The organism is Oxalobacteraceae sp. CFBP 8761, from assembly GCA_014841595.1.
Lineage (GTDB): Bacteria > Pseudomonadota > Gammaproteobacteria > Burkholderiales > Burkholderiaceae_D > Telluria.
The window spans coordinates 2816398-2858666 of the sequence record JACYUE010000001.1; the positions used below are offsets into that span (position 1 = coordinate 2816398).

The following is a 42269-nucleotide window of genomic DNA, read 5'->3' on the forward strand; positions in this document are numbered from 1 at the left end:
TCCTGTGGGCCGTCGGCGCGCCGCTGGTGGCGCTTGCGATCCTGGCCTGGTTCGATTTCCTGGCCGGGCGTTTTGCCGGGGTGTCGATGAACGTCAAGTGGTTCGGCGAAGAGATCGTGGCGCGGGTGCTACTGGGCGTGTTCCCCGGGATCTGGTTCGGCGAAGTCAATGGAGAGGCGCTGGCGCAGCAGCAACAGGCCGGGCTGGATGGGCCGCTGCTACTGGGCACGTCGTATGCCACGCTGCTCACGCCGGGTGTCTGGATTGCGGCCGCCGCCGGTTGCGCCATGATCTACGGCGCGATTCGCCTGCGCCGCTGGCGTGACGAGGGTTGAACGTGATGCGGCTTCCTTCCATCCTGATGCTCGCGATGCTGGTCGGTGTCAACGTCAGCGCCAGCGCAGCCGAGACGCGGCCGGACAGCCCGGAGTCCATCCACATCAACGCAATCCGCAAGCCGGAAGTGCGCAAGTACACGGCGATCGTCGCGGGCCTGGACGCCTTCGAGCGCCATCACCGCATGGCACCAAACGCCGAGGCATTGCGCTTCCGGGTCGAGCGGCGCGCCTGGACCGACAAGACGCGCAAGCCGGGTGAGGCGCCAATGGCGCTGCGCCTGGAAGGGAGGGATGGCTTCTTGCTGCCACTGACCCTGAACGATGCGCTGGAGACAATCGTGCCGCGCAGCAGCGCCGCTTCGGCGGCGGACAGCGAACTGGTGCTCAATCGCAAGCGACGCATGTATCGTGTGACGCCGCTGGTGCGATCGCCTGGCCTGCCAGAGAACGTGCGGCGCCTTGGCGACCTGCGGCTTGAATGCCACGTAATGGTCGCGATCGGCAAGGAGGAGCTCGGCCTGATGCGCACGCTGTTCGTCAACAGCGTGCTGCTGACGCCCAACTGGTGCAACTTCTTCAATGCCGAGCGTGAGGGTTTTCAATTCGACACCCCAGCGACCCTTGCGCGTGCCACCTTGCGTGAAGGGGATCGCACGAAAGATCTGCCGGTCGAGGAGCGCAATTTCCGCGTCGCTCTGAATGACCCGGACTGGAGCGACGAAGCGATGATCGAACTGGCGTTCGAGCCGGTTACTGGAACTGCTGGCGAAACGCCTCGAACTGGCCCTTGAGGTCTTCCATCTCGCCGCGCAGCGCGGCGACTTCTTCTTCGAGCTGCGCGATGCGACCACCCTGGGTCAGGTTGCTCGCGCTGCTGGACGTCTGCTCGCTGCCCGCGACGATGGTGATCTCACCACCCAGCAGCTGGCCATAACGCGATTCCTTGGTGCCCGGCGCGCGCTCGAGTTTCACGACCAGCGGCGGGTATTTGTCGATCAAAAATTGCAGCGCCGTTTCGACATCGGCCACGGTCTTAAATTCGTGCAGGCGCCCGCTGCGGGTGCGGATCTCGCCGGCGGTCTGCAGGCCACGCAGCATCAGGATCGTGAGCACGGCCAGCTTGTCCTGCTCGAGCGTCCACTTGATGCGCATGCGGTGCTCGTACTTGACGACGCGCGCACCGGCCTGCGAAATGGCGTTCACGAGCTTGCGCTCGGCCAGGCGCTGCAGCGTATCGAGCACGACCGCTTCGCTGATCTGCATGACCGGATCGCGGCTTGACAACTGGTTGCAGCCATTGACGATCGCATTGAGCGACATCGGATAATTATCGGGCGTCAGACCTTCTTTTTCGGCCAGTACGGCCAGCACACGCAGCTCGACCGGATCGAGTACCGCCACCATTTCATTCGTCATGCGTTTCCTTGTTATGCCAAACGGTTCAGTTGTTCGAAGCGAGTTTACCACCGTCGTTGGCGCAGGATGGCCTGGCGTGTTTCGTCGCCGGTTCGGGAAGAGCGTTGCTGGGTGGGGATTTGGTGCTGCGGAGGGATGAAACTGCCCGGATTGCCGCGAGCGCAGCCATCCGGGCATGAAGAACAATCAGCTGTCGCGGCCAATACGCTGGCGGCGTGCTTCATACAGGCAGACGCCCGAGGCCACTGACACGTTCAGGCTTTCGACCGAACCGAACATCGGGATGCTGACCAGCACATCGCAGGTCTCGCGCGTCAGGCGGCGCATGCCCTCGCCTTCCGAACCCATGACCAGCGCGGCCGGGCCCGAGAAGTCGGCTTCGTACAGACCCTTGTCGGCGTCGTCCGTGGTGCCGATCAGGAGAATGTCGCGCTCCTTCAGCTCGCGCATCGTGCGCGCCAGGTTGGTCACCGTGATGTACGGGACCGTCTCGGCGGCGCCGCTGGCGACCTTGGCGGCGGTGGCGTTCAGGCCGACCGCACGATCCTTCGGCACGATGACCGCGTGCGCGCCGACACCGTCGGCCACGCGCAGGCAGGCGCCCAGGTTGTGCGGATCGGTGATGCCGTCCAGGATCAGCAGCAATGGCGGACCTTCGATGGCGTCCAGCAGCTCATCGAGATTGCGCGCCAGCGCGAGCTGGCTGGCAAACGCGATCACGCCCTGGTGACGGCGGGTGCCGGTGATCTTGTCAAGGCGCGCTGCCTCGACGGGCATCACGCGCACGCCGGCTGCCTTGGCGTGGGCGATCAGGTCCTTCATGCGGCCGTCGTTGCGCTCGGCATCGACGAAGATTTCTTCCACCGACTGGGCCTCGTGACGTAGTCGCGAAGTCACGGCGTGGAAGCCGAACATCATTTTATTTTTCATTTGCTACTTTTCAAATACTTTCAGGGACTTACTTCTTGCTGGTTTTGGCTGCGGTCTTTGCTGCGGTCTTCACTGCGGTCTTGGCCGGAGCCTTGACAGCCTTCGGCGCAGCCGGCTCAGCGACAGCCTTGGCTGCGGGCTTGCGTGGGGCAGCTGCCGCCTTCTTGGCCGGTGCTTTGGCTGCGACTGGTTCGGCCGGGGCCTTGCTTGCTGCTGCCTTGGCTGGCGCTTTGACTGCTGCGGCCTTGGCTGGAGCCTTGACTGCCGCTGCCTTGACCGGCGCCTTGACAGCAACGGTTTCGACCGGCGCCTTGACTGCGACTGACTTGGCTGGCGCCTTGACTGCTGCCTTTTTCGCTGGCGCCTTGACCGCTGCTGCTTTGGCCGGCACGTCGACTGCTGCTGCGGCGACTGGCGCTTTCACGGCAGCCGTCTTGGCAGCAGCTTTTTTGGCTGGCGCCTTGACCGCTGGCGCTGCCACGACTGGTGCAGCTGCAGCTGGAGCCGCAACGGCTGGCGCTTTCGCGACAGCTTTCTTTGCTGCAGTTTTCACTGGCTTGGCGTCGGCAACCGGCGCTGGCGCAGGGGCTGGTGCAGCCGCGACCACGTCGTTGACGACGGCCTTGGCTGCACGTGGCTTGCGCGCTGGCACTGGGGCCGCGATTGCTTCGGCAGGCTTTGGCGGCGCGACCGGTGCTGGTGCTGGTGCAACCGGTGCTGGTGCTGGTGCTGCAACAGGCGCTGGTTTCTGCGCCTGCACTGGCGCTGGTGCCGGCTTTGATGCTTGCACTGGTGCCTGCGGCGTCGCTGTCGTCATTGGCGCCGCTGCTGCTGCCGCGGCGCGCTCGGCTGCCTTGGCCTTCTGACGGGCTTTGCGCGATTTCGGCTTGGCCTGTTGCGGCTCGATGCCATCCTGACCAAGCGGACGCGCAATCTCGAGTGGCGACTGCTGTGGACGACCTTGCTCGTTATTGCCGCCGTTGTTGCCTGGCTTCGGACCACGCGAACGACCACCGCGCGAACGCTTGCCGTTGCCACCGTTGCCACCGTTGCTATTGCCGTTGCCGTTGTTGTTGCCGTTACCACCGCCATTATTGTTGCCACCGCCATTGTTCTGACGACCATCGTTCGTGCGTGGCTCGTTGCTGCGCTGTTCCTTGTTGCGGCCGCCCTGATTGCGCTCGCGGCCGGCATCGTCACCCGACGACTCGGCGCCCGGCGCGGACGCCAGCGTCAGGTCGATCTTGCGCGATTCCAGGTCGACGCGTGCGACCTTGACGGTCACCTTGTCGGTCAAGCCATAGCTCTGGCCCGTACGCTCGCCGCGCAGCACATGGCGCGCTTCGTCGTACTGGAAGTAATCGGCGCCCAGTTCGGTAACGTGCACCAGGCCTTCGACGAACAGCTCATCGAGCTGCACGAAGATGCCGAAGGTGGTTACGCCAGCGATGGTGCCGGTGTACTCTTCGCCGATCTTGTCCTGCATGAAGAAGCACTTGAGCCAGTTCTCGACGTCGCGCGACGCTTCGTCAGCGCGGCGTTCGTTCGCCGAGCAGTGCACGCCCAGGGCGTCCCAGATGGTCAGGTCTTTTTCGTTCTTCGGCGCCTTGCCGTCCGCCTTGTCTTTCGCGGCCTGCTTGCGGGCCGAGTTCGACTGCGTCGTGTTCAGCTTGGCCAGGTCGATGCCTTTCGGCTCGTACTTCTTGCCAAGCAGGATCGCCTTGATCGCGCGGTGCGTCAGCAGATCGGGATAGCGGCGAATCGGGCTGGTGAAGTGCGCGTACGCCTCGAACGCCAGGCCGAAGTGGCCGACGTTGTCCGGGCTGTAGACGGCCTGCTGCATCGAGCGCAGCATCATCGTCTGCAGCAGTTGCGCATCCGGCCGCTCCTTGATCTGCTGCATCACGGCAGCGTAGTCGCGCGCGCTCGGCTTGTTGCCGCCGGCCAGATTCAGGCCGACCTGCTTGAGGAAGGTGCGAAGCTGGTTCAGCTTTTCTTCGGTCGGCGTCGCGTGAATGCGGAACGTGCCCGGGTGCTTGTGGCGCAGCAGGAAATCAGCGGCGCACACGTTGGCCGACAACATGCACTCTTCGATCAGGCGGTGCGCATCGTTGCGGGTACGCGGGATGATCTTCTCGATCTTGCCCAGCGCGTTGCAGACGATATACGTTTCGGTGGTTTCGAAGTCGATCGCACCGCGCTCCTGGCGCGCCTTGAGCAGCGCGCGGAACACCTGGTTCAGGTGCTGCAGGTGCGGCACGATGCCTGGACGCTTCTTGGCTTGCTCACCGTTGGCGTCAGCCAGGATGTCGGCCACTTCGTTATAGGTCATGCGCGCAGCCGAGTGCATCACGGCCGGGTAGAACTGGTACGCAGTGACTTCGCCATCCTGCGACACCACCATGTCGCACACCAGCGTGCAACGGTCGACCGCCGGATTCAGCGAGCACAGGCCGTTCGACAGTTTCTCGGGCAGCATCGGGATCACGCGGCGCGGGAAGTAGACCGAGGTCGAGCGTTCGATCGCGTCGGCGTCGAGCGCCTCGTTCGGCTTGACGTAATGGCTGACGTCGGCAATCGCGACCAGCAGGCGGAAACTGTTCACGCCCTTGATCGTCACCGGTTCGCAGTAGACGGCATCGTCGAAGTCGCGTGCGTCTTCGCCGTCGATCGTCACCAGTGGCACGTCGCGCAGATCCACGCGGTTGGCCAGGTCGGCATCGATGACTTCGTTCGGCAGGCGCGCGGCCTGCTTGAGCGCAGCCGGCGAGAAGATGTGCGGGACACCGAACTTGCGCACGGCGATTTCGATTTCCATGCCCGGGTCATCGAGCTCACCGAGCACTTCGACGATGCGGCCGGTCGGCTTCTGGAAGCGGCCAGGCTGCTCCAGCAGTTCGACACTGACGATCTGCCCTGCACGGGCATTGCCGGTCGGGCCGGTGACGATCACGTCCTGGGCGATGCGCTGGTCTTCGGGCGAGACGATCCATGCGTCCTCTTCATTGAGCAGGCGCCCGATGATGTGCGTGTTCGCGCGCTGGACGACTTCGACGATCGAGCCTTCCGGACGGCCGCGGCGGTCCATGCCCGTCACGCGCGCCATGACGCGGTCGCCGTGCAGCACTTTCTGCATTTCGCGGTCGGACAGGAACAAGTCGGGACCCGGTTCATCGGGAATCACGAAGCCAAAACCGTCGCGATGCGCGCTGACCTTGCCGGCCACGAAGGCGGAATGATCAGCCAGCATATAGGTACCGCTGCGGTCGGAACGGATCTGGCCGTCACGCTCCATCGCGTTCAGGCGGCGGCCGAGGACTTCCTGCGCTGCGGGCTGAACATCAAGGGCATGTGCCAGGGCGGCTGCATCGAGCGATTCAGCGGCGTCGCGGAAGACAGCGAGGATTTCCTCGCGGCTTGGAATGGTATGAGTAGGTTGCTTCAAATCGATTCTTTTTTCTTTGGCCAGTAGAGCGCCGCACATCACATAAGGGCGGCAGCGTGGTTAATTGACACCATGACAGGCGTAGTGTAACGGAGGTCTATCCGATTCGCCTAACATGATGTGCGCCAACGACCTGCGCCCGTCACGGGATGCATGCGCGGAAAGCCTGCGCGGGGTACTTGCACGTGAGTCCTTGTCGAGAACTTCACCTTGGGTCTTTGACTATTGAAAATGATCCGCTATAATCTCGCTCTCTTCAGCAACGGCGACAACGCCGGGGCGATGAAAAGCAGTGGTAGCAGAGGATGTTTGATGCGCCGGTCAGCGATGTTTCACGAATAGTTGATCTGGCGGAAAATGACAAACCCTGCTATTGTAGCAGAGATGTTCTTGCAGTGCCCACGTGGCGGAATTGGTAGACGCGCATGGTTCAGGTCCATGTGCCGCGAGGTGTGGGGGTTCGAGTCCCTCCGTGGGCACCAAAAAGTTCATCGGTTGTAAAGTTCGTGTAGTTGCAGTGCCCACGTGGCGGAATTGGTAGACGCGCATGGTTCAGGTCCATGTGCCGCAAGGTGTGGGGGTTCGAGTCCCTCCGTGGGCACCAAAGGTCTCAAGTAGTATGCAAGGTAGCAAGCAGTATCGTTGTTGAGTAGTCCCAGTGCCCACGTGGCGGAATTGGTAGACGCGCATGGTTCAGGTCCATGTGCCGCAAGGTGTGGGGGTTCGAGTCCCTCCGTGGGCACCAAAAGTCTATCTCGTAGTAAGCAGTCTGTAATATCGTTGTCAGCAGTTGCAGTGCCCACGTGGCGGAATTGGTAGACGCGCATGGTTCAGGTCCATGTGCCGCAAGGTGTGGGGGTTCGAGTCCCTCCGTGGGCACCAAAAAATGTAGTGAGTTTGTGGACCCCGTGTCCCGCAAAACGCCGTGGCCTTTGAAACAGGGTTACGGCGTTTTGCGTTAACCCTTCCATTTGCCGCAGTGTCAGTGCGTCGCCAGATCATCGAGGATCGGGCAGGCCGAGCGCGCATCGCCATGGCACGATGCTGCCAGGCTCACAAGCGTGCGGCGCATTGCCGCCATCTCCGCGATCTTGCGGTCCAGTTCCTCGATATGCGTCTGCGCCAGCGCGCGCACGTCGGCACTGGCCCGACCCTTGTCTTCCCACAGCGCCAGCAGGTTCCTGATCTGGTCCAGCGAAAAGCCCAGTGCCCGCCCGCGATGGATGAATTGCAGCACGCGCACCTCGCGCTCGTTGTAGAGGCGATAGCCGGCGCCGGTGCGGCGTGGCGCCGGCACCAGGCCGATCGATTCGTAATGGCGGATCATCTTGGCCGTGACGCCCGATGCGCGGGCGGCGTCGCCGATATTCATGCTCGATGGGGTCGCTTGCACGGTGCACTCCGGTTGTCGTTCACGCACCAGCTTACACCTTCCCACGGTGGGAAGGACAAGTGCAGGCTTGACTTGCGCGCCGGAACGGCCGAGCATGGGCGGCATGCAGATTCTTCGCTCTGCCGTCCTCGGGACGGTGCTCCTCGTCGTTATCTCTTCCAGCCTGGCTGCGCCGGCGCCGTATTACCAATGGCGCAGCAAGCTCACGGGCGCGCTGGCCTGTTCGCCGACGCCGCTGGGTGAAGGCTGGGTCAAGGCGACCGGCCCCTATCGTGACGCGCGTTGCGAAAAACCCATCGTTGTTAAATAATGAATCCGGCAGACGTCGTTTGTCTGTCATTGTTCAGCTTTCAAAAACAGCTTACCCACTGAGGAGACACCTTATGTTTACCAGCCCGGAACAGTTTGCCAACGCCACGAAAACCCTGTTCGACCTGCAGATGCAGACCTTCAATGCGCTGGCCGGCAAGACCGTCAAGGGCGTCGAGCAGGTCGTCGCCCTGAACATGAACGCCATCAAGAGCACGATGGACAGCACGATGCAGGCGAGCCGTGACGTCGCCCAGGCCGGCAATCCAAAGGCCGCGTACGAGTCGCTCGCGGCGCGCATGCAGCCAGCCGCCGGCGTCACCAACGCGGCCGAGTACACGACGCAGTTGAAAGCCATCATCGACGACATGCATAACGAGTTCCGCGGCGCGGCCGATGCGCACGCCGTCGAAGCGAAGAACACGTTGTCGGCGCTGATCTATGACGTCACGCAGAACGTCAAGCCGGGGTCCGAGAACGCGGTCCAGATCATGAAGGCGGCGATCGACAATGCCTTCAAGGGCTACGAGCAGGTAACGGCAGCCACGCGGCAGGCGGTGCAGACGGTCGAAGCGCAGTTCGAACGCGCCAGCACCATCGTCACACCGGGCGGCGGCAAGCAGGACAAACCCGAGTAAGCGCAGGTAAGTCCCCCCGCCAACAACCCGGCCCCTCAGGGCGCCGGGTGTTTCATCGGCTGGTCCGCCTGGTCGTCGATTCCCAGCAAATCTTCCAGCCGCGCCAGCGACACCTCATCCTTGATCACCGAACGCAGCCAGGTATGCAATGGCTGCTCGCCCCAGCGCGCCGCTTTTTCCGCCAGATACGCAACGGGGCTGTGTGGCTCCGTGCGCCGGAAGAAATCGGCGACCTGGCGCAGCTGCGCCAGCGCCTGATCGCGGTGCCCGACCGGTCCGTCGATGTGCGCCGGCCGGGCCACGGCGATGGCGCCGCCCTGCCCTGCCGTCGATGACGCAGCGCTTGTCACCGCTAGCGGCAAGCCTGGTGAGATCAGGTCGATGACGTCGCGCAGCGCCGTGCGGGCCGAGCTGCAGCTGGGACCGTCGTTGCCCAGTTGCGCATCGACGACCCGTTCCAGTTCGCCAAGCGCCGCGACGCACGCTTCACAATCAGCCAGCAACGCCTGCACAAACGCCGGCTTGCTGCGTGCACGCAGCGCCTCCAGTTCGGCCACCGCGTCCGGCCCTCGTGCGCGCGCCACTTCCCATGCCTGCAGCGTCAGGGTGCCGCTCTCGTCCAGCGCGACCCCCTTGGCCAGCGGCGCCACGCGGCTGGCCAGCCAGCCCAGGATGCCGATGCGCCGCTCGACGCCGTCTTCGTCGGCCTGCGGATGCACGCCGTCCCAGTAGCGCGCGCACAGCGCGGCCACCAGGCCCAGGCCATCGGCCAGGCCGCGCATGCCGCCGGTACGGGTGCTGGCCTCGGCCAGCCAGGCGGCCAGTTGCAAGTCCTTGCTGCGCGTTTCGAGCAGGGCGGCGCAGCGTTTGCCGACGAACTTCCAGTCGGCTTCCTTGAGCGCCGTGACCCAGGCGCCCTGCTCCAGCGACGGATCGTCGGCCAGGCGCGCGCGGGCGATCTCGTCGACTTCGGGCGCGAAGGCCAGGTCGGCGCCGCACGGATTGTCCGGCGTGATTGGTGTGAGCAACAGGTCGATAGCGAGCATGGCGTCTCCTTGGAATCAAGTCTGCAATCAAGCCTGGACCGGTTCGATCAGGTATTTGAACTTGCCGGCGCGGGTGGCGCCGACCTTCACGCGGGCGATGGCGCCGCCTTCCATCATCCGCGCCAGCACGCTGTCGGCGATCTCGGGCAGCAGCGTGCCGCCCAGGATGTTGTCGATATTGCGCGCGCCGGAATCGACTTCGGTGCAGCGGCTGAGCACTGCCGCCACCAGGGCGTCGTCGTATTCGAAGCTGGCCTTGTGGTTCTCGAGCACGCGCGCACCGATGCGCGCAAGCTTCAGACGGATGATATTGGCCAGCACCTCGTCGCCGATCGGGTAGAACGGCACCACGCTCAAGCGGCCCAGGAAAGCCGGCTTGAAATGCTTCATCAGGCTCGGGCGCAGGAGGTCGGCCAGCGCGTCGGGCGTGGGCAGGTCGGCCGCCGGCTTGTTCAGGCAGGCAGCCATCAGCTGGCTGGCGCCGACGTTCGACGTCAGGATGATGATCGTGTTGCGAAAGTCGATGACGCGGCCTTCGGCATCGTCCATCACACCCTTGTCGAAGACCTGGTAGAACAGTTCGAGCACGTCCGGGTGCGCTTTCTCGGCTTCGTCGAGCAGCACGACGCTGTACGGATTGCGCCGCACCGCTTCGGTCAGCACGCCGCCCTCGCCGTAGCCGACATAGCCGGGCGGCGAGCCTTTCAGGCCGGAGACGCTGTGCGCTTCCTGGTATTCGCTCATATTGATCGTGATGAGCTTGCGCTCGCCGCCGTACAGGATGTCGGCCAGCGCCAGCGCCGTTTCGGTCTTGCCCACGCCCGAGGTGCCGACAAACAAAAACACGCCCTTGGGCTTGTTCGGATCGTCGAGGTTGGCGCGCGCGGTGCGCACGCGCTGGGCCACGACACTGCTCGCGTGGCGCTGGCCCAGGATGCGCTCGTCGAGCATCGCCTGCAGATTGACGACGGTGCGGATTTCATCCTTGACCATGCGCCCGAGCGGGATGCCGGTCCAGGCGGCGACGATGGCGGCAACCGTGTGCCCGTCGACCTGCACCGGCACCAGCGGCGCATCGCCCTGCAGGGATCGCAGACGCTCGCCCAGCGCGCGCAGTTGCACGCTGCCGTCCCCCGCTGCGTTTGGTCCCGCCCCTTCGAGTTCCGCGCGCAGGGTGCCGATCTGGCCCGCCAGCACCTGTTCGTCGGTCCAACGACTTTGCAGCGCGACCTGCTCGGCCGCTGCACTGGCGCGCTCTTCGCCCAGCGACGCCAGCACTTGCGCGTGGTCGTCCCCGGCGCTGGCGTCGCGACTCAGGGCTTTGACGCGGGCGTCCAAGCGCTCGATGCGGCGTCCGCAATCTTCCAGCAATGCCGGCGTCGCGCTCTGGCCCAGCGCCACCCTGGCGCACGCCGTGTCCAGCACACTGATGGCCTTGTCCGGCAACTGGCGCCCGCTGATGTAGCGGTGCGACAGGCGCACCGCCTCGGTGATGGCCTCGTCATAGATGCGCACACCGAAGTGCTGCTCCATCAGCGGCGTCATCGCGCGCAGCATCGCAGCCGCCGTGTCTTCGTCGGGCTCCTCGACCTTGATCACCTGGAAGCGCCGCGCGAGCGCCGCATCCTTTTCGAAGTATTTCTTGTATTCGCCCCAGGTGGTCGCGGCGATCGTGCGCAGCTCGCCCCGCGCCAGTGCGGGCTTGAGCAGGTTGGCCGCATCGTTCTGGCCGGCCGCGCCGCCGGCACCGATCATCGTGTGCGCTTCGTCGATGAAGAGGATGATCGCGTGGGGGCTCTGCTTGATCTCGTGGATGACATTCTTGAGGCGGTTTTCGAATTCGCCCTTCACGCTGGCGCCGGCCTGCAGCAAGCCCATGTCGAGCGTGTGGATCTCGGCGCCCTTGAGCACGTCCGGCACGTCACCCAGTGCAATGCGCAGCGCCAGGCCCTCGACGACGGCCGTTTTGCCGACACCTGCTTCGCCCGTCAGGATCGGGTTGTTCTGGCGCCGCCGCATCAGGATGTCGATGGCCTGGCGGATCTCCATGTCGCGCCCGATGACCGGGTCGACCTTGCCGTCGCGCGCACGCGCCGTCAGGCACGTCGTGTACTGATCGAGCGCCGGCGTGGCGCGGCCCGCAGACTGCGCCAGCTCGGATGCAGCATCCGGCCCGGGCTCGCTGCTTTCCGCCGCCAGCTCCGTTTGCTCTACCGAGCCGCGCGTCAGGCGCTCGAGATCGTGCTTCAGGCGGTCCAGCGGAAAGCGCGCAAACAGCGGCGAGGCACGCTGCGCCAGTTGCGCCAGCGACGGCTCGGTCAACAGCGCCAGTATCAGATGGCTGCTGCGAATCCGGGACGGCCCGCCGGCGCCGAGCGACGCGATCAGCCAGGCGTGCTCGAACAGCAGCGGCAGATGGCGTGAAAACACGGGCGTGCGTGCGCTGCCGGTGGCAAAGCGCGCCACTTCGCGGCGCAGGTCGGCTTCGAGGCCCGTGAGGCTGATATCGCAGTGGCGCGCGATCGCGGTCAGGTCGCTGCCCGGCTGCTCGATCAGGCCAAGAAACAGATGCTCGACGTCGACTTCGTACTGGCCCAGCCCGACGCAGATGCTGGCGGCGCGCGTGGCCGCCGCGCGCGTGGTGTCGTTGAGCTTCGAGATCAGCGTCTTGAGGTTGATGTCCATCGTGCCTCCTGGTCGGGTGGGTTCGCGGCCTTGGCAGGCCGGACGGTACGGTTGACGTCGTAGTGCAGCGACGACGGTTGCAGAACGGCGTTGAAGTTGATCGTCCCGTCCTGGCCGCCCAGCGCCAGACGGGCATGAATGACAAACTGCAGGCGGTTGACGTCGCCCGCGTCCGGCGCAAACGCGGCGCGCACGTCGGACAGGCGTGGCTCATGCGAGGCAAGCGCTTCTTCGATGCTGGCGCAGACGGCGTCGCGATCAAGGCTGCTGGTCAGGCAAAACCCGGCGAAGTCGATCAGGCCGTAATTGAGCAAGGATGCGCGCGCATGCGGGTAGCCGGCCAGGTGGGCGGGATCGAGCGCGAGGCGGGTATTGAGCAAGGCTTCGAGGTCACGCGCGATGCTGTCCTTGACGCGCTCGATGCCGGCCGGCGCGCCGGCCCCAAGATCGCGGCGCTCGTCCATGAGGCGGTCGAGCAGCCCAGGCGTACAGCCTTTCATGGTGTCTCCGAGGGGGGGTAATTACAACGAACACGCGGCGGCGCGCAGCCGCCGCGTGGAAAGCGGCGGGCGCCGCTCAGACGATCTTGTTGGCCGCCAGGTCCCAGCCGCCCGAGGTGTTGCCGCCGGCGCCGCCGGTCACCTTTTGCTGGGTGTATTTCCACTTGATCTTCGAGAACTTCAGGCCCACTGCTTCGTGGATGATGCTGCCTTCGGCAACGCTTGGCTGGACACCGCCGATCAGCACGTTTTCAAGCTCGATCTCGAAGTACTTGATGCGCTCGCCCTGGCCATCGGCGCGCATGAATTCCAGCTTGGCCTTGGGGATGGTTTTGCCTGCCGAGCAGGTTTGCAACAGGATGGGCGAGGCCAGGTCGGCGAGCTTGGTCAGCGCGATTTCCTGATGCTCGCAGCGTTCGGCGGTGTGACCGCCGCCGGTGGATGCCGTGGCCGACCGGGGCTGGCTCACGCCCCAGTTCACCGAGGTGCACTCGATCCAGTCCTTGTGCCGGTCATCCTGCGACTCGCCTTTGATCCCGTCGATCTGCAGGTACACGTCAATTGCCATGTTCTACTCCAAGTGTGATTGAAACGTCGGTTGAACAACAAGTTGGTTACAGCAGTCAGTTCTTGGTCGATTGCGGCAACTCCGCGACCAAACGGAGCGAAACGGACAGCTCGTCGAGCTGGAAATGCGGTCGCAGGAACGACACGGCGCGGTACACGCCGGGCCGGCCCGGCACCTCGGATACCTGCACGCTGGCTTCGCGCAGCGGGAACTGCGCTTTCTGGTCCTGGCTCGCGTTATCGTCGAGCAGGACGTATTGCGTCAGCCAGCGGTTCAGGTAATCCTCGACATTGGACGCTGCCGCGAAGCTGCCGATCTTGTCGCGCATCATGGATTTCATGTAATGCGCTATACGCGACACAGCAAAGATGTATTGAAGTTGCGACGACAGCACCGCGTTCGCATTGGCCGCCTCGTTGTTGTACTTGCGCGCCTTCTGCGCCGACTGCGCCCCAAAAAACGCGGCGTACGACGTGTTCTTGCAATGCACGAGCGAGATGAAGCCCAGGTCCGACATTTCCTTTTCGCGGCGGTCCGTGATCGCCACTTCGGTCGGGCACTTGAGCGCCACCTCGCCCTCGTCGGTCTTGAACGTGTGAGTCGGCAGGTTTTCGACCAGCCCACCGCCCTCGACGCCGCGGATCGCCGCGCACCAGCCGTAATCCTCGAATGCACGCGTCAGGCGCGCACCGAACGCATACGCCGCGTTGCACCACAGGTAGCGGGAATGGTCGCTGCCGTCGACGTCTTCGACATAATTGAAGCCTTCGGTGGTCATGCCGTCGGCCGGGTGGTACGGCAGCCGGCCCAGGAAGCGCGGCAGCGTCAGGCCGACATAGCGCGCGTCTTCCGATTCGCGGAACGCCTTCCACTTCGCGTATTCGACGGTGTCGAACACCTTGGCCAGATCGCGCGGCTTGCCCAGGTCGCCGAAGCTTTCGACGCCGAACAGTTCGGAGCTGGATGACGTGATGAACGGCGCGTGGCTGGCAGCGGCCACGTGCGACATCTGCTCGAGAAAATAGATGTCTTCGGGCTGGCGCGTGATCTCGAAGTCGCCGATCAGGGTGCCGTACGGTGCGCCGCCGAAGGTGCCGAATTCTTCTTCGTAGATTTTCTTGAACATCGTGCTCTGATCGAATTCCATGGCCGACTGGAAGTCTTTCACCAGCTCGCGCTTGGACGCGTTGAGCATGCGGATCTGCAGGTTCGCGCCCGTCGTGCTGTTCTTGACCAGATATTGCAGGCCCGTCCAGCTGCGCTCGAGCTTCTGGAATTCGGGCGCGTGCATCACGCTGGATAACTGGTCGGAGATCATGCGGTCGAGCTCCGCGAGCCGGGCGTCGATCGTGGCCGACAGGTTCGACGACATCACCATCGTGCCCTGCATGACCTGGCCGACCAGCTCCGAGATCAGGTCGCGCGCCCGCACATGCTCGCTGCTGGACGTGGCCACGCGGCTCTGTTCGACGATCTGGTCGAGCAGTGACGGATCCAGTTCGGGGGCGCCCGGCTGTGCGCCCGTTGATTCGAGGACTGCGGCCATCTCAACTCTCCTTGCCGGTGTCGCCCTGCTGCTTGCGCAGGCTGTCGAGCTTTTCGGTGTTGCCAAGCACGTCGGTCAGGATATCTTCGAGCTTGTCGTTTCCGGCCAGCTTGTTGCGCAAATCGGCCAGCCTGGTGCGCGCCTCGAGCAGCCTGGCCAGCGGCGCTACCTGGCGCACCACCGATTCGGGCCGAAAATCTGCCATCTCGCGAAACTGAAGCTGCACGCCGAACTCGCCGCCTTCCCGCGACAGGTGGTTTTCTACCTTGAAGCTCGCCACCGGCGCCACGCCCCCGAGCACCTCGTCGAAATTGCTCGCATCGACATTGACGAATGTGCGGTCCTTCAGGCGTTTCTTGTCGACCTGGGGATCGGTTCCGAAATCACCGACCACACCGACCACGAACGGCAGCTCCTTGTTCTCGGTTGCATCGCCGATCTCGACGTCATACGTCATCTGCACACGCGGCGCGCGCACTTTCTGCAACCGTTTTTGTACGCTTTCGTTCTTGGCCATATCGACTCCAGTGGGGAAATGGGATGGCCGGCATGGCCGGCCACTGGTGAGAAATGCCGCGTTATTTCAGGACGTCGAACGGGCTGCCGCCCGCTGGGGCAGGTGCAGGCCGCGACGGCGCCGCCGCCGTCTGGGTGGACGGCTTGCGCACCGGTGGGCGCGCGGCCGGTCGCGTACTGACCAGTACTTCTTCGCCCAGACTGGTGCGCAGTAGCCTGGCCAGGTCCTGCGCCTCGCTGCGCACCGACCCCTGCAGATTGTTCTTGCGGGTCAGGTCGGCCAGTGCCTTGCTGGCCACGCGCAGGCCGCTGACGGCCAGGATGCTGTAGGCCAGCGTGTCGTTGGGGTCGCGCGCCAGGGCTTCCTGCGCATTGCTGATTGCCTCGCCATACTGGCTCGCGTCGAACCGGATCTGCGCCATGCGCACCCACGGTTTCTTGTCGACGGGATGGGCCACGCTGGCAGACTTGAGCAATGCAATCGCTTTTTCGTGCTGGTGCGCCGCCAGCGCCGCGTCGGCCTGCACGTAGATGTTCCCGGACACGGCAGCGCGCGGGGTGTTCGTACTGGTGCCCGTTCCGTCGGTGGCGCACCCGGCCAGGACGGCAACGCCGATCAGCATGGGTAACAGTCGTTGGCGAATCATGTTCGGCTCCGGTGGATAAACAAGCCACCATTATTCGCATCGGCACCCGTGTGCAGTTGTGCACGGTCAACAGCGCGTGCATTCAGCAAACAGATGTGGGATCGGTGCGCGAACGGGCGACGCCTTGCGCTGGCGCAGCGTATGCGGGCGGGAAACGGATTCAATCCAACGCTGGCGTTCAAGAAACTGCACAGGAGAACCGGATGACCCCAACCCACCGCTGCGCGCTGTTGATGCTCGCGTTCACGTTCACCGCAGCGCTGGCCGGCTGCGGCAACGCCCCGCACGGTTCGTTCGCCAGTGCGGCGTTGGGCGCGGTGGGCCTGCGCAAGCCGGCCGGGCTGCCCGAATCACAACAGCCGCCCCGTAACGTGCCACTGCGGCTGCACGCAGCCACACGCCTGAACGTCAACGAGCGCGGCCAGCCGCTGGCGCTCGCGGTGCGTCTCTACAAGCTGCGCCAGAAAGACGCCTTCGAAGAAGCGCCCTACGCCGCCTTCCTCGACCCGCAACAGGAACGTGAGCGGCTCGGCGCCGACCTGGTCGATGTCCGCGAAATCATGCTGGTGCCGGGGCAGCGCTACGAAGTGACCGAGAAGGTGGCACGCGAAGCGGGCCACGTCGGCATCGTGGCGCTGTTCCACAACCCCGCGGCCGGCCATTGGCGCACGACGGTCAGCAGCGTGGAGGCCGAGCGTAACGGCGTCAACATTGGTCTGCATGCCTGTGCGATGAGTGTGGCCAGTGGCACCGTTAGTGGCGGGAGTACGCTGGGGTCTGTGCGCTGTCAATAAACGTCGAAAACTTTCCTGCAAGCTAAACATTTTCGGACACCAAGCGAGGCCGCCGTGAGCATGCCATCCAAGGTCTTGTGGGACGAAGGATTGTTCCTGCGGCCCCAGCATTTCCAGCAGCAGGAGCGCTACCACGATGCGCGCCTGAACCAGACCGCGTGCGCGCTGCATCCGTATTGCTGGGGCGTGCGCAGGATGACGATCGACCTGGACGCGCTCAGGAACGACGTGCTGCGCATCGAGGAACTCTCGCTGCTGTTCCCCGAGGGCGAGGTGTACCGGGCACCCGATGGCGACATCCTGCCGCCCCAGGTGCGCCTGGCCGACCTGCCGCCCGAGATGCAGACCGTCACCTACCACGCCGCCCTGCCGGCGCTGCGCGCGCATGGCGAGAACTGCGCGATCGGCGCCGGCACCGGCGACGGCTTGCACGAGCAGGAAGACACGCTGCGTTTTTCCCGGCATGACCGCGACACGCATGACCTGTACAGCAGCGCCGCCGAAGCCCCGGTCACCTATCTGCGCAAGACGCTGCGGCTGGTGGCCGATGGCGACGCACTCGAAGCCTACGAGAGCTTTCCGCTGCTGCGGCTGCGCCGCGTGGCCACCGGCGGCTTCGAGCCCGATCCCGGCTTCATTCCGCCGAGCCTGTCGATCGACGCGGTGGCCGGCCCGGGCCTGGGCCTGCACGGCGCGCTGGCGCGGCTGATGGAAAAGCTGCTGGCCAAGGTGACCGCGCTGTATGGCGACCTGCGCGAACCGAGCCGCAACGTGGTCGAGATCCGCGGCGGCGACGTGTCGTCGTTCTGGCTGCTGCACACGGCCAGCGCCGGCTATGCGGCGCTGGCCCATTACCTGCACCACCGCGAGCTGCATCCCGAGCGCCTGTATGGCGCACTGCTGCACCTGGCGGGTGGCCTGATGACCTATTCGCGCAGCTACCGGCTGGACGACCTGCCCGCGTATGTCCACGCCGATCCGGGTCCGCCGTTCGCGCGCCTGGACGGCATCATCCGCGACCTCCTCGACACCGTGATCTCGTCGCGCTACTTCACCATCGCGCTGCACCACGACCGCCCGTCGTACTACCAAGGCGCACTCGATTCGGGCCGCATCACCCCGCAGACCACGCTGTATCTTGCCGTGGCTGCCGACATGCCGGCACTGCGCCTGGTCGAAACCGTGCCGCTGCAATTCAAGGTCGGCGCGCCCGAAGACGTCGACCGCTGCGTGCTGTCGGCGCTGCCGGGCGTCAGACTGCTGCACGCGCCGCAGGTGCCCAGCGCGATTCCCGTGCGGCCCGACATGGTCTACTTCGTCCTCGACGTGCGTGGGGCGCTGTACGAGGCCATGCTCAAGTCGCAGGCGATGTCGGTGTACGTGCCCAACGGGCTGCGCGAACTGCGTCTCGAACTGATCGCGGTGTCGGCATGAGCGCGTTCATCGAGCGCCGCGCCGCGCCCAAAGGCGATACGGGCGAGCACGCCACCCGCACGCAACGCCTCAGCGACATCATGTACGAGGGGTTCTACGCGCTGTTCCTGCTCAAGACCGGGTGCGGGCCGCAGGACAAGGTCGCGTTTGCCGACAACATGACGAGCTTTCTGATGGACGTCGACCGCAATGCCAAGGCACTGGGGATCGCGGCCGACGACATCCTGGCCGCCAAGTACGCATTCTGCTCGGCGGTCGACGAAATCATCCTGCGCTCGACCTTCGACGTGCGCGACGCATGGGAGACCCGGCCCCTGCAGCTGCGGGTGTTCGGCGACCAGCTCGCGGGCGAGCATTTCTTCCACCGGCTCGACGACCTGCGCGCGCGCGGGGCACAGCAGGTCGAGGCGCTCGAGGTTTTCCATATGTGCCTGCTGCTGGGTTTCCAGGGCCGTTACGCGCTCGACGGCAAGGACAAGCTCGACTACCTGGTGGCGCGCCTGGGCGACGAGATCGCCCGCATGCGCGGCCGGACGCGGGGCTTCGCGCCGCATGCCGAACGGCCGGACCAGGTGGTCAACCGCGTGCGCAGCGACCTGTCGCTGTGGGTGCTGGGCGCGGTGTTTACGGTGGCCGGGCTGGGCGCGTACGTGGGCTTCCGGACCGTGCTGGGCAACGACACCGGCTATGCGCTGGCACATTACAACGATCTGGTGACGCTGCCGCCGAGAGCGGCGAACGTGACGATCACATTGCCGTAAAGCGTGAACGAACCCGGCCGTGAGGCCGGGGCGCTTTACTGGAGTACCTTGAACTCGATGCGCCGGTTGCGCGCCTTCCCTTCCGGCGTGCGGTTGTCCGCCACCGGCCGGTCTGGCCCCTCGCCGGACACCGCGATCGAGTCGGCCGCAATGCCCTGGGCCACCACATATGCCTTGACTGCTTCGGCCCGCGCCTGGCTCAGTGACAGGTTGCCGGCGCGCGAACCGGCGTTGTCGGTGTGGCCGATGACGCCGACCTTGACGCCCTTGATCTTGCGCAGCGCGACGGTCATCCCGTCCAGCACGGCGATGCCGGTAGGCGTCAGTGTCGCCTTGCCCGATTCGAATTCGATGATGCGGTCGGCCAGCGCCGCATCGAGTACCACCTGCTGCGACACCTGGACCCGCAAGCCGTTGTTGACGGTATAGGTGGGATTCAGGCTCGCCGCGATATCGCCCGCGATCTTCTGACGCTGCTCCTCGCTGGCCACATCGCCGCGCATGCTGACGCTGTTGCCGTCGATGTGCAGCTGGCCGCCTTTCACCAGGCGCAGGTTCGGACCGATCAGCCGGCCGACATACGTGTTCCAGTTGGCGGGCGTCGACACGGTGCCGACCGACAGCTGGTCGACCACACGCGCGGCGCCGTAGACGCCGCGCAGGCGTTCCAGCAGCGCGGACTTAGTCGCCTCGTCGGCCACGGTGCCGGTCACCAGCACCGGGGCGTCGGCCTGGGTCTGGGCCTGCGCTGCGCCGTGCTGCAGGCCCGCCAGGCCGGTCAGGCACAACCTCAGGATCAGTGTGCGAAGTATCACGTCAGGCTCCGATGAAGGTTGTCATGAACAGCGTGCGCGCCAGCGCCAGCGGCAGGTCGGGCTGGGCCAGCTGGCTGGCCAGCGCGCGCACGTCGAGCTCGAGCTGCAGCTGCTCGTCGATCCAGGCCGTGTGCTGCAGGCGCACCTGCAGGTCGGCGCCTACCAGCGGATCGATCATGGCGCGCAGCGTGTCGGCCAGCGCGGCGCAAAAGCCCACCACCAGCACCGGCCGCCCGTCCTGGTGCGTGATGAACAGCGCCAGGTCGAACCCGGCGCGCCGCAGGAATGGCGCGATCAGTCCGAGCCAGAACGCCGCCACCGGATAGCGCGCCGCCGGGTCGGCCGGCAGCGGCAGCACGAGACTCTTGTCGAGCGTGCGGGGCGGGCTGCGCATCACGGGCTGCAGCAGCAAACCGAGCGCCAGCACCAGCCGCGCGACACCGCAGTTGCCCAGCAGCGCGTCGAGCGAACCCACCGTGCCGGCGTCGATCCAGGCCGGGCAGGCGCCCACATCCCCCAGGCCAATCGCGCTGTCGGCGATCGCCTGCAGCGACGCCGTGGGATCGGCATCTGCCAGCACGTTCGGGCAGATCTCCTGCAAAAACGTCCACAGCGGGGCAAAAGCGACGGGACAGTGCGCCACGAACGCGGCCGGATCGGCCACCGTCAGCGTGCGCGTGGCCAGAAACGGAAAGCGCCGGCCCGACTGGTCGCGGCTGGCCAGCAGATGCCCGGCCACAGCATGGTGGCGCGCCGGGCCGACGAGGGCGAAGCTCACCGGCGCCATGGCGTCGTAGTGCACCCGCCAGCGCGCATCGGACGGCAGCAGGGTCATCACCTGCGCCAGCCAGGCGTCGAGCATCCCGATCGTGGCCGGTTCGTGCGCCAGCTTGACGAAGTCGGCGCGCGCGGGCAGCTTGCCGAAGTAACCGATCCGGTCGGCGCGCATCACTGGCCTCCCGTACTGGCCAGTGCAGGCGCCGCCGCATCGAAGCGGCCAACGATTGCCGGCGGCAGGCGCATGCCACGAAAACCCTGGCCCTGGGCCTGCCCGCCCCCGCCTCCGCCCGCCTGCGGACTGCTGACGATCTTCAGGTCCACCGCCACCGTCACATTGTTGCTGCTCCAGCGCAGCTCGAACACGCCGTCGTCCTTCTTGGTGCGCTGCGCCGACTCGAACAGGCGCTGCAGGCCGAACTGGCCCGGCTGGTTGAACAGTTCCACCGTGCGGCCATCGAACGTCACGGCCGACACGCGTGCCCCCGATACGCCCTGCGGCCCCGGATGCACCATATTGCTCCAGCTGGCCGGGGTGTTGCGGTAACGGAGTTGCTGGCCATCGATCTCGAGCGTGTATTCGAGCGTGCCGGGCGCCGTGAGCGGCAGTACCTGGAACACGGTCTGCGCCACCGTGCCGGCCGCCACGCCGTTGTTCGACAGCGGCGCGATCCAGGCCGGGAACGCGGCCACCGCCTGCGGCGCGAGCGAAATGCCGATGTCGGCCCAGGTGCGCGCGGCCAGCACGTCGCCGCGCCGCACCACGAGCGGGCCCATGGCCGTGCCCACGAATTTGGCCACCGCGCCGTCGGGCCCGAACACCTGGCCGATCTCGCCCGGCGTGGCCTCGATGCTTGCGCCTTGCGCGAACGGATACTTGGCCGCCAGCGTGCGCGTGAACGGCTCGACGACCTGCGCCTGCCAGGTCTTGTTGATCTCGGCCTCGGACGGCAGCACGATCATCGCGAAGGTCTGCGTCAGCGGCCGCACGAGCAGTGGCCGCAGCGCGCTTTTCTGGCTCTCGCTCATCCCGGTGAGCATCTGCTCGTCGACGTAGCGCAGCGCCTCGGCCAGTTCCGAGCCGGTCCCTTCGAGTGTCTGCTGCATGAACTGCTTGGCGCCCGGCCCCGGGTCGCCCTGGTTCTTCAGCGTATTCAGGCGCGTGCGCAGGCGCGACAGCGCGTCGAGGTAGCCCGTCATCAGCGATGCCTCCTTCTCCTTCGCGCCAACCAGGCGCGCCACGCCGGCAAATTCGCGGCCGATCGGGCCGGCGCTTTGCGGCCCGCCGGTCAATTCGGCCGGGTCGATGGCGTCGGCCAGCGTGCGTGCATCGGACGGCGCCCGGCGCAGGATCTTCTGCTTGATCCACTCGGCGACGCCCCGTTCGGTCTTGCTCGCAGGCTGGCGCAACCCGCCCGGATTGTCCCAGGCGGTCTCTTCATGGATCGTGCGCAGCAGCCTGGCGATGGGCGACGTCTGCGGGTCGCCCAGCCGATTCATCGCCTGCACGCTGGCGTCGAAGCCGCGCAGGTCGGTGATCGCCACGCCCTGCACGAACTTGACCCATTCGCGTGCATAGTCAGCCTTGTACAGGTCGATCAGCGCCTTCTGGATCTGCTCCGGGCTGCCCTCGAGCGTCAGGTCGTCACGCGCCGTGGTCTTGAGCACCCAGTCGACGGTATTGAGTTCGCGGTTCGAGGCCTCGCGGATCGCGCCCAGCACGAACTTGTCCCACGCCGCGCGGGTGAACGCGCCGCTGACCGCGTGGCTGCCGGCCACCAGCGCGCTGTCCTGTTCGCCGACGATGCGCGCCACCGTCACCGCCGGGAAGCGCGTGGCTGCGCGCGTGCGGATGTCGGCGTACACGCGCTCGCGCGCCGGCGTGCCGCGCACCACGCGGCGCAGGTGCTCGCGCGTAGTGTCGAGCAGGCCCAGCTTGAGCGTCATCTGTGGCCAGGCCGGGTCATCGATATTAGCCAGGTGGAAGCTGAGCAGGCGTTCGGCGCTGCGGATCATCTGCTCGCGCGGCATCGCGCCGCGGTGCGCTTCCAGCCAGCCGCGCCAGTAGCGCGTGAGCTGGTCGTTCAGGTGCCCCGGCTCGGCGTGCGTTTTATCGCCCAGCATCAGGTAGGTCTTGAGCGCGTTGTAGGCGTCGCCGACGCTGGTGGGCGACGCGTCCTGATACGGCTGGCCGGGCCGGACCGCCGGCGTGGCCGCCTGGCGCGCCGGATCGAGGCTGGCCGCATTGTTGTTCACTTCCGTCAGCATGATCTCGAGCGCGCCGGTCACCGGTTCGACCATCACCGCGCGCACGCCGGCAAAGTATTCGTCGCGCAGCTTGCGCGACAGCTGCCCGCCCTGGTACAGGCCGAAGCCCAGCGCCCACGGCTTGTCCTGGCTGTAGCCATCGAGCAGCTCGATGCGGTCCTGCAGGATGTCGAGCGCTTCTAGCCGCGACTGCAGGTCGATGCGGCCAGCCTGCAGCCTCGTCACCTTGTCGAGGTCGGCCTGCACATTGGCCACCAGCTGGCGGTTGCCCATGTAGGCCCAGGACCAGCCCCCCATCGCGCAACCCAGCAGAATCGTGGCCGCGAAAAACACACCCAGCTTCCAGCGCGCCGCCGCCGGATGCGTGTAGCGCCTGACCAGGTCGCGGTCGGCGAAGATCACCTTGCGAAACAGGTCCAGCAAAAAGTAGCCCGACTGCCCGGCTGCCGGCTCGGCCACCGCGCCTTCACGATTGCCCAGCGCCAGATCGAAGCGGCTGGCCACGCGCTGGCTCGACAGGTCTTGCACGCTGCCTTCCTGCAGCGCGCTGGTGAAGTAAAAGCCGCGAAACACGGGTTTGAACTGGTAGGTGTTTTCGTCGAACAGCGTGGCCAGAAAGGCGCGCAGCGGCGTTCTGATCGCCGCAAATTCGAGGGGGAACGTGAACACGCCGGGGCGCATCAGGGTGCTGCGGTTGGCGCCCATGCCGGCCAGGCTCATTTCTTTCAGGCCATCGACGAGCGCTTCGAACTCGTCGTCAAAAAAGGCCAGCACGTCCTGCGGCGCACTGCGGCGGTTATAGCGCAGCGTGGCGCCCCAGATGCGCTCGCGCTCGGCCCGTTCGCTGCCATGGAAAAAGTCCACGAAGCCCGCCACCAGGTCGACCTTGGTAAACACGACATACACGGGCGGATGCACGCCCAGGCGCTCGGTCAGCTCCTGCATGCGGGTGCGCAGGTTCTTGGCCAGTTCGTGCGATGCCGTGGCCGGGCCGGCCATCAGTTCGGCCACGCTGACCGCGATCAGGATGCCGTTGACCGGGGCACGGTGGCGATGGCGGCGCAGCAGGTCGAGAAAACCGAACCACTCGTCGCGATCGTCTTCCTGCACGGAATAGCGCCCGGCCGTGTCGAGCAGGATGCCGTCGGTGGTAAAGAACCAGTCGCAATTGCGGGTCCCGCCCACACCCTGGACCGCCTTGTTGCCGGGGATCGGAAACGTCAGCCCCGAGCGCACGATGGCGCTGCTCTTGCCGGCCGCCGGGTTGCCGATGACCATATACCACGGCAGTTCGTACAGCGCCGCCGCGCCCCGCGTCAGGCCCAGCTTGGACGTCTTGATGGTGCTGACCGCATCGAGCAGATTCTTGCGCAGCACGGCAACGTCGCCCTTGCCGTTGTCGTCCATCGCATCGTCCGTGGCGTGACCACCGGCCTCGCCCTCGGCGATGGCCGACGCTAGCCGGGCGCCTTCGCGCGCGCGCCAGGCGCGCCGGATCATCCAGCCGGCGCCCCAGCAACCAAGCAAGGCCAGGCCCACGATGGCGGCCCAGACGATGGCGATGTCCAGCGCCACGGCGCCAAGCACCAGCAGCGCCGCGATGGCGAGCACACCGATCAGGATCAGCATGCGGCTGCTGGTCAGGAAGTTCCAGAATCGCGCCATGGCGGGGCCCAGGTCCGTTGAAAAAAGAGTCTCACAGGAAATGCTCGCACGCGCATGGCTGCCGTCGCTTGAGCGGGCGCAACACGGTGGACTTGGTGCATCGCCGGCGCCCGCAGGCTCAGCGCCGCATCACCCCGCGCAGGCGCAGCTCGGTGTGGCCAAAATCCATCATCTTCCAGCGCCCGCCCCAGGTCAGGCCGAGCGACTCGGCCACCTGTCCGTAGGCCTGGTAGCCGCGCATGGCCCACGGGTCTTTTTCGGAAATCACCAGCTTGCCGTCGCGCAGGAACGCGCAGTCGCCCGCCAGGCCGTACTGGTGCCAGCTCTGAAACGCGCGCGCGTTGGTGACATTGCTGCCACTGGCGGCCAGCGCATCCTGGCGCGCCGGGCTGCGGTAGCCTTCGAGCAGCGCCATCTCGTAACCGTGCTGCTCCTTCATGATCTTGAAGGCCAATAGCAGGCGCGCGCTGAAGTCAGGGTGCAGCAAGCCCCAATTGCGGCTCGCGCCCACCAGCATCGGCCGTATCAGCTCGACTTCGGCGGTCGTAAACACGTCGGGCGGCAGCGCCACCGGGGGCGAGAGCTGTTCGCCAGCCAGCAGCGCCGCCACCTGTTCATCCGGCATGGCGGCGCTGCCCTGATACACGGGCAGCATGGCGGGATTGCTCAGCGCCAGCGCCAGCAGAGAGGGAATCAGGATCACCGGCACGACAATGGCGAACACGACCCGATGCCGGCGCAGGAAGCGCAGCAGGCGCTCGCGCAGCGTGAGCGCGGCCGCATCGCGCGCGGCGCCCAGCGCCCGCCCGCCCGCGTGCCCCCAGGCGCCGGCATGCCGCGCCAGCGCGCGCAAGCGGCCGATGCCGCGCGTTGCCAATGCGCGACCTGTCGGGAAAACGGCCAGCCAGATCAGGCCGGATGCGCCACAAACGTACAGAAGCGCGATAAAGATCAGCATCGGTACCTCCAGGATTGTTTCTAATCGGAACTGGAAAAAACCCATCTTAGGAGTGCTGCCGTGCGTTCATCAGACGAACATCAAGCGAACCCCACGCAACCGCATCTGCGGCCCGATCTGATGTCATCGGCGCGGCACGGCGGCAACGAAGACAGCATTCTCGCCAGGCTCGAACGCGAGCCGGTGCGCCGTGCCGCGCCCGGCGGCACGGGCGTGAGGGTGGCCTGGTATGGCGGCGCCGTGCTGGTCGCACTGGGGTTGACGGGCGCCCTGGCTTGGCTGGCGGCGGGGCAGGACACGCCGCACAGGGTCGAGCCGACGCACGCAGGGATCGCGGCGCGCGCGATCGTGGCCGACGAACCTGCTGCGCCGCTGGCGGCGGCCATCATCGTCGACGCTGCACCAGCGCTGCCGCCAGTATCAGCACCAGCGCCCGCAGCCAGCACGGCGCACGTCCTGCCACCGCCGGAGCCACCGCTGCGCCTGTTGCGACCGGCGAACGGAGGGCGAGCACCCGCCAAACCCACGCACACGGCTGCTGCGCCCGAACGCAGCGCGGCCAAGACCCCGGTGCCGACGTTCCAGACGCGCGCCAGCGTGCCGCGCCAGGCCGCGCGGCCAACGAAACATGCCGGACCGGCGCGGGTAACCGAGACGCCCGACAGCGATGTCGCCCTGATCTCGGCCGTCATCTATCACGCCAATGGCCACGCCCTGCCCGACCCGGAGATGAACCCGGATCGCTGCAACGGCGACGCCTGTCGTCCACGGCCAACGCGCTAGCAGCGCGCGGGACGATCGCGCCCGAAACTGCTGGATTCCCTGTCCACGCGGGCTTATACTGTACATAAGAACAGTAACGCGGGTGGTCATGATCAGGTTGTTGGAAAACGAGTTTTATTATCTGGACAACTTCCAGCGCGTTCTCGACTGGATCGGCGAACGCTATGCCGACCTGCTCGACGCGCAAGAGCATGCGTTCCTGGCCGCCTTCCCTGCCCTGCCGCATGCGGCGCGCGCGCTGTTCGTGCGCATGGTCATGCGAAAAGGCACGCTGTTTCGCGCCAGTAAACTCCGCTACGCCGAGATCGGCTGCCCCGTCGAGGCGGCCGGTCACCTGCTGGGCACCGGCTGGATCGAAGCCGATCCCGAACTCTCACTCGACGAACTGTTCGACCTGCTCTCCAAGCCCGAAGTCGCCCAGGCCTTCCCGCACCTGCGCCAGAAAAGCGCGCGCAAGGGCGATCTGCTCGAGGCCTTGCGGGCCGACTGCGCCGATCCCCGCCGTTTTTCCGGCTGGTACGGCGACTGCCCCGACGTCGCCTGGCGCATCCACGTCAAGCCCCTGTGCGACCGCCTGCGGCTAGTTTTCTTTGGCAACCTGCGCCAGGGCTGGACCGATTTCGTGCTGTCCGACCTGGGCCTCTTCCGCTACGAGCAGGTCGACATCTCGCCAGCCTCGCGCGGTTTCCGCCAGCGCGCCGACATCGACCACTACATTCTGCTGCACGCATGCCGCGAGCGCTTCGCCGCCGGCGAGGCCGTCGAGGAGGTCGTGCGCGACCTTCCCGAGCATGCGTTCGACAACGACTGGCTGGCCAGCCGGCGCGAAAAGCTCGTGTTCCAGATCGGCCAGCACTACGAGAAACAAAAGGACTGGGATGGCGCTTTTGCCGCCTACGCCCGCTGCCGCTACCCCGGCGCGCGGGGCCGCGCCATCCGGGTTCTCGAAAAACACGAGCGCTTCGACGACGCCTGGGCCCTGTTGACTGAGGCCCAGGCCACCCCCGAGAACGACGCCGAGCGCCAGCACCTGGCCCGCATCGCGCCGCGCCTGGCGCGCCGCCTGGGTCACGCGCGCCTGGGCCGGCTGCCGAAAACCGAGGTGCAGCGCATCGACCTGTGCCTGGCGCCGCCGAACGGCGAGCGCTGGGTCGAGGGCGCGGTGCGCGACCATCTGGCGCAAGAACAGGCGCCCGTGTTCTACGTCGAAAACGCGCTGGCCAATACGCTGTTTGGCCTGCTGTGCTGGCGCGCGATCTTCGCCGCCATCCCCGGCGCCTTCTTCCACCCGTTCCACCGCGGGCCGGCCGATCTGTACAGCGCCGACTTCTACGCGCGCCGCCTGGCCGAATTTACTGCCTGCTTCGACGAACTCGATTCCGGCGCCTACCGCGACACCATCCGCGCGACCTACCGCGACAAGGCCGGCCTGCAGTCGCCCTTTGTGCACTGGGACGGCATCAGCCTCGAGCTGGTCGAACTGGCCCTGGACTGCATCCCGGCTGCCCACCTGCGCAAGTGGTGCGAGCGGATCCTGGCCGACGTGCGCGAAAACCGCACCGGCTTTCCCGACCTGATCCAGTTCTTCCCCCTCGAAAACCGCTACACGATGATCGAAGTGAAAGGCCCGGGCGACCGCCTGCAGGACAACCAGCAGCGCTGGATCGAGTACTGCGCCGCGCATGCGATGCCGGTGGCCGTCTGCTACTTGGTCTGGGATCTGGCGCCCGAGATGGCGGCCTGATTTGACCGGCACCACGCAACCCGCCTACACGATCGCCGTGCGCGCACTGTGCGAGTTCACCGCCAAGGCGGGTGACCTCGACCTGCGCTTCACACCCTCGCCCAGCGCCCAGGAAGGCATCGCCGGCCACGCCGTCGTTGCCGCGCGCCGGGGCGACGGCTACCGCGCCGAGCTGCCGCTGTCCGGCGAATGGAACGGCTTGCGCGTGCGCGGCCGCGCCGACGGCTACGACGAAAACGAGAACCTCATCGAAGAGATCAAAACGCACCGCGGCCGCCCCGAGTCCATCCCCGACAACCACCGCCACCTGCACTGGGCGCAGGTACGCGTGTATGGCCATTTGCTGTGCCAGGAGCGCGGTCTGGATGTGGTCAACCTGGCCTTGGTCTACTACGACATCGGCAGCGGCGTCGAAACCGTGCTGCGCGAGCAGCGCGACAGCGCCTGGCTGCAGACCCATTTTGCGGGCCTGTGCGAACGCTTCTCGAGCTGGGCTGCGCAGGAGAGCGCGCACCGCGCCGCGCGCAACGATGCGCTGACTCAGTTGCGCTTTCCGCATGCCGACTTCCGGCCCGGCCAGCGCCACCTGGCCGAGAGTATCTACCGCGCCAACACGAGCGGACGCTGCCTGCTCGCGCAAGCGCCGACCGGCATCGGCAAGACAGTCGGCAGCCTGTTCCCGACCTTGAAGGCCATGCCGCAGCAAGGCATCGACAAGGTGTTCTTCCTGGCCGCGAAGACGCCAGGCCGGCGCCTGGCGCTCGATGGCGCGGCCAAACTATGCAGCGCCACGGCTACACCACTGCGCGTGCTCGAACTGACCGCGCGCGACAAGGCCTGCGAGCATCCGGATAAAGCGTGCCATGGCGAGGCATGCCCGCTGGCGCGCGGCTTCTATGACCGCCTGCCGGCCGCGCGCGCCGCTGCGGCCGAGGTCCTGGTGCTGGACCGCGAAGCGCTGCGCACCGTCGCGCTGGAGCACGACGTCTGCCCGTACTACCTGGGCAGCGAGATGACGCGCTGGGTCGACATGATCGTTGGCGACTACAACTATTATTTCGACGGCGGCGCGATGCTGTACGCACTGGCGCAGGCCAACGGCTGGAAGGCGAGCGTGCTGGTCGACGAAGCCCACAACCTGGTCAACCGCGCACGCTCGATGTACAGCGCCGAGATCGACCGCGAACTGCTGCGCGCCGCCCGCGCCGTCGCACCTCCCGCGATCAAGAAAGCGCTCGAGCGCGTCGGGCGCGCCTGGACCAATGTCGACAAGGGCGCGCCCGCGCCGTACCAGCTGCTCGAGTCGATGCCGGCGAAACTGGTCGACGCGCTGCAGGATGCGTCCAGCACCATCAACGAACATCTGGCCGCGTTCCCCGGTCCGCTCGACCCCGACCTGCAGCGCTTCCACTTCGACGCGCTGCAATTTACGCGCCTGGCTGAGTCGTTCGGGCCGCACTCGCTGGTGGACCTGTCGCGCGACGCCGACCGCCCTACCTTGCGCGATTCGACGATCTGCATCCGCAATGTGGTGCCGGCGCCGTTTCTCGGACCGCGCTTTGCCGCGTCGCATTCGAGCACGCTGTTCTCCGGTACGCTCGGCACCTGGCAATACTGCACCGACACGCTCGGTCTACCGGCCGACACGGCCTGGGTCGAGGTCGATTCACCGTTCACGGCCAGCCAGCTCGACGTACATGTCGCCAAAGGCATCTCGACCCGCTACCAGGCGCGCGCTGCGTCGGTGCAGCCGATCGCCGAACTGATCGCACGCCAGTTCCATGAACGCCCCGGCAACTACCTGGCGTTCTTCAGCAGCTTCGATTACATGGACCAGGTGGCGGGCGCACTGGCCCGGCTGGATCCGGGCGTGACGGCCTGGCGCCAGGAACGCCGCATGAGCGAGACCGCGCGCCAGGGCTTCATCGACCGCTTCGCCATCGGTGGCGCGGGCGTGGGCTTTGCGGTGCTGGGCGGCGCGTTCGGCGAAGGGGTCGACCTGCCGGGCGAGCGCCTGATCGGCGCGTTTGTCGCCACGCTTGGCCTGCCGCAGGTGAATCCCGTCAACGAGCAACTGCGCGAGCGGATGCAGACGCTGTTTGGTGCCGGCTACGACTACACGTACCTGTACCCCGGCATCCAGAAAGTGGTGCAGGCAGCCGGCCGCGTGATCCGCACCGAGCAGGATCGTGGCGTGGTCTGGCTGATCGACGACCGCTTCGCCCAGCCGGGCATCCGCGCGCTGATGCCGGCCTGGTGGGAGCTCGGCGCACACAACTCGCGCTAGGCGCTTATGCCAGCAATTCGCGGATGCGCTGGTAGCCGCTGCGGCTGATGGGCAGCTTCACGCCGTTTTTCAGCACGGCGCAGTGATTGTCCTTGCTCACCGGTTCGATGCGCGCGATCGCGCCCAGGTTGACGATATGCGAACGATGGATGCGCACGAAGACGGCGGGATCGAGCTGCGCCTCAAGTTCGGCCAGGCTGCCAAGCTTGAGGTACTGCCTGCCGTCCGCGCAGACCGCGACGTAATCGTCCTGTGCCTCGATGCAATCCACGCTCGCTGTTGGCACCACGTGTACGCGGGCGCCGTCGCGAATCAGTATGCGCTCGAGCGGCGTGTGGCGCGCCGCTGCCTCCTTTACCACCGCCTCGATCTGCGCCGGCCGGGCGTTTCGCAGACGCGCCTGCGCCAGCGCTTCGCCAAGGCGCGCGCGTGAAAACGGCTTGAGCAGGTAGTCGATTGCATGCACCTCAAACGCACGCAGCGCAAACTGGTCGTAGGCGGTGGCAAAGATGTAGTGCGGCTTGCTGCCGGCCAGTTCGACCACCTCGAAGCCGTCGAGCTTGGGCATCTGGATGTCGAGGAACACCAGTTCGGGGTCGAGCTCCGCAATGGCCTTGACTGCCTCGAAGCCGTTGGCACATTCGCCGACGATCTCGACGTCGGCGTGCGTCGTCAGGTATTCGCGCAGCACGGCGCGCGCCAGATGTTCATCGTCCACGATCAGAACCCGCATGCTGTCAGTCTCCCATGTCTGCGGGCAGGATCAGGTCCACCCGAAAAATCGCCCCATCGCGCATCGCATGCACGCTCGCGTCGATGCCATACACGGCGTGCAGGCGCTGGCGCACGTTCGCCAGGCCGACGCCGACGCCCTTGCCCGCTGGCCCGCCGTCCGGATCGACATCGTTCTCGACCCGCAGCTTCAGTTGCGAGCCGGCGCGCGCTGCCTGCACGCGCACCACGCCGCCCTGTGGCAGCTGGCCGATGCCGTGCTTGACCGCGTTCTCGACCAGCGGCTGCAGGATCATCGGTGGCAGCAGACAGCGCGCCGCGTCATCCGCCATCTCGCACGCGAACGTCAGGCGCGGGCCGAAGCGCACCTGCTCGATCGCCAGAAATCGCTGCGTCAGTTCAACTTCGTCAGACAGCAGAACCTTGCGGTGCGCCTCAAGTCCCAGCGTGTGGCGAAAGAAGCCGGCCAGTTGCAAGGTCATGTCGCGCGCGGCGTCGGCATCGATGCTGGTGAGCGCGCTGATCGAATTGAGGCTGTTGAATAAAAAGTGCGGGTCGATCTGCGTGCGCAGCATGCGCAGTTCGGCGTCCTGCGCCAGCAGCTTCAATTGGAGTTCGCGTGTTTCCAGCCGGCGCGCGCGTTCGAACTCCAGCGCCAGATAATGCGCGCACGCCGTCATCCCGTACAGCAGCACGCCGACGCCGAACATCACCGCGGCGACGGGTGGCGAGAGCAGCACGCCGCCCATCGACGGCGCCAGCCAGCGCCACAATGCCGCCCACGCCACCGCCGCTGCGCACCACAGCAAGGCAGCGCTGGCGGCCGTGACAAAGAACACGACCAGCACCGAGCGCAGCGACTTGGTTGCCAGCGGATAGGCGCGGCACAGGTAGTAGCTCGAATAGCCGCACACGCTCGCATACACCAGCATCAGCGGCAGCGCGAATAGCAGGCTGGCCACGATCCCAGCGCCGATGGCCGCGTTCAGCAGGCCCGCGAGCATCAGCCCCAGCATCAGCCAGGCCGCCAGATACAGCGCGGCGCTGCGCCCGGCCCAGAACATCCGGCCCATCAGTTGCGGATTTCCACACCGCCCATGATCGCGTAGCCGCGAATGACGAGGCGCTTGCTGCCATCGGGTGGTACGGCGGTCTTTTCTTCGAAGCCGCCCAGGATCGGCGTACCGAGCAGGATCACGGTCCAGTCGGGAGGGCACTTGATGGTCACGCCGCCCCAGAACGCGAACACATTGATCACCGCCTCGCCACGGATCGAAGCACCGCGCATATCGAGTTCGCACCCGCCCATGACCGCCGTGATTTCACCGCCACGAAAATCCTGTGTGGCCACACGGCGCTCATAGCCGCCCAGGATTGCCGTGATGTCGACGGTCTCGCCGCTGCCCGTATCATCGAGCATCCCGGCGCCCAGGCTGCCGGCGCCGCTGCCCGGCAGGCCGCGGTTGCGCAGCGCCTTGGCAACGAGGAATCCACCCAGGCCAATCAGGATCAGCGGCCACATGGTGCGCACACTGAAGTTGATGATATCGAGCCGGTCCAGCATCATCAGGATGCCCACGCCAACCAGCGCAGCGCCGAGCAGCGTGCCACCCTGGCTGCGCGTGTCGCACAGCTTGACTGTGCCGACGATCACGAACAGCATCGGCCAGAAGGAAAACGCGCGGTGCATGTCAACCAGGCCGAGGTTATCGAGCAGGAACAAGAGGCCCATGCCAATGACGAGCACGCCAAGTACGACCTGGCCCGTCACGCCCCTGGGCAAGCGATCATTTTTCATGGCGGCCCACCTTCTGGTTATTGAGAAAACGACGGGCGATGAACGGGTCGAGCACCAGCTTGATGCCCCACATCAGGATGAACAGCGGCCAGCTGTTACGGAACGTCAGGCCGAATGCATTCTCGAGCACCGCAAACAACCACAGGCCGGCAAACACCGTCCACAAGCCATTGCCGAATTCCTTGGGGCTCGGGTAGCCGATGGTCTGGCTGATGCCGACGGCAACGAGCAGCAGCGGCGCGTAGTGCCAATAGTCTTCGGCGTTGATGTAGTACAGGCGATCGAGCAGCACGACGGCGCCGACGACGATGAGCAGCAAGCCCCAGACGATTTGCTTGCGCCAGCGATAGGATTCTTCGGATTGCATGGTGCGGACCTCCTTGTGATCGAATAGGGATCACGATATCAAGGGTCGGCACGCTGGCGGAAGTGGTTTTCGGCGAATGGCGAATCCATACCGGCGAATGGCGAGTCGACGCCCGTGACCAACATACAGGCGAAAAAAAACCCGCCGTGATGGCGGGTTCAGTGTGCAGCGCAGGTGCCATCAGGCAGCGCTGGCGGCTTCCTGGCGCTTGATCAGGCCTTTTGGCACGTTGCGGTACTTGGCGCGTGCTTCAGCCTGGCGTACGGCTTCACGTGCGATATTGGTGCGCTTGATCTCGATGCGTTCTGCCTTGCCGCGATGTTGGGCGATGTGCTTGCTTCCGATTCTGCTGGTCATAACGGTCTCCTTGGTTGAACTATGCGCCGCGTCCTTGACAGGACGTCGACGCGAAAACGTGTGCAAAGGCTAGTTGCCGGTCGGGGCAATCTTGAGCGCCGCCGGGATCAACGTCGCCCAGCCAAGCTGGCGCCGGATTTCTTCTGGCGCCGGGGGCGGCTTCGGATCGCGCGAGCGGCGCGCGAGATATTCGCGCACCAGGTGCATGGCTGGATGCTTGACATCGTACATGGCAACCTCCGCTTCCTTGCTGCCCGGTGCAGACACAAGGCCCGCACCGGTCATGAAATTGGTGCCGATCCTCGAGGCGACCGGCTAACCTGTTGAGGTGTCGGATGGCTGCGAATTACTTCGCGCGTCCCTCACTCAGACAGGAGCATCTTAACGGCTGCACCCAATTTTCACCGTTAGATGCCGCACACTTTGGGCGTCAATACGGATGAGCTCGACAAACGCATGCAAAAAGGGGGCCGCAGCCCCCCCCCTCTTTTTGCCGCATGCAGCGATCAGAACTTGTAGCGCAGGTTCAGATAATACTGGCGACCGCTGACGTCGAGCTTTTGCTGCTCTTCTTCGCTGTAGCGATATTGCGCGCGTTTGGCGTTGGTCAGGTTGGTCGCGCTGAACGCGAGCTCCAGGTTGTCGGTGAAGTAGTAGTTGGCCGACAGCGCCAGCGTTGTCACTGCATCGGCGTAGGTCGGCGCGGTCGGCATCGCCACGCCGTTGATCACGGTCAGGCCCTGGCTGTTGGCCGTTGGCGCCGGCGCGGTCGTGCTGTTGACGTACTCGCCGCGGTAGTTTGCGACCAGGCGTGCCGACAGCTTGCGGTCTTCGTAGTACAGACCCAGGTTGCCGGTCCATTCGGACGCGCCCACCATCGGCCGGCCATCGTCGACCTTCGTCTTGGCGCGGCTGACGTTCGACGTGAAGCCGAAGTTGGTCTGGCCGAACGGCTGCTCGTACTGCAGCTCGATGCCATTGATCTTCGCGCCTTGCTGCGAGGCGGTGTTGATGAAGAAGGACTTGACGGTCTGGTCGCGCGGATCCTGCAGGTCGATCGTGGTGCTGCCCACGGCGCCCGTTTTCGGATAGCCATCGATCGACGAATGGAACACGCTCAGCGCGATGATCGAGCGCGGTGCGAAGTACCACGACCACGACAGGTCGACGTTGTCGGCCGTTTGCGGTTCGAGGTCGGGATTCGGGCCCGTCACGCGGCAGCCATTGGCGTCGCAACCGGGCGTGCCGAAGCCGCTGCCCAGCAGGTTGTAGTTCTGACGCCCGATCGTGCGGCTCGCGCCAAAGCGCGCCAGCATGTCGTTGCCCATGTCATAGCGCACGTTCAGGCTTGGCAGCCAATTGTCGAAAGTGCGCTTGGTCGGCGTCTTGTAATACAGGATACCGGCCAGTGGATTGAACGGCGTGCCATCGAAGAACGCGGTGGCGTCGCCGGCATCGGTGATCGCGCCCGGATAGGCGGCGCAGGTCACGGGCGCCTGGCCCGGTGCGACGCGCTGGCAGGCGCCAGCGGGAATCGGCGTGGCGATATTGGCTTTCACTTCAGTGCGCGAAAAGCGCACGCCGACGTTACCCGACCAGCGATCACGTTCCAGATTGGCCATCAGGTAGGCCGCGCTCTGGCGTTCCTGCATGTCGATCTCGGAACTCACGCGGCGTTCGAAGGCGTCGCTCGTGACCTTGGTGTTGGCCGCGATGTACTCCTTGATCGCTTCCGGCGTGTAGGTGAAACCGGTGTTGTCCCAGCCGGTCGGGCCATCCAGGCCATCGCCGAAGTCACCCGGGAATGCTTGCCAGCCGGTGGTTGGCGTCGGCGTATTCGACGTAACGCGGCCCGTGACCGGGTTGAGCGTGATGCCGTTGCGGAAGGCCGGGCCACGGCGCGCGCTGGTACGCTTGTGATCCGAGAAGCGCACGCCGCTTTCCAGCGACTGGAAGATGCCGCGGTCGACGCGGTATTCGGCGTCGAATTGCGCGCTCCATTCCTTGTCGACGGTGCGCACGCCCGAGGCGGCGCGGTCGACGATGGTGTAGCCGCTGCCGTCGGCGTTCAGGCCGGGCTGGTTGCCGCCGGCGTTCTGGTACTGGACGAACGGCGCGTCATGCAGGCTGCCGAGCGCGTACGAGATGCCGGTGCCGTAGCGGGCCAGCGTCAAGCCCTGGTCGAGTTCGGTCGTGCCCACGCCGCGCGTGCTCGAGAGCAGCGTCTTGATCGTGAGGTCGTCGTTGACACGGTACTTGGCGTCCAGGTCGAGGAACGAGCTCTCGGCCTTGGCGCCATCGCGGTAGAAGCCTTCCGAGTTGCCGACGTACTGCGGCGTGGTCCCGTCGGGGAACACGATGTCGGCGGCCTTCAGTACCTTGAGCTGGTTGCCATACACGGTGGTCTCGTTGACGATAACCGGATTGCGGATCTGCGCGAACACCTGCTGTCCGTTCGAACTGGTGTTGGCGGCGGTGGCCACGGTGCTGCCCAGCGGCGCGTTCTTCCCGAGCAGCATCGAGTAGATGGCGCTCGATGTCAGGCGGCCGTGATTGTCGGCATCCATGGACGAATGAAAGCCCGTGAGCGTCACGTCGAGATCGCGGTTCGGCTTGAATTGCAGCGACAGCATGCCGCCCTTGCGGTCGCGTACGGATTCGACGAACTCCGAGCTCATCGAGCCCGGCAGGCGCACGCCGTTCAGGTCTGCTGCCGTGTAACCGGTGCCGGCGAGCGATGCATCGGTGATGCCTTTCATGGTGCTGGTGTTGATCACGTCCCAGCCGCTGTTGGTGCCGTAAGCGAACCGCGAGACCGAATCGCGCCGCACGTAGCGCTTTTCGGCAAACAGCGCGGCCAGAACGCCGAAGGTGCCGGCCTCGTTCTTCCAGTTGACCGAGCCGTTCATGTCCGGTGCGTAGCGGCCTGGCAGATCGGCATAGCTGGCGCCGACGCTGATCACACCCGACAGGTTCTCCTTGGCCGACAAGGGCTTGCGCGTGGAGACGTTGATGGTGCCGGCCAGGCCGCCATCGACGATATTGGCCTGGGATGTCTTGTAGACGACCGCCTGCTGCAGCACGTGCGATGGCATCAGGGACAGGCTGGTCGAGCGCGAGCTCGAGCCCTGGTCGGCCACGTACCAGTCGGCGCTGCTGACGGCATGGCCATTGAAGATGATCAGCGACATGTCCGGGTTGGTGCCGCGCATCGACACCTTTTCGGCCTCGTCATAGTCGGTGCGCACGGCCACGCCGGCCAGGCGCTGCAGCGAATCGGCCAGGTTTTTGTCAGGCATCTTGCCGACGTCTTCGGCCGTGATGACCTCGACGTTGGCCGACGCATCGCGCTTGACCGCCAGCGACCGGGCCAGCGAGGCGCGAATGCCCGTCACTTCCACGGTCTGCATCGGCACTGCGGCTGGGGTCTCCTGGTCCTGCGCTTGCGCCTGCGCCAGCACTGGCAACGTGGCAAGGCTCCAGACGGCCATCGATACGGCCGCGGCAAGCGGCTTCTGCTTGAACATCATCTCTCTCCTGGGAAGGGTGCGATTCTTGGTAAAGTAAGGCAAATTTTTAAATGCTTGTGCCGAGTATTGATGATGGATTGCCATCATGAATAATCACTTGTGTTCGCTTTCGTATAACTGGGAGGAATGCATGTTTCCGGCGGGTCGCTCAGGTTATGGGTAGATGCGCAGAATTCATTATCCCCAACGCACACGCCGGATTAGCGTGATACTTTCCCTTCTCCCGAGATGACCGCCATGCGCCTTGCCTGCCTGCTTCTTGCCAGCGCCGTCCTGACCGGCTGCGCCAGCCCCCCTGCCGCCACGCCGCCGATTCCAGGTGCGCCACCGCCACCCACGCCGCTGGCGGCCCTGCTGGACAAGCCGATCTACAAGATGACGCCGTTCGAGACCGGCCAGTACATTCCGCACATGCAGAGCGCGCAGCCCGACCTGCGCAAGCGCATCGCCGCGATCGGCCGCCAGAACATCGGCCAGCCGTATTCGCTGAACCTGCTGGGCGAGTTCCCGTTCGAGATCCACGACAGCTTGCCGATGTACAGTCTCGAACAAAGCGATTGCGTCGTCTTTGCGGAACACACGTATGCGATGGCGCTGTCGCAATCATGGGAAGAGTTCTTCTGGATGCTGCAGCGGATCCGCTACCGCGACGGCGTGATCGGCGTGGCCACGCGCAACCATTACACCGAGCTGGACTGGAACGTGGCCAACCGCTGGCTGGTCACGGACATCAGCGCCGACCTGGCCGGCCCGAATGGCCCCGGCTACGACATGCGCGTCGACCGCGCGCGCTTCCTGCGTACGCGCCACAACACGGTGCGCGACATCCCCGTCGAAACGAGCCGCCAGACCTACGTGCCGAAAGACGGCGTGGGCGCCATCCTCGACGGGTTGCAGGAAGGCGACTTCGTCAACGTGATCTCGACCCGTAACGGCGAGTACTGGGCCTCGCACGTGGGCCTGGTGGTGCTGGGGCCAAACGGCGAGCGGCACTTCCTGCATTCGTCGGCGCCGAAGGTGCGCGAAGAAACGTTCGCGTCGTACATGGCGCGGGTGGCGGCACGCGAAGCGGACAACGCGCGCGCCGGCAAGCCGGGCCAGATGCTGGCCGGCTTCAAGTTCCTGCGCCTGAACGAGACGATCACGGTGCCGCCAATGGCGCCGCAGCCGCGGCCGGGCCGGCCGGGCGCGTAATACATTGCTTTGCGTTCCCGGCTTGCCGAGCCGGGAACGTTACCCTCCTCCACTTGAATCTTCATTCAAGATATAGGGAATTAGAAATTTAATTCCCTAATTCTATTTCTACTTCCCCCAAACCGTTTTAACCACGCTCGATCGCTACTATCCCTGAGCGCTGTTGAGTGACCTCAATCCCGCCATGCAGCCAGGATTGGATAATCAACTCGCAAATAACCGGCAATCAAATTCATGATGATTCGATCCGTATGTCGGAGTAATCAGCGCGCATTCTTTTGATGGTTTCTTGAATCAATTTCTTAGAGTGCAGAAGCTGGTTTTTCAAGCAACGAAGTGATTGCCATGGCTTCTCGATATGCCGTACTGCCTGGTGGCCTTTCGCGGAAGACATGGTGTCGAATTCAATCGTTTTTTCTTTCGGTAGAGTTATTTATTTTCGCATTTCTTTATTCGAATTCTCCCCCACCATGAGTCAGTTGATTCAAATTCTGTCATGCCGGCGTTGATTCAGGCAGAACAGGTGCAATAACACGCTGCTGCACCATCGGCCCAAGAAATTGCCGGTTTTATTCTTACCCGTATCTGCCACTGTCACTGTCGAGGAACCCATGCGAGACGATATCCAATCAGTTCACCTGGAGCAGCTGCTGACCCGGCTGCGTGAGCGCCACGCCGTAATTGGCATCATTGGCCTTGGCTACGTCGGGCTGCCACTCGCGCTGCGCTATGCGGCCGAAGGCTTTCACGTACTGGGGATCGACATCGACGCCGCCAAGGTCGACCAGCTCAACCGGGGCGAGAGCTACATCGCCCATATCAAGGGGCCGACAATCGCTGCGGCGCGCGCCGCCGGGCTGGTCGCCAGCAGCGACTTTTCGCGCGTGGTCGAAGCCGATGCGCTGATCATCTGCGTCCCCACGCCGCTCACCGCCCACCGCGAGCCCGATTTGTCGTACGTGATCGGCACCGTCGAGTCGCTGCTGCCCCATATGCGCCCCGGGCAGTTGCTGTCACTTGAAAGCACCACCTATCCCGGCACCACCGAAGAAGAACTCCGGCCCCGCCTGGAAGCGCGCGGCCTGCGCGTCGGCCACGATGTGTTCCTCGTGTTCTCGCCCGAACGCGAAGACCCCGGCAACCCCGACTACCACACCCGGACCATCCCCAAGATTTGCGGCGGCTCCACCGACGCCTGCCTGGAAGCCGGCCTGGCCCTGTACCGGCAGGCGATCGACACCGTTGTCCCGGTCAGCTCGACCCGCGCAGCCGAGTTGACCAAGCTGCTGGAAAACATTCACCGCGCCGTCAATATCGGGCTGGTCAACGAGATGAAAATCATCGCCGACCGCATGGACATCGACATCCACGAAGTCATCCGGGCCGCCGCCACCAAGCCGTTCGGCTTTACCGCCTATTATCCCGGCCCGGGCCTGGGCGGGCACTGCATCCCGATCGACCCGTTCTATCTCACCTGGAAGGCCCGCCAGTTCGGACTGCACACCCGTTTCATCGAACTGGCCGGCGAGATCAACAGCGACATGCCGGCCTGGGTGATCGCCAAGGTGGCCGACGCGCTGAACAGCCGCAGCCGCGCCGTCATGGGCAGCCGCATCCTGGTGCTGGGTATCGCCTACAAGAAAGACGTCGAAGACATGCGCGAGTCACCCTCGGTGGCACTGATGGAATTGCTGCGCGCGCGTGGCGCCGTGGTTGAGTATTCCGACCCCCATGTGCCGGTATTCCCGCGCATGCGCGAGCACCACTTCGACCTGTCCAGCGTCGAACTTACGCCGACGTCGCTCGCCTCGTATGACGTGGTGCTGCTGGCCACTGGCCACAGCGCCTTCGACTATGAACTCGTGCGCCAGAACGCCAGCCTGATCGTGGATACGCGCGGTGTGTTCCCGAACCGCTCGCCCAACGTCGTGCAGGCTTAAGGCCAGGGACAGCGCATGCAATCCATCGACCCGCGATCGCAGGACGAGACGGCGCGCAGCCTGATCAACAGCCGCATCCAGGCTGTTTTCAACCATGGCCAGCGCAACATGGGACCTGAAGTCGCCGAACTGGAGCAACGTCTGGCCGATTACACGGGCGCGCGCCATTGCGTCACCGCGTCGTCTGGCACCACGGCACTGGCGATCGCCCTGATGGCCATTGGCGTCGGGCCAGGTGACGACATCATCACCACGCCGTTTGCCGCCAGTGCAGCAGCCAAGGCGATCGTGCTGGTCGGCGCCAGGCCCGTGTTCGCCGACATCGATCGTTCCACGTGCACGCTCGATCCGCAGCTGATCGAACGAGCGATCACACCGGCCACGCGCGCGATCATCCCGGTCTCGCTGTACGGCCAGCCGCCCGAAATGGACGCCATCAATGGCGTCGCCGCCCGCCATGGGCTGGCCGTGGTCGAAGACGGCGCACAGAGTTTTGGCGCGACCTACCGCGGGCGCCAGAGTGGTAATCTGTCCACGATCGGCTGCACGAGCTTTTTCCCGACCAACCCTCTCGGTTGCTATGGCGATGGCGGCGCCCTGTTCACCAACGACGATGTGCTCGCCAGCGCGATGCGCGACATCCGCATGCACAGTCAGGCGCGGCGCCATGCGCATCACCGTTTTGGCCACGACGCGTGCATGGAGACGCTCCAATGCGCGATCGTGCTGGCCAGGCTGGAACGGTTCGATTGGGACATCAGGCAGCGCCGCCGCATCGCGGCTGCGTACGACGAGATGCTGCAGCCGCATTTGCCTGTCATTGGCTGCCGCTCCGACCGCACCAGCGCCTATGCGGGTTATGCCGTGCTGGTCGAGCAGCGCGAGCAGGTGCGCGCCATCCTGGAGCATGCCGGCGTCCCGACTGCCGTGCACTACCCGGTGCCGATCCACCGGCAACCTGCCTACGCCCGGCTGGCAGCAGATGCGTCGTGCCCCATCGCTGACGCGATGGCATCGTCCCTGTTGAGCTTGCCGATCGGCCCACACCTGGCGGCGGCAAATGTCCGTCATGTCGTCCAGTGTCTGCTGCACGCGACAGGGCCGCTGCAAGCGCGGGTGGTGGAATCGGCCGAGCTGCAAGAGTGACGCCATGGCGATCGGCCGGATGGCGTCAGCGCATCTCTTCGACGAGCTTGAGTCCCTCGGCAAAGCGCCAGATACGGCGGATCTCGATCACATCGAAGTTCGCGGCGACATTCGGCGGAAACGCAGCGTAGCGCGCGTTCAGGCGCACGAAGCGGCGCACGGCATCGTCCATGTCGGCGCGGCCGCTCGAACGCACGATGGTGATCTCGTCGATGCTGCCGTCACTGCGCAGCGAGACGCTCACCAGGGGATCGATGCGTACCTCGCGCAGCGACAGGCGCGCGCCGCCGAGCACCGCGTTGCGCTCGAGTTTCTGGCGCACGCTGTCAACGTACAAGCGCAGCGGCGCATCGCGCTCGCCGCCGTCGGCCACCACGCGGCGGTTGCCGGCCGGCCGGTCGCGCGGCAAGCCGGAGGCGTCCACATTCGGGATCGTCACCCCACGCAGCAACTCGCGTGCGCGATTGCCTGGCAGGCCAGCCATGGCGCCCGGCCCGGGTTGCATGCCCGCCCCGCTGCCCACGCCGACGCCAGCACCAGCGCCAATGCCGTCCGTGCGCGCGGCGGCAGCGCCGCCAGCGGCTGGTCCTGCGCCTTCCCCCGCAGCCGGTCCGGAAGCCTGCGCCTGCAAGCGCTGCGCTGCCTGACGGGCGGCTTCTTCGGCAGCGCCCCGTGTCAGCCGCTCGGCGTCCACACGCGCCTGCTCGGCCGCTTGCTGACGTGCGCGGTCCTCGGCGAGCCTGCGCTGCGCCAGGTCCTCGGCGCGCTTGCGTTCGGCGGCTTGTAGGCGAGCCTGTTCCTCGGCCAGCTTGTGCTGTGCCAGTTCCTCGGTGCGCTGGCGCTCGGCCGCCTCCTGCACCACGCGTTGCGCGGCATCTTCGGCGCGCTGGCGTGCTTGTAACTGCGCCTGCGCCAGGGCTTCCTGCGTTGCCGCTTCCTGCG

General features: G+C 65.6%; 34 protein-coding genes, 4 tRNA genes and 2 pseudogenes (1 of these 40 running past the window's edge). 17 read left to right on the forward strand and 23 right to left on the reverse strand.

All coding sequences use genetic code 11. The features are described from left to right. Together IFU00_12215 and IFU00_12220 are read left to right on the forward strand one after the other, a co-directional pair. Positions 1-335: the 3' end of a hypothetical protein gene (locus IFU00_12215; protein MBD8543046.1), read on the forward strand. It extends 649 nt beyond the left edge of the window; 335 of the gene's 984 nt are visible here — the last part of the coding sequence; the start codon falls outside the window, past its left edge; it ends in the stop codon at positions 333-335. A gap of 26 nt (positions 336-361) precedes the next feature. Continuing rightward, positions 362-1129, forward strand: coding sequence for a hypothetical protein (locus IFU00_12220; GenBank protein ID MBD8543047.1), 768 nt, complete (start codon positions 362-364; stop codon positions 1127-1129). Here the strand turns inward: IFU00_12220 and IFU00_12225 are convergent. From IFU00_12225 to rnr, 3 genes and pseudogenes are all read right to left on the reverse strand, one after another. Beyond that, positions 1089-1754: a YceH family protein gene (locus tag IFU00_12225; protein ID MBD8543048.1), complete on the reverse strand. Its 666-nt coding sequence runs from the start codon at positions 1752-1754 to the stop codon at positions 1089-1091. The genes IFU00_12220 and IFU00_12225 overlap by 41 nt on opposite strands. A gap of 186 nt (positions 1755-1940) precedes the next feature. After that, complete coding sequence (gene rlmB, locus IFU00_12230) at positions 1941-2684, reverse strand: 23S rRNA (guanosine(2251)-2'-O)-methyltransferase RlmB (protein ID MBD8543049.1); 744 nt, start codon at positions 2682-2684, stop codon at positions 1941-1943. Between the two features lie 1141 nt (positions 2685-3825). Then, a pseudogene (rnr, locus tag IFU00_12235) lies at positions 3826-6129 on the reverse strand (ribonuclease R). Between the two features lie 397 nt (positions 6130-6526). Between rnr and IFU00_12240 the strand changes: the two are divergent. From IFU00_12240 to IFU00_12255, 4 genes are all read left to right on the forward strand, one after another. Next, positions 6527-6611: transfer RNA gene (locus tag IFU00_12240), tRNA-Leu, on the forward strand. A gap of 37 nt (positions 6612-6648) precedes the next feature. Then, positions 6649-6733: transfer RNA gene (locus tag IFU00_12245), tRNA-Leu, on the forward strand. 56 nt (positions 6734-6789) lie between these two features. Continuing rightward, positions 6790-6874 (forward strand) — tRNA-Leu (locus IFU00_12250). 52 nt (positions 6875-6926) lie between these two features. After that, positions 6927-7011 (forward strand) — tRNA-Leu (locus IFU00_12255). A 14-nt stretch (positions 7012-7025) separates the two neighbouring features. Here IFU00_12255 and cueR read toward each other — a convergent pair. Continuing rightward, positions 7026-7501: pseudogene (gene cueR, locus IFU00_12260) on the reverse strand (Cu(I)-responsive transcriptional regulator). Between the two features lie 124 nt (positions 7502-7625). On the opposite strand from cueR, the gene IFU00_12265 reads away from it, so the two are divergent. Further along, positions 7626-7832 carry a hypothetical protein gene (locus IFU00_12265; GenBank protein ID MBD8543050.1) on the forward strand — a complete coding sequence of 69 codons (207 nt, stop codon included), beginning with the start codon at positions 7626-7628 and terminating at the stop codon, positions 7830-7832. A gap of 73 nt (positions 7833-7905) precedes the next feature. Continuing rightward, positions 7906-8469, forward strand: coding sequence for a TIGR01841 family phasin (gene phaP / locus IFU00_12270; GenBank protein ID MBD8543051.1), 564 nt, complete (start codon positions 7906-7908; stop codon positions 8467-8469). Positions 8470-8504: 35 nt separating this feature from the next. Here phaP and tssA read toward each other — a convergent pair whose 3' ends face one another. The 7 genes from tssA to IFU00_12305 form a co-directional block, all read right to left on the reverse strand. Next, complete coding sequence (tssA, locus tag IFU00_12275; GenBank protein MBD8543052.1) at positions 8505-9515, reverse strand: type VI secretion system protein TssA; 1011 nt, start codon at positions 9513-9515, stop codon at positions 8505-8507. 27 nt (positions 9516-9542) lie between these two features. Continuing rightward, on the reverse strand, positions 9543-12200 hold the full coding sequence (gene tssH, locus IFU00_12280; GenBank protein MBD8543053.1) for a type VI secretion system ATPase TssH: 2658 nt from the start codon (positions 12198-12200) through the stop codon (positions 9543-9545). Next, the gene (gene tssE, locus IFU00_12285; protein ID MBD8543054.1) at positions 12176-12700 is read right to left on the reverse strand and encodes a type VI secretion system baseplate subunit TssE; all 525 of its coding nucleotides are present in this window, start codon (positions 12698-12700) and stop codon (positions 12176-12178) included. The genes tssH and tssE overlap by 25 nt, the downstream gene beginning before the upstream one ends. A 76-nt stretch (positions 12701-12776) precedes the next feature. After that, entirely contained in the window at positions 12777-13268 is a 492-nt protein-coding gene (locus IFU00_12290; GenBank protein MBD8543055.1) for a type VI secretion system tube protein Hcp, read from the reverse strand. A 55-nt stretch (positions 13269-13323) separates the two neighbouring features. Beyond that, positions 13324-14814 carry a type VI secretion system contractile sheath large subunit gene (tssC, locus tag IFU00_12295; protein MBD8543056.1) on the reverse strand — a complete coding sequence of 497 codons (1491 nt, stop codon included), beginning with the start codon at positions 14812-14814 and terminating at the stop codon, positions 13324-13326. 1 nt (position 14815) lies between these two features. After that, positions 14816-15331: a type VI secretion system contractile sheath small subunit gene (tssB, locus tag IFU00_12300; protein MBD8543057.1), complete on the reverse strand. Its 516-nt coding sequence runs from the start codon at positions 15329-15331 to the stop codon at positions 14816-14818. A gap of 61 nt (positions 15332-15392) precedes the next feature. Further along, complete coding sequence (locus tag IFU00_12305) at positions 15393-15977, reverse strand: hypothetical protein (protein ID MBD8543058.1); 585 nt, start codon at positions 15975-15977, stop codon at positions 15393-15395. 233 nt (positions 15978-16210) lie between these two features. Here IFU00_12305 and tssJ point away from each other — a divergent pair, with 233 nt between their 5' ends. The 3 genes from tssJ to IFU00_12320 are packed head-to-tail and all read left to right on the forward strand — an operon-like array spanning position 16211 to position 18966. Further along, a complete protein-coding gene (tssJ, locus tag IFU00_12310; protein MBD8543059.1) occupies positions 16211-16771 on the forward strand; it encodes a type VI secretion system lipoprotein TssJ in 561 nt (186 codons plus the stop codon). A gap of 54 nt (positions 16772-16825) precedes the next feature. Further along, positions 16826-18205: a type VI secretion system baseplate subunit TssK gene (gene tssK / locus IFU00_12315; GenBank protein MBD8543060.1), complete on the forward strand. Its 1380-nt coding sequence runs from the start codon at positions 16826-16828 to the stop codon at positions 18203-18205. After that, the gene (locus IFU00_12320) at positions 18202-18966 is read left to right on the forward strand and encodes a DotU family type IV/VI secretion system protein (protein ID MBD8543061.1); all 765 of its coding nucleotides are present in this window, start codon (positions 18202-18204) and stop codon (positions 18964-18966) included. Before tssK ends, IFU00_12320 begins: the two co-directional genes overlap by 4 nt. 35 nt (positions 18967-19001) lie before the next feature. Here IFU00_12320 and IFU00_12325 read toward each other — a convergent pair whose 3' ends face one another. The 4 genes from IFU00_12325 to IFU00_12340 all read right to left on the reverse strand — a co-directional run bounded on the left by IFU00_12325 (position 19002) and on the right by IFU00_12340 (position 25449). Next, on the reverse strand, positions 19002-19781 hold the full coding sequence (locus IFU00_12325) for an OmpA family protein (protein MBD8543062.1): 780 nt from the start codon (positions 19779-19781) through the stop codon (positions 19002-19004). 1 nt (position 19782) lies between these two features. Next, positions 19783-20730 carry a type VI secretion system-associated protein TagF gene (gene tagF, locus IFU00_12330; GenBank protein ID MBD8543063.1) on the reverse strand — a complete coding sequence of 316 codons (948 nt, stop codon included), beginning with the start codon at positions 20728-20730 and terminating at the stop codon, positions 19783-19785. Beyond that, on the reverse strand, positions 20730-24491 hold the full coding sequence (gene tssM, locus IFU00_12335; GenBank protein MBD8543064.1) for a type VI secretion system membrane subunit TssM: 3762 nt from the start codon (positions 24489-24491) through the stop codon (positions 20730-20732). Before tssM ends, tagF begins: the two co-directional genes overlap by 1 nt. A gap of 118 nt (positions 24492-24609) precedes the next feature. After that, positions 24610-25449 (reverse strand): M15 family metallopeptidase, encoded by an 840-nt coding sequence (locus tag IFU00_12340; GenBank protein ID MBD8543065.1) that lies wholly within the window; start codon positions 25447-25449, stop codon positions 24610-24612. Between the two features lie 60 nt (positions 25450-25509). On the opposite strand from IFU00_12340, the gene IFU00_12345 reads away from it, so the two are divergent. The 3 genes from IFU00_12345 (at position 25510) to IFU00_12355 (ending at position 30263) form a co-directional block, all read left to right on the forward strand. Next, positions 25510-26232 carry a hypothetical protein gene (locus tag IFU00_12345; GenBank protein MBD8543066.1) on the forward strand — a complete coding sequence of 241 codons (723 nt, stop codon included), beginning with the start codon at positions 25510-25512 and terminating at the stop codon, positions 26230-26232. Positions 26233-26320: 88 nt separating this feature from the next. Then, positions 26321-27976 (forward strand): VRR-NUC domain-containing protein, encoded by a 1656-nt coding sequence (locus tag IFU00_12350; protein ID MBD8543067.1) that lies wholly within the window; start codon positions 26321-26323, stop codon positions 27974-27976. Further along, on the forward strand, positions 27915-30263 hold the full coding sequence (locus IFU00_12355; GenBank protein ID MBD8543068.1) for an ATP-dependent DNA helicase: 2349 nt from the start codon (positions 27915-27917) through the stop codon (positions 30261-30263). The genes IFU00_12350 and IFU00_12355 overlap by 62 nt, the downstream gene beginning before the upstream one ends. Positions 30264-30267: 4 nt before the next feature. On the opposite strand, the gene IFU00_12360 is transcribed toward IFU00_12355, so the two are convergent. From IFU00_12360 to IFU00_12390, 7 genes are all read right to left on the reverse strand, one after another. Next, positions 30268-30996, reverse strand: a complete 729-nt coding sequence (locus IFU00_12360; GenBank protein MBD8543069.1) for a LytTR family transcriptional regulator DNA-binding domain-containing protein — start codon at positions 30994-30996, stop codon at positions 30268-30270. Positions 30997-31000: 4 nt separating this feature from the next. Continuing rightward, positions 31001-32068 (reverse strand): histidine kinase, encoded by a 1068-nt coding sequence (locus IFU00_12365; GenBank protein MBD8543070.1) that lies wholly within the window; start codon positions 32066-32068, stop codon positions 31001-31003. Next, positions 32068-32793, reverse strand: a complete 726-nt coding sequence (locus tag IFU00_12370) for a hypothetical protein (protein MBD8543071.1) — start codon at positions 32791-32793, stop codon at positions 32068-32070. Before IFU00_12370 ends, IFU00_12365 begins: the two co-directional genes overlap by 1 nt. Further along, complete coding sequence (locus IFU00_12375) at positions 32783-33160, reverse strand: hypothetical protein (protein ID MBD8543072.1); 378 nt, start codon at positions 33158-33160, stop codon at positions 32783-32785. Before IFU00_12375 ends, IFU00_12370 begins: the two co-directional genes overlap by 11 nt. A gap of 180 nt (positions 33161-33340) precedes the next feature. Next, a complete protein-coding gene (locus IFU00_12380; GenBank protein ID MBD8543073.1) occupies positions 33341-33517 on the reverse strand; it encodes a hypothetical protein in 177 nt (58 codons plus the stop codon). A gap of 69 nt (positions 33518-33586) precedes the next feature. After that, positions 33587-33748, reverse strand: a complete 162-nt coding sequence (locus IFU00_12385; GenBank protein MBD8543074.1) for a hypothetical protein — start codon at positions 33746-33748, stop codon at positions 33587-33589. A 275-nt stretch (positions 33749-34023) separates the two neighbouring features. Then, positions 34024-37044 carry a TonB-dependent receptor gene (locus tag IFU00_12390; protein MBD8543075.1) on the reverse strand — a complete coding sequence of 1007 codons (3021 nt, stop codon included), beginning with the start codon at positions 37042-37044 and terminating at the stop codon, positions 34024-34026. A 231-nt stretch (positions 37045-37275) separates the two neighbouring features. On the opposite strand from IFU00_12390, the gene IFU00_12395 reads away from it, so the two are divergent. From IFU00_12395 to IFU00_12405, 3 genes are all read left to right on the forward strand, one after another. After that, on the forward strand, positions 37276-38241 hold the full coding sequence (locus IFU00_12395) for a DUF1460 domain-containing protein (protein MBD8543076.1): 966 nt from the start codon (positions 37276-37278) through the stop codon (positions 38239-38241). A gap of 611 nt (positions 38242-38852) precedes the next feature. Then, the gene (locus IFU00_12400; GenBank protein ID MBD8543077.1) at positions 38853-40181 is read left to right on the forward strand and encodes a nucleotide sugar dehydrogenase; all 1329 of its coding nucleotides are present in this window, start codon (positions 38853-38855) and stop codon (positions 40179-40181) included. A 15-nt stretch (positions 40182-40196) separates the two neighbouring features. Then, positions 40197-41327, forward strand: a complete 1131-nt coding sequence (locus IFU00_12405) for a DegT/DnrJ/EryC1/StrS family aminotransferase (protein ID MBD8543078.1) — start codon at positions 40197-40199, stop codon at positions 41325-41327. 25 nt (positions 41328-41352) lie between these two features. Here IFU00_12405 and IFU00_12410 read toward each other — a convergent pair. Beyond that, a partial coding sequence (locus IFU00_12410; protein ID MBD8543079.1) for a TonB C-terminal domain-containing protein occupies positions 41353-42269 on the reverse strand: 917 nt, incomplete at its 5' end.

What these genes read in the sequence shown, in the direction of transcription:
- tssA (MBD8543052.1), bottom strand. Translation starts at nt 9,515, where the DNA reads ATGCTCGCTATCGACCTGTTGCTCACACCAATCACGCCGGACAATCCG.
- IFU00_12385 (MBD8543074.1), bottom strand. Translation starts at nt 33,748, where the DNA reads ATGTACGATGTCAAGCATCCAGCCATGCACCTGGTGCGCGAATATCTC.
- phaP (MBD8543051.1), top strand. Translation starts at nt 7,906, where the DNA reads ATGTTTACCAGCCCGGAACAGTTTGCCAACGCCACGAAAACCCTGTTC.
- tssJ (MBD8543059.1), top strand. Translation starts at nt 16,211, where the DNA reads ATGCTCGCGTTCACGTTCACCGCAGCGCTGGCCGGCTGCGGCAACGCC.
- IFU00_12380 (MBD8543073.1), bottom strand. Translation starts at nt 33,517, where the DNA reads ATGACCAGCAGAATCGGAAGCAAGCACATCGCCCAACATCGCGGCAAG.
- IFU00_12340 (MBD8543065.1), bottom strand. Translation starts at nt 25,449, where the DNA reads ATGCTGATCTTTATCGCGCTTCTGTACGTTTGTGGCGCATCCGGCCTG.
- rlmB (MBD8543049.1), bottom strand. Translation starts at nt 2,684, where the DNA reads ATGAAAAATAAAATGATGTTCGGCTTCCACGCCGTGACTTCGCGACTA.
- IFU00_12365 (MBD8543070.1), bottom strand. Translation starts at nt 32,068, where the DNA reads ATGGGCCGGATGTTCTGGGCCGGGCGCAGCGCCGCGCTGTATCTGGCG.
- IFU00_12370 (MBD8543071.1), bottom strand. Translation starts at nt 32,793, where the DNA reads ATGAAAAATGATCGCTTGCCCAGGGGCGTGACGGGCCAGGTCGTACTT.
- IFU00_12375 (MBD8543072.1), bottom strand. Translation starts at nt 33,160, where the DNA reads ATGCAATCCGAAGAATCCTATCGCTGGCGCAAGCAAATCGTCTGGGGC.
- tssH (MBD8543053.1), bottom strand. Translation starts at nt 12,200, where the DNA reads ATGGACATCAACCTCAAGACGCTGATCTCGAAGCTCAACGACACCACG.
- tssC (MBD8543056.1), bottom strand. Translation starts at nt 14,814, where the DNA reads ATGGCCGCAGTCCTCGAATCAACGGGCGCACAGCCGGGCGCCCCCGAA.
- tagF (MBD8543063.1), bottom strand. Translation starts at nt 20,730, where the DNA reads ATGCGCGCCGACCGGATCGGTTACTTCGGCAAGCTGCCCGCGCGCGCC.
- tssM (MBD8543064.1), bottom strand. Translation starts at nt 24,491, where the DNA reads ATGGCGCGATTCTGGAACTTCCTGACCAGCAGCCGCATGCTGATCCTG.
- IFU00_12400 (MBD8543077.1), top strand. Translation starts at nt 38,853, where the DNA reads ATGCGAGACGATATCCAATCAGTTCACCTGGAGCAGCTGCTGACCCGG.
- IFU00_12350 (MBD8543067.1), top strand. Translation starts at nt 26,321, where the DNA reads ATGATCAGGTTGTTGGAAAACGAGTTTTATTATCTGGACAACTTCCAG.
- IFU00_12390 (MBD8543075.1), bottom strand. Translation starts at nt 37,044, where the DNA reads ATGTTCAAGCAGAAGCCGCTTGCCGCGGCCGTATCGATGGCCGTCTGG.
- tssB (MBD8543057.1), bottom strand. Translation starts at nt 15,331, where the DNA reads ATGGCCAAGAACGAAAGCGTACAAAAACGGTTGCAGAAAGTGCGCGCG.
- IFU00_12220 (MBD8543047.1), top strand. Translation starts at nt 362, where the DNA reads ATGCTCGCGATGCTGGTCGGTGTCAACGTCAGCGCCAGCGCAGCCGAG.
- IFU00_12265 (MBD8543050.1), top strand. Translation starts at nt 7,626, where the DNA reads ATGCAGATTCTTCGCTCTGCCGTCCTCGGGACGGTGCTCCTCGTCGTT.
- IFU00_12305 (MBD8543058.1), bottom strand. Translation starts at nt 15,977, where the DNA reads ATGATTCGCCAACGACTGTTACCCATGCTGATCGGCGTTGCCGTCCTG.
- tssE (MBD8543054.1), bottom strand. Translation starts at nt 12,700, where the DNA reads ATGAAAGGCTGTACGCCTGGGCTGCTCGACCGCCTCATGGACGAGCGC.
- IFU00_12320 (MBD8543061.1), top strand. Translation starts at nt 18,202, where the DNA reads ATGAGCGCGTTCATCGAGCGCCGCGCCGCGCCCAAAGGCGATACGGGC.
- IFU00_12405 (MBD8543078.1), top strand. Translation starts at nt 40,197, where the DNA reads ATGCAATCCATCGACCCGCGATCGCAGGACGAGACGGCGCGCAGCCTG.
- IFU00_12290 (MBD8543055.1), bottom strand. Translation starts at nt 13,268, where the DNA reads ATGGCAATTGACGTGTACCTGCAGATCGACGGGATCAAAGGCGAGTCG.
- IFU00_12355 (MBD8543068.1), top strand. Translation starts at nt 27,915, where the DNA reads ATGCGATGCCGGTGGCCGTCTGCTACTTGGTCTGGGATCTGGCGCCCG.
- IFU00_12395 (MBD8543076.1), top strand. Translation starts at nt 37,276, where the DNA reads ATGACCGCCATGCGCCTTGCCTGCCTGCTTCTTGCCAGCGCCGTCCTG.
- IFU00_12360 (MBD8543069.1), bottom strand. Translation starts at nt 30,996, where the DNA reads ATGCGGGTTCTGATCGTGGACGATGAACATCTGGCGCGCGCCGTGCTG.
- IFU00_12225 (MBD8543048.1), bottom strand. Translation starts at nt 1,754, where the DNA reads ATGACGAATGAAATGGTGGCGGTACTCGATCCGGTCGAGCTGCGTGTG.